The organism is Streptomyces sp. NPDC002809, from assembly GCF_040295435.1.
Taxonomy (GTDB): Bacteria; Actinomycetota; Actinomycetes; order Streptomycetales; family Streptomycetaceae; genus Streptomyces.
The window spans coordinates 1-48,865 of the sequence record NZ_JBEOVJ010000065.1; the positions used below are offsets into that span (position 1 = coordinate 1).

The 48,865-nt window shown below is 70.5% G+C and carries 38 protein-coding genes and 1 pseudogene; 20 read left to right on the forward strand and 19 right to left on the reverse strand.

The window, feature by feature from the left end:
- Positions 1-113 precede the first annotated feature (113 nt).
- The 7 genes and pseudogenes from ABT025_RS29175 to ABT025_RS29205 form a co-directional block, all read right to left on the reverse strand.
- The gene (locus ABT025_RS29175; protein ID WP_502972055.1) at positions 114-1,103 is read right to left on the reverse strand and encodes a S66 peptidase family protein; all 990 of its coding nucleotides are present in this window, start codon (positions 1,101-1,103) and stop codon (positions 114-116) included.
- A 26-nt stretch (positions 1,104-1,129) separates the two neighbouring features.
- Positions 1,130-3,115 carry a prolyl oligopeptidase family serine peptidase gene (locus tag ABT025_RS29180; protein ID WP_351000816.1) on the reverse strand — a complete coding sequence of 662 codons (1,986 nt, stop codon included), beginning with the start codon at positions 3,113-3,115 and terminating at the stop codon, positions 1,130-1,132.
- Positions 3,116-3,134: 19 nt separating this feature from the next.
- A complete protein-coding gene (locus ABT025_RS29185) occupies positions 3,135-4,478 on the reverse strand; it encodes a M20/M25/M40 family metallo-hydrolase (RefSeq protein ID WP_351000819.1) in 1,344 nt (447 codons plus the stop codon).
- A complete protein-coding gene (locus tag ABT025_RS29190) occupies positions 4,471-5,304 on the reverse strand; it encodes a M55 family metallopeptidase (RefSeq protein ID WP_351000822.1) in 834 nt (277 codons plus the stop codon). The genes ABT025_RS29185 and ABT025_RS29190 overlap by 8 nt, the downstream gene beginning before the upstream one ends.
- A 108-nt stretch (positions 5,305-5,412) precedes the next feature.
- A complete protein-coding gene (locus tag ABT025_RS29195) occupies positions 5,413-6,339 on the reverse strand; it encodes a ketopantoate reductase family protein (RefSeq protein WP_351000825.1) in 927 nt (308 codons plus the stop codon).
- A gap of 56 nt (positions 6,340-6,395) precedes the next feature.
- Positions 6,396-6,961: pseudogene (locus tag ABT025_RS29200) on the reverse strand (zinc-binding dehydrogenase); the annotation flags it as partial.
- A 123-nt stretch (positions 6,962-7,084) separates the two neighbouring features.
- Positions 7,085-8,086: an aldo/keto reductase gene (locus tag ABT025_RS29205; protein ID WP_351000828.1), complete on the reverse strand. Its 1,002-nt coding sequence runs from the start codon at positions 8,084-8,086 to the stop codon at positions 7,085-7,087.
- 150 nt (positions 8,087-8,236) lie between these two features.
- Here ABT025_RS29205 and ABT025_RS29210 point away from each other — a divergent pair, with 150 nt between their 5' ends.
- A complete protein-coding gene (locus ABT025_RS29210; protein ID WP_351000836.1) occupies positions 8,237-9,127 on the forward strand; it encodes a LysR family transcriptional regulator in 891 nt (296 codons plus the stop codon).
- 10 nt (positions 9,128-9,137) lie between these two features.
- On the opposite strand, the gene ABT025_RS29215 is transcribed toward ABT025_RS29210, so the two are convergent.
- Positions 9,138-10,154, reverse strand: a complete 1,017-nt coding sequence (locus tag ABT025_RS29215; protein WP_351000839.1) for a chitinase — start codon at positions 10,152-10,154, stop codon at positions 9,138-9,140.
- Positions 10,155-10,460: 306 nt separating this feature from the next.
- Here ABT025_RS29215 and ABT025_RS29220 point away from each other — a divergent pair, with 306 nt between their 5' ends.
- From ABT025_RS29220 to ABT025_RS29230, 3 genes are read left to right on the forward strand one after another with little or no spacing between them, the layout of a single operon-like run.
- Positions 10,461-10,799 carry a hypothetical protein gene (locus ABT025_RS29220; protein ID WP_351000842.1) on the forward strand — a complete coding sequence of 113 codons (339 nt, stop codon included), beginning with the start codon at positions 10,461-10,463 and terminating at the stop codon, positions 10,797-10,799.
- Positions 10,796-13,048, forward strand: coding sequence for a bifunctional polysaccharide deacetylase/glycosyltransferase family 2 protein (locus tag ABT025_RS29225; protein ID WP_351000844.1), 2,253 nt, complete (start codon positions 10,796-10,798; stop codon positions 13,046-13,048). Before ABT025_RS29220 ends, ABT025_RS29225 begins: the two co-directional genes overlap by 4 nt.
- Positions 13,048-14,136 (forward strand): acyltransferase family protein, encoded by a 1,089-nt coding sequence (locus tag ABT025_RS29230; protein ID WP_351000847.1) that lies wholly within the window; start codon positions 13,048-13,050, stop codon positions 14,134-14,136. Before ABT025_RS29225 ends, ABT025_RS29230 begins: the two co-directional genes overlap by 1 nt.
- An 85-nt stretch (positions 14,137-14,221) precedes the next feature.
- Here ABT025_RS29230 and ABT025_RS29235 read toward each other — a convergent pair whose 3' ends face one another.
- The 4 genes from ABT025_RS29235 to ABT025_RS29250 all read right to left on the reverse strand — a co-directional run bounded on the left by ABT025_RS29235 (position 14,222) and on the right by ABT025_RS29250 (position 20,801).
- Positions 14,222-14,941, reverse strand: a complete 720-nt coding sequence (locus tag ABT025_RS29235; RefSeq protein WP_351000849.1) for a class I SAM-dependent methyltransferase — start codon at positions 14,939-14,941, stop codon at positions 14,222-14,224.
- Positions 14,942-15,061: 120 nt separating this feature from the next.
- Positions 15,062-17,509: an ATP-binding SpoIIE family protein phosphatase gene (locus ABT025_RS29240; RefSeq protein WP_351000852.1), complete on the reverse strand. Its 2,448-nt coding sequence runs from the start codon at positions 17,507-17,509 to the stop codon at positions 15,062-15,064.
- Positions 17,510-17,724: 215 nt separating this feature from the next.
- Positions 17,725-20,169 (reverse strand): MFS transporter, encoded by a 2,445-nt coding sequence (locus tag ABT025_RS29245; protein WP_351000855.1) that lies wholly within the window; start codon positions 20,167-20,169, stop codon positions 17,725-17,727.
- Positions 20,170-20,357: 188 nt separating this feature from the next.
- Complete coding sequence (locus ABT025_RS29250) at positions 20,358-20,801, reverse strand: SRPBCC family protein (RefSeq protein ID WP_351000858.1); 444 nt, start codon at positions 20,799-20,801, stop codon at positions 20,358-20,360.
- 149 nt (positions 20,802-20,950) lie between these two features.
- On the opposite strand from ABT025_RS29250, the gene ABT025_RS29255 reads away from it, so the two are divergent.
- The 3 genes from ABT025_RS29255 (at position 20,951) to ABT025_RS29265 (ending at position 24,330) form a co-directional block, all read left to right on the forward strand.
- Positions 20,951-22,000, forward strand: coding sequence for an Rv2578c family radical SAM protein (locus ABT025_RS29255; protein WP_351000861.1), 1,050 nt, complete (start codon positions 20,951-20,953; stop codon positions 21,998-22,000).
- Between the two features lie 127 nt (positions 22,001-22,127).
- Positions 22,128-23,720 (forward strand): alpha/beta hydrolase, encoded by a 1,593-nt coding sequence (locus tag ABT025_RS29260; protein ID WP_351000864.1) that lies wholly within the window; start codon positions 22,128-22,130, stop codon positions 23,718-23,720.
- A 46-nt stretch (positions 23,721-23,766) separates the two neighbouring features.
- Positions 23,767-24,330 (forward strand): GNAT family N-acetyltransferase, encoded by a 564-nt coding sequence (locus ABT025_RS29265; RefSeq protein ID WP_351000866.1) that lies wholly within the window; start codon positions 23,767-23,769, stop codon positions 24,328-24,330.
- On the opposite strand, the gene ABT025_RS29270 is transcribed toward ABT025_RS29265, so the two are convergent.
- Positions 24,308-24,880 (reverse strand): adenylosuccinate lyase, encoded by a 573-nt coding sequence (locus ABT025_RS29270; protein ID WP_351000869.1) that lies wholly within the window; start codon positions 24,878-24,880, stop codon positions 24,308-24,310. The genes ABT025_RS29265 and ABT025_RS29270 overlap by 23 nt on opposite strands.
- 363 nt (positions 24,881-25,243) lie before the next feature.
- Here ABT025_RS29270 and ABT025_RS29275 point away from each other — a divergent pair, with 363 nt between their 5' ends.
- Positions 25,244-27,025, forward strand: a complete 1,782-nt coding sequence (locus ABT025_RS29275) for a 3-hydroxyacyl-CoA dehydrogenase family protein (protein ID WP_351000871.1) — start codon at positions 25,244-25,246, stop codon at positions 27,023-27,025.
- A gap of 130 nt (positions 27,026-27,155) precedes the next feature.
- Positions 27,156-27,971 (forward strand): TetR family transcriptional regulator, encoded by an 816-nt coding sequence (locus ABT025_RS29280; protein WP_351000874.1) that lies wholly within the window; start codon positions 27,156-27,158, stop codon positions 27,969-27,971.
- A gap of 40 nt (positions 27,972-28,011) precedes the next feature.
- Here ABT025_RS29280 and ABT025_RS29285 read toward each other — a convergent pair whose 3' ends face one another.
- Complete coding sequence (locus ABT025_RS29285; protein ID WP_351000877.1) at positions 28,012-28,746, reverse strand: restriction endonuclease; 735 nt, start codon at positions 28,744-28,746, stop codon at positions 28,012-28,014.
- A gap of 183 nt (positions 28,747-28,929) precedes the next feature.
- Between ABT025_RS29285 and ABT025_RS29290 the strand changes: the two genes are divergently transcribed.
- From ABT025_RS29290 to ABT025_RS29335, 10 genes are all read left to right on the forward strand, one after another.
- Positions 28,930-29,727, forward strand: coding sequence for a GNAT family N-acetyltransferase (locus tag ABT025_RS29290; protein WP_351000879.1), 798 nt, complete (start codon positions 28,930-28,932; stop codon positions 29,725-29,727).
- 368 nt (positions 29,728-30,095) lie between these two features.
- A complete protein-coding gene (ccrA, locus tag ABT025_RS29295; protein WP_351000882.1) occupies positions 30,096-31,433 on the forward strand; it encodes a crotonyl-CoA carboxylase/reductase in 1,338 nt (445 codons plus the stop codon).
- 1 nt (position 31,434) lies between these two features.
- On the forward strand, positions 31,435-33,447 hold the full coding sequence (locus ABT025_RS29300) for an ethylmalonyl-CoA mutase (protein WP_351000885.1): 2,013 nt from the start codon (positions 31,435-31,437) through the stop codon (positions 33,445-33,447).
- A complete protein-coding gene (locus ABT025_RS29305; RefSeq protein WP_502972056.1) occupies positions 33,444-34,469 on the forward strand; it encodes an HpcH/HpaI aldolase/citrate lyase family protein in 1,026 nt (341 codons plus the stop codon). The genes ABT025_RS29300 and ABT025_RS29305 overlap by 4 nt, the downstream gene beginning before the upstream one ends.
- 2 nt (positions 34,470-34,471) lie before the next feature.
- Complete coding sequence (locus ABT025_RS29310) at positions 34,472-34,999, forward strand: MaoC family dehydratase (RefSeq protein WP_351000887.1); 528 nt, start codon at positions 34,472-34,474, stop codon at positions 34,997-34,999.
- A gap of 2 nt (positions 35,000-35,001) precedes the next feature.
- On the forward strand, positions 35,002-36,207 hold the full coding sequence (locus ABT025_RS29315; protein ID WP_351000890.1) for an acyl-CoA dehydrogenase family protein: 1,206 nt from the start codon (positions 35,002-35,004) through the stop codon (positions 36,205-36,207).
- Positions 36,208-36,388: 181 nt separating this feature from the next.
- A complete protein-coding gene (locus tag ABT025_RS29320) occupies positions 36,389-37,036 on the forward strand; it encodes a phosphatidylserine decarboxylase (RefSeq protein ID WP_326656564.1) in 648 nt (215 codons plus the stop codon).
- A gap of 22 nt (positions 37,037-37,058) precedes the next feature.
- Complete coding sequence (gene pssA, locus ABT025_RS29325; protein ID WP_351000912.1) at positions 37,059-37,877, forward strand: CDP-diacylglycerol--serine O-phosphatidyltransferase; 819 nt, start codon at positions 37,059-37,061, stop codon at positions 37,875-37,877.
- A 647-nt stretch (positions 37,878-38,524) separates the two neighbouring features.
- On the forward strand, positions 38,525-39,889 hold the full coding sequence (locus ABT025_RS29330; RefSeq protein ID WP_351000894.1) for a DUF3500 domain-containing protein: 1,365 nt from the start codon (positions 38,525-38,527) through the stop codon (positions 39,887-39,889).
- A gap of 490 nt (positions 39,890-40,379) precedes the next feature.
- Positions 40,380-42,752 carry a galactose-binding domain-containing protein gene (locus tag ABT025_RS29335; RefSeq protein WP_351000896.1) on the forward strand — a complete coding sequence of 791 codons (2,373 nt, stop codon included), beginning with the start codon at positions 40,380-40,382 and terminating at the stop codon, positions 42,750-42,752.
- Positions 42,753-42,825: 73 nt separating this feature from the next.
- Here the strand turns inward: ABT025_RS29335 and ABT025_RS29340 are convergent, their stop codons facing one another.
- Genes ABT025_RS29340 through ABT025_RS29360 form a run of 5 tightly spaced genes read right to left on the reverse strand, consistent with a single transcriptional unit; the run spans position 42,826 to position 47,671 of the window.
- Complete coding sequence (locus ABT025_RS29340) at positions 42,826-44,076, reverse strand: ABC transporter substrate-binding protein (protein ID WP_351000899.1); 1,251 nt, start codon at positions 44,074-44,076, stop codon at positions 42,826-42,828.
- On the reverse strand, positions 44,073-45,194 hold the full coding sequence (locus ABT025_RS29345; RefSeq protein WP_502972057.1) for a branched-chain amino acid ABC transporter permease: 1,122 nt from the start codon (positions 45,192-45,194) through the stop codon (positions 44,073-44,075). The genes ABT025_RS29340 and ABT025_RS29345 overlap by 4 nt, the downstream gene beginning before the upstream one ends.
- Complete coding sequence (locus tag ABT025_RS29350; RefSeq protein ID WP_326739998.1) at positions 45,187-46,077, reverse strand: branched-chain amino acid ABC transporter permease; 891 nt, start codon at positions 46,075-46,077, stop codon at positions 45,187-45,189. The genes ABT025_RS29345 and ABT025_RS29350 overlap by 8 nt, the downstream gene beginning before the upstream one ends.
- The gene (locus ABT025_RS29355; RefSeq protein ID WP_351000902.1) at positions 46,074-46,877 is read right to left on the reverse strand and encodes an ABC transporter ATP-binding protein; all 804 of its coding nucleotides are present in this window, start codon (positions 46,875-46,877) and stop codon (positions 46,074-46,076) included. Before ABT025_RS29355 ends, ABT025_RS29350 begins: the two co-directional genes overlap by 4 nt.
- A complete protein-coding gene (locus tag ABT025_RS29360) occupies positions 46,874-47,671 on the reverse strand; it encodes an ABC transporter ATP-binding protein (RefSeq protein ID WP_351000905.1) in 798 nt (265 codons plus the stop codon). The genes ABT025_RS29355 and ABT025_RS29360 overlap by 4 nt, the downstream gene beginning before the upstream one ends.
- Before the next feature lie 342 nt (positions 47,672-48,013).
- Between ABT025_RS29360 and ABT025_RS29365 the strand changes: the two genes are divergently transcribed.
- Positions 48,014-48,754, forward strand: coding sequence for a PucR family transcriptional regulator (locus ABT025_RS29365; protein WP_351000907.1), 741 nt, complete (start codon positions 48,014-48,016; stop codon positions 48,752-48,754).
- Positions 48,755-48,865: the final 111 nt, after the last annotated feature.

The window sequence follows — 48,865 nt, forward strand, 5'->3', positions numbered from 1 at the left end:
CCCCAACGGCTAGCACTGGTGTGGTGCGTGTTTTTTTGTGTTTTGATCTTCCATCCCCGGCTGCCGCGGCGCCCCCCCCGGGGTGGCGGGGGCCTTCGCCGAGCTCCGTCCGTTCAGACCAGCGCCGGCACCTCGACCGTGAGCGTGGCCGGACTGCCGTCCGCCGGTGCGTCCAGAACGGCAGGCACCCCGAGCGGAATCGTCAGCCCCGTGGGGCCGTGCCCGAAGCCGAGCTCCTCGACGACGGGGACGCCCAGCGGGCCGAGCCGGTCGGCGAGCACCGCCCGTACCCGCTCGTACGGTCCGCATCCCGCCCAGGAACCACAGACCACTCCGGCTACGCCGTCGAACGCCCCGGCCCGCAGCAACTGGGTGAGGATCCGGTCGATGCCGTACGGGTCCTCCGTGGTGTCCTCGATGACGAGCAGACCGCCCCGGGCAGACCTGCGGGCCTGCGGGGTGGCGAGGTCGGCGGCGAGCAGGCTCACACAGCCGCCGTACGTGATGCCCCGGGCCCGCCCGGGCACCAGCGCCCTCGCGTCGTCGAGCCCCAGCGTCATCACCGTCTCGGGCTCGAACAGGGTGGCGCGCAGGGACTCCTGTGTCCGCCGGTCCTTCAGGAAGGTCTCCGTACCCACCATCGGACCGTGCAGCGTGGCGAGCCCCGTCCGCAGGGCGAACGCCTCGTGGAGCACGGTGATGTCGCTGTATCCGACGAACACCTTGGGCCCGGCGGCCCGCAAGGCCGTCCAGTCCACGAGATCGACCATGCGATGCACCCCGTAGCCGCCGCGGGCGCAGATCACCGCGTCGACCGACGGATCGCACCAGGCGTCCTGGAGGTCACGGGCCCGCGCCTCGTCCGCGCCGGCGAGGTAGTCCAACTCCGGGTGCACGTCCAGCACATGCGGCATCACGACCGGTTCGAGCCCCCAGCCGCGCAGGAGGTCGAGGCCGGCCTCCAGCCGCTCGGCGGGCACCGGTCCGCTCGGGGACACCACGGCGACCCTGGAGCCCGCGCGCAGCCGGGCCGGGCGGGTCAGCGGGGCGAGGTCCGCCCGTTCGTCCGTCACCGGTTCAGCCGTCGCCGGTTCATCCGTCACTGATGCAATCGTCAGATCCTCGGCCGTCACTTCTTCAGCTCCAGCCGCGGCACGTCGGTGCGGTCGATCCCGAAGGTCTGCACGTACAGGGAGAGTTCGGCCTCCAGCGCGCTGATCATGGTCTCGGCGCGCCGGAATCCGTGCCCCTCGCCCGGGTAGGTGAGATAGGCGTGCGGAATGCCGCGCCCCTCGACCGTGGCCAGGAAGCGCTCGCACTGCACGGGCGGGCAGATCGGGTCGTCCTCCCCCTGGAGGAGCAGGAAGGGGGTGGTGAGCCCGTCGGTGCGATTGATCGGCGACCTGTCGCGGTAGCGGTCGGGGACCTCGGCGATCGGGCCGACCAGCGACTCCAGGTACTGCGATTCGAAGTCGTGGGTCTCGCCGGTACCCCAGCCGGTCAGGTCCAGGATGGGGTAGATGATCGTGCCGCAGGCGTAGACGTCGGTCCCGGTCAGCGAAGCGGCGGTGGTCCATCCCCCGGCACTGCCGCCGCGGATGGCGAGCCGTCGAGGGTCGGCCGTGCCCTCGGCGGCGAGCGCCCCGGCGACGGCCGCGCAGTCCTCCACGTCGACGACGCCCCACTGCTCGCGCAGCCGGTTGCGGTAGGACCGGCCGTAGCCGGTGGAGCCGCCGTAGTTGACCTCGGCGACGCCGATGCCGCGCGAGGTGAAGTAGGCGATCTCCAGGTCCAGTACGAGTGGGGCGTGACCGGTCGGGCCGCCGTGGGCCCACATCACGTAGGGCGGCAGCTCGCCCTCCGGCCCGGTGCGGTCGGGGCTGTGCGGCGGGTAGACCTGGGCGTGGATCTCGCGGCCGCCGGGCCCGGTGAAGGTGCGGGCGACGGGCTCGGGGTAGTACGCCGGGTCGACCGCGTCCTCGTGCGGTGCACCGATGATCCGGGTGTGCCCGGTCGCCGTGTCCAGCTCCACGATCTCGTAGGCGCTGTGCGGACTCGCCGCGATACCGATGACCCGGCTGCCCTGGACGGCGAGGGTCTCGGCCCATTCGGTCCAGGGCCCGGCGATGTCGACGAGTTCGCCCGTCTCCGGGTCGAGGATGCCGAGCGTGGTGGACCCCTTGCCGTGGAGGGCGGCGATCAGCCCGTTGTCCAGCGGGCAGAACCAGTTGAGGCCGATCTTCCACAGCGGACCGGCGAACTCCTCCTCACGGGGGCAGAGTTCGACCGCGCCCCGGTGCGGATCGACGCGGTAGAGGTTCCACCAGCCACTGCGGTCGCCGGCGAACAGCAGCTGCCCGTCGGCGGTCCACCGGACCTGCGGTACGGATTCCTCCGGGCCGCCCACGACGCTCCGGGCGTCGTGGAACGTGCCGTCCTCACCGATGTCGGCGAGCATCACCTCGGTGCCGTCCCACGGCATCCGCGGATGGTCCCAGGCGATCCAGGCCGCGCTCCGCCCGTCGGGCGAGACCTCGGGGCCGGTGACGAACCGGTGCCGGTCGTCGGAGAGTTCGCGTACCGCGGACCGGTCGTCGGCCGCCGATCCGTCCAGCGGCACGGCGGCGATCACCCGGCGCAGTTCGGTGGGCGCCTCACCGGTGAACTCCTCCAGGACGCACCAGACCTCGCCCGCCGCACCCCGGTCCGGGTGCAGCCGCGGGTCGGCCCAGCGCAGTCCTTCGCCGACGGCGGAGACGGGGGTGAGCGGCCACGGCTCATGGGCTCCGTCGGGTGCGTAGGCGTACAGCCGCTGGTCGTCGAAGTGGACGAACACGACCAGCGGGCCGCCCTCGGCACGTTCGGTGCCGGCCCAGGGCCTTCCGCCGTACTCGATGACACGGCTGCGGGCGTTCCACGGCGCGGGCAGCTCCGACGTGATGCCGTCCGCCAGCCGGCGGACCAGCGCGCGCCGGCCGGCCTCGGCCGGCCGGGGCTCCGTCCACCACAGCTCGTCGCCGACCGCCCCGACGTACTCGGGGCGGCCGTCGTGGGACGCGGCCAGCGCGGCGTCGATCGGTGACGGCCAGCTTCCGTGGACCTCAGTGGATACCATGATCAATTCCCCCGAGGGTTCAGGCGGTGCGCAGATAGTGGTCCAGGACCCGGACGCCGAAGTGCAGCGCCTCCACGGGGACACGCTCGTCCACGCCGTGGAAGAGGGCCTGGTAGTCGAAGCCGACGGGCAGCTTCAGCGGTGAGAAGCCGTAGCCGGTGATACCGAGCCGGGAGAACTGCTTGGCGTCGGTTCCCCCGGACATGCTGTACGGAACGACATGGCCGTCCGGGTCGAACCGCTCCACCGCGGCGCGGAGCTTGGCGTAGGTGGGCGAGTCGACCGGCGCCTGCAGGGGCACCTCGCGGTGGTGGAACTCCCACTCGACGGAGGGGCCGGTCAGCCGGTCGAGGGTGGTACGGAACTCGTCCTCACCGCCGGGCACCATCCGGCCGTCGATGAAGGCGCTGGCGTGACCCGGGATCACGTTGACCTTGTAACCGGCTTCCAGCATCGTCGGGTTGGAACTGTTCCGGATGGTCGGCGCGACGAGGTCGGCGGCCGGTCCGATCTTGCCGAGGAGTTCGTCCACGTCGAAGCCGGGGGCGTCGAGGTCGGGGTGGATGCCGTGCAGTGCGGCGATCTCGGTGAGCGCGGCGCGGACCGTGGGGGTGAGGCGGACCGGCCACTCGTGCGCGCCGATCCGGGCGACGGCCGCTGCGAGCATGCTGACCGCGTTCGCGCGGTTGACCTTGGAGCCGTGCCCCGCCTTGCCGTGGGCGGTGAGCTTGAGCCAGCCGGTACCGCGCTCGCCCGCCGCGATGGGGTAGAGCGGCAGGTTCGGTCCGGCGTGGAAGGTGAAGGCGCCCGACTCGCTGATGCCCTCCGTACACCCCTCGAAGAGGGCGGCGTGCCGGTCGGCGAGGAAGCCGGAGCCGTCGTCGGCGCTGGCCTCCTCGTCGGCGGTGTACGCGATCACGATGTCGCGGCGGGGGCGGATGCCGGCCCTGGCCCAGAACCGGACGACGGCGAGGACCATCGCGTCCATGTTCTTCATGTCGATGGCGCCGCGTCCCCAGACGACCCCGTCGCGCACCTCGCCGGAGAAGGGGTGCACGGTCCAGTCGTCGGCTTCGGCGGGCACCACGTCCAGGTGGCCGTGGACCAGGAGCGCGTCCGCTGACGGGTCGGTGCCCGGGATCCGGGCGACCACGTTCGTACGGCCGGGGGTGCGCTCCAGGAGCGTCGGTTCGAGGCCGGCGGCGGCCAGCCGCTCGGCGACGTACTCGGCGGCGGGGCGTTCGCGGCAGTCGCCGCCGCCCCGGTTGGTGGTGTCGATGCGGATCAGTTCGGAGGTGAACGTCACCGCTTCGTCGAGCGCGAGGGCGTCGACGCTGTCCTTGGGGGTGCTCGCCTCAGCCATACTGTTCCTCCACGGCGGACGACACGATGGTCGTCACCGCCTTGAACGTGCGGATACCTTCGTACATCGTCGCGCTCGTGTAGGCGACACGCCTCTCACCGGAGGGCGCCACTCCGGGCACGACCGTGGCCGCTGCGGCCAGGTGCTCGGCGTCGAACTCCAGCTCCACGGTGAACGGGCCGCCCTCGACCGGTGTGTACCGCCCGGCGAGCCCGGCCGCTTCCTTGGCCGCCGCACGGATGTCGGCGGCGGTACGGGTGGGGGTGCGGCAGACCGCGGCGTACCGCGACACGTAGTCCTTGACGGCGACCGTCTGCGCGTCGGGGGCGTAGCCCTTGGCGTCCACGCAGGTCAGGTCGTCACCGGTGACGAGGACGACGGGGACGCCGTACTCCGCGGCCACATGGGCGTTGAGCAGCCCTTCGCTGGCCCTGACCCCGTTCACCCATACGCCGGTGATGGAGTTGGCCAGAAAGGTGTGGGCCAGGACGCCCTCCGTGCCGGCGCCCGTGTGGTAGCCGATGAAGGCGACGGCGTCGACGTCGCCGTGCTGGATGCCCTCCACCATGCTGAGCGACTTGTGCCTGCCGGTGATCATCTGGACCCGGTCGTCGAGCTGCTCCAGCAGTAGGTTGCGCATGGTCCAGTGGGCCTCGTTGACGAGCACCTCGTCGGCGCCCCCGTCATAGAAGCCGAGGGCGGCCGCGTTGACGTCGGAGGTGAACAGGGAGCGGCATCGCTCCCACTGGGGTGTGCCGGGCAGCACATCGGCCGGCCAGGTCACGCCGGTGGCGCCTTCCATGTCGGCGCTGACGAGGATCTTCATGCCGACACACGGTACGCGCCGATGAACGTGCAGGCCAGGGCGGCCCCGGCCTCCAGAGGTCCATTCCACTGAAGGGCCGCGGTCCCGGGCGCACCGGCCCCGGGATTCTCAGCCGGCCGTTGCGGTGCGGTGTTCGTGGACGCGCAGGTTCAGCGTGACGAGGTCGAGCAGCGGCGTGTCGACGGACAGGCCCCGGGCCCGGTCGGCCAGGTCACCGAAGACCTGCTCGGCCTCGGTCGGGGCGCCCTGGGTGACGTCGCGGTACAGCGAGGCGGTGAGGGGTGACCCCTCCGTGGTCAGCATCTCGGCCACCGCGTCGAGTTCCTTCGCCCGCACGGGGTGGCCCGCGGCGGCCGCCACGGCGGCGCACTCGGCCAGGAGCGCGGTCACGAATGCCCGTCCGCCGGGCACGGCACGGACGTCGCCGACGGTGCCGCGCATCAGGCAGGTCAGCCCTGCCAGGGTGCTGATGAACACCCACTTGCTCCACATCGCCGCAAGGATGTCCTGGGGCCGGTAGGTGTCGATGCCCGCGTCGGTGAGGACGGCGGCGATCGCCTCCACCCGCCGGGACGTGCCGCCCTGTTGCTCCCCGATCGTCAGACTGGCTACCGGGGCGAGGCGCACGATGTCCCCTTCGGCGTTCAGCGTGGTGATGATCCTGGCGACGCCGCCCAGCACCGCCTTCTCACCGAACCGGTCGTTGAGCCGCGACAGGTGCGCCATGCCGTTGAGCAGGGGAACGATCGCGGTCGTCGGCCCGACGGCCGGTGCGATGTCGTCGAGGGCCCCCTCCAGGGCAGTGGCCTTCACCGAGAGCAGCACCAGGTCATGGGGGCCGGAGAGCCGGTCGGCGGTGACGAGCCGGGGCGTGAGCACCTCCTCCTCCCCCAGGCCGGTGATGCGCAGGCCCCGGTCACGGAGGGCGGCGGCGCGGCGCGGGCGGACCAGGAAGGTGACGTCCTTGCCCGCCTGCGCGAGACGGGCGCCGAAGTAACCGCCGGTGGCTCCTGCTCCCACAACCAGAATCTTCATGTACGTGCACCTTCCGGGGGCCGTGAGCAGGGGGTCGAGGCGCAGGACGGCATCGTTCAGCCGTCGATGCGCAGGACCAGCTTGCCGGTCGACGTACGCCCCTCCATCAGCAGGTGCGCACCGGACTCGGCCGCCAGGGCGGACTCGGCCGTCACCGGAAGGTCAACGTGCCCGTCGGTCACGGTACGGAAGGCGCGCTCCGCGACGGTACGCAGGATCTCTGGGGCGTTTGCGGCCAGTTCCAGGATGGTGAATCCGGCCACCGATCTGCTCCCCGGGTACAGCTCGCCCTGCCCGACGCTCCAGGGCCGTGCGCCGCCCGCGTTGCCGAAGGAGACGAGCCGCCCGAAACGGCGAGCGCGTCGATGGCGCGCCGCAGGGTGTCCCCGCCGACCGGGTCGGGCACCAGGTCCACGCGCCGGCCGCCGGTGGCGCGGCGGGCCTCGTCCGGGAGGGTGTCGCCGACGAACACCTCGTCGTAACCGTGGGCGAGTGCGTATTCGGCCTTCGCGGCGGAGGACACCACCCCGTACACGGCCCCGGCACCCGCGATCCGGGCCAGTTGCCCGGCCACCGTGCCGACCCCGCCGGCCGCACCCTGCACCAGCACGCTCTCTCCCGCGCAGGCGACGTCGATGGTGACCTGACCGGGACCGGGCTCGGGTGCGACCGCCTCGACGGCGCGACTCCCCTACGCGCGAAGAGGCCGGCGCCCCGCGAACGGGGGCGCCGGCCTCTTCGTGGTTCAGCGGCGCTCGGCGCCCTTCAACAGCCCCTCGATCCTGGCGAGTTCCTCGTCACCGAACTCGAGGTTTCGGATCGCCTCGACGCTGTTCTCCAGCTGGGCGACACTGCTCGCCCCGACCACCGCGGAGGTGACCCGGCCGCCGCGCAGCACCCAGGCCAGCGCCATCTGGGCCAGCGACTGGCCGCGCTCGGAGGCCAGTCGGTCCAGTTCGCGGAGCCGGCCGACCAGCTCGGGGGTGACCGCCGCGGCCGACAGGAAGGGACTGCTGCCCGCGGCCCGCGAGCCCTCGGGAATGCCGCGGAGGTAGCGGTCGGAGAGGATGCCCTGCTGCAGCGGCGAATAGGCGATCGAGCCGACACCCAGCTCGTCCAGCGCCGTGAGCAGGCCGTCCTCGACCCAGCGGTCCAGCATCGAGTAGTGCGGCTGGTGGATGAGCAGCGGGGTGCCGAGGTCATTCAGGATCCGGGCGGCCTCCCTCGTCTGCTCGGCCGAGTAGTTGGAGATGCCCACATAGAGGGCCTTGCCCTGCTGGACCGCCGAGTGGAGGGCCCCCATCGTCTCTTCGAGCGGGGTCTCCGGGTCGGGCCGGTGGGAGTAGAAGATGTCGACGTAGTCGAGGCCGAGGCGGGTGAGGCTCCGGTCCAGCGAGGAGAGGAGGTTCTTGCGCGAGCCCCACTCCCCGTACGGACCGTCCCACATCAGATAGCCGGCCTTGGTGGACACGATGATCTCGTCGCGGTGCCGGGCGAAGTCCGTCCCGAGGGCGCGGCCCATCGCGGTCTCGGCGGAGCCCGGCGGGGGGCCGTAGTTGTTCGCCAGGTCGAAGTGGGTGATCCCGAGGTCGAACGCCCGGCGGAGGATCTGCCCCTGGGACTCCGGAGTCCGGTCACCACCGAAGTTGTGCCACAGACCGAGCGAGAGGGCGGGCAGCTTCAGACCGCTGCGCCCGGTGCGCCGGTACGGCATGTCCCGGTAGCGGCCGGCGGACGGGATGTACATGCGGGACTCCACAGGAGAGATCGTTCCGGTTCACCCGGGGGGGGCCGCGCGGCTCCGCCCCGGGAGAGGTGCGGGCTCCAGGCTCGCTCACAACGATCCAGCAGTCCAACAGGAGATTCCGCTGGGATTCAGCACCTATATTTCTCAATCATGGAGTTGCGCCAGCTGGAACATTTCGTCGCCGTCGCCCAGGAGCAGCATTTCACCCGGGCCGCCGAGCGCGTCGCCGTGTCGCAGTCCGGCCTCTCCGCGTCCGTCCGGGCTCTGGAGCAGGAGCTGCGGACCCCGCTGTTCAGCCGGACCACCCGCAGCGTGCGGCTGACCGAGGCCGGGCGCGCCCTGCTGGTGGAGGCCGAACGCACCCTGGCGGGCGCACGGGCGGCGAAGGACGCCGTCGACGCGGTACGGGGGCTGCTGCGCGGCACCCTGTCAGTGGGCGTGGAGCAGTGCGTGGCCGGGGTGAGCCTCCCGCGGCTGCTCGCCGCCTTCCACCGCGCCCACCCCCACATGGAGATCCGGCTCCGCCAGGAGGGGACGACGAACCTGGTGGACGGGGTGGCCGGCGGGCGGCTCGACATCGCCTTCGCCGCCACGGTCTCCCCCGTGGAGTGGCGCGGCGAGCTGGTCCCGCTGGCCCGTGAGCCCATGGTCCTGCTGTGCTCGCCCGGGCACCGGCTGGCCTCGGCGGACCGGGTCGGGTGGGACGAGCTTCCGGGCGAGGCGTTCATCGACTTCCATCCGGACTTCGGTCCGCGCCGGGCGGCCGACGAGGCGTTCGCGGCCGCGCGGGTTCGCCGCACGGTGGCGCTGGAGGTCAATGACGTGCACAGCCTGCTGGAGCTGGTTCACGAGGGGCTCGGGATCGCCGTGGTGCCGCACCACTTCTCCCGCAAGCCAGAGGCCCGGGGTCTGGTGGCGGTGCAGCTCGACGGGGCGGACCAGCCGTACTACGAGAGCGTCGTGGTGCTTCCGGCCGCGCAGGCGATGAGCCCGGGGGCGCGGGCCCTGATGGCGCTCGTACGGGAGGGGACCGGACACTGACCCGCGGCCGTCAGCCACTCAGCGCCTCGGCGAACGCCCCGTCCTCCTGCTCGACGCCGCTGCAGCTGTCGCTCGCCTTCGACGTGTCCTCGTCCGTGCACGGCCGGTCGCGGAAGGCCGACCACAGGGAGAGGGCGCCGACGCCCTCACTCCGGGCGAATGAGCGCAGGGACGCCGCGTCGGCGAGGGTGAAGGTCTCCCCCGCCACGTCGTTGACACCGATCATGACGGTGATGTGCAGGGCCTGCCAGGCCTTGTCGTCCGACAGCCCGAACGCGTCCGCGACCTGGTCGTGCGCCGCGGAGGCGGCCTGCTCCGCGTAGTCGCTCATGTCGCCGTCGTGGGACGGGCTGTAGTTCATCGCCATGATGTTCACCGCCGAGACCTCGACGCCCTGGGCCACCGCATCGTCCAGGACGGCCGTGCCGCTCGACTCCAGGCCGTCGGGCATGACCGGCAGGGTGTACGTGACGTCCAGATCGCGCTCCTGCTGGAGCAGCCGCAGGGCCTCGTTGCGGCGGGTGGCCGACGCGGTGTCGGTGAGCGCGTCGCCCTCGATGTCGAAGTCCGCCTTGGTCGCGCCGACCGCGTCGAGCACCTTCCCGTACGCGTCGGCGAGTTCCTGCGCGCTGTCGCAGGCGAGCGCCGCCTCGGTACCCGCCGCGCCGCCGAAGGAGACCCGGACGTCCGCGCCGGACGCGGTGAGCGCGGCCACGCGGGAGACCACGGCGGCGTCGGTGACCGCCGCGCTGCCGCCCCAGAGCGGGGTGCAGGCATCTCCGTCGGCGACCACGAAAGCGAGGTTGTACGTGTCGGGGGAACCCGCCGCGTCCGTGCCGGAGGAGGTCGTCGCACTCACGTACGGGGTGTACGCGGTGGCCGCCGGGGCTGACGCACTGGCGGCCGGGCGGGGGCCCGACACAGCCCCCTGGTCCGCCGCGGTGCCGGTCGCGCAGGCGGAGCAGGCGAGGAGAAGTGCGGCGAGGCCGGCGCCGGCCACGGCCGCCCGGGACGGTGACGTACGCATGCTGTTTGCACCTGCTTTCGGTAAAGGGTGTCCCGAAAACGCGACACAGAAGGACTGGAACACCCAGAACCTCTCACACCTGACCCGCTCCGCCCTCACAGCGAATTCATGGCAGGACAGCACCACGCCCCGCACCGTTGATGCCAACCTTGCTCTATCTAGCGACAGTTGGATGCTCGGCGACGGCACCAGGCGCCCGCTCGCAGCTCCCGTATTCTCAGCCCACCGACAGGTGAAGCACGGATCCACAGCGTCCGGCCAGCAAAGCCCCAGACTTCGCACATGGCCGTTGGTCAACATACGCAAATGCATTCCGATACCCCTGTCGAGACAGATCCGGCCGTGCGTGGCCGACGCCGCAAACACGCGCGCCCCTCCCTGCCCGCGGCGCAGGAGGGGCCCGTCTTCGTGGACAGCTCGGGCAGGCGCGCCCGGCTGCTGCGCCGGGCCGGTGCCGCGCTGGGTGTCGCCTGCGTCGGGTACACCGCCGTTCTGGCCCTTGCCTTCATGGGCGGGATCTCCCTGTCGCCCTCGACGCTGCTCCCCTTCGACGGAACGTCCGACGCCCAGGGCGGCCCCGGCGACGGCGGGCCCCCCGGCGGCGACAGCGCATACGCCCCGCCGAGCACCGGCACGGCCCGATGAGCCGGACCGGGCGCTCCCGCCCCCAGGCGATACCGGGGCCCCGGGTGGTGATCGCCCTTCTGCTGCTCCTGGGCCTCGTCTCCGTGATGCTGCTCGACGGGTATCTGCGGGCCGAGGTCGGCAACGACCAGCGGATCCGCTCCGACGCGAGTGCGAGCAAGGTCCCTGACAGCGTCCTGGACGGCGGCCCCCTGCTCAGCTTCCGGGGCGGCACGGCCCGCACACAGTCGGTGCCCGACAAGACGATCGTGCTGACCTTCGACGACGGGCCCGATCCCGAGTGGACCGGCAAGGTGCTCGACATCCTGGACGACAACGACGTCCCGGGCACGTTCTTCCTGGTGGGCTCCATGATCTCGCGCTATCCGGGCATCGTGCGCAAGGTGGTCGACAACGGCAACGAGGTGGGCGTCCACACCTTCACGCACGTCGACCTCTCCTATCAGAGCACCTCCCGCATCACGCGTGAGATCGCCCAGACGCAGCTTGCTCTGGCCGGGGCCGCCGGCATCACCACGACGCTGTTCCGCGCCCCGTACTCGTCGACGAACGACGCCATCGACAACTACAGCTGGCCCGTCTACAAGAAGCTCGGCGCGCTGGGCTACACCAGCGTGTTCATCGACACCGACAGCGAGGACTGGCAGCAGCCGGGCGTCGACAGGATCATCGACCTGGCCACCCCGAAGAGCGGCAAAGGTGCCTCCGTGCTCTTCCACGACTCGGGCGGCGACCGTGAGCAGACCCTTGAGGCGCTGCCCCGGTACATCAAGAAGATGAAGGCGAAGGGCTACACCTTCACCACGGTCAGCGGCGCCCAGCAGCAGGACGACCGGGCACAGGCGCAGTCCGGGCAGGAAGGCCAGGACGGGCAGGACGGGCAGGAACAGGCCGGGCGGGCCGCCGGTCCGCCGGCCGCCGCCTCGGCGGCCGGCTCCGATCCCGAGCAGGCCGCGCACCGCAAGGCCGACGCCACCACCCTCTGGGAGGGCCGGGCACTGCTCGCGGCCGTCGCGGTCGCCGAGTGGACCGTTCCCGTACTCGCCGCGGCACTCACCGTCGTCGGGGTCGCCGTGCTGGGACGGTTCGGGCTGATGCTCGTCCTCGCCCGCCGCCACTACCGGAAGCGCAACAGACGCCGGTTCGCATGGGGGCCCGCGGTCACCGACCCGGTGAGTGTGATCGTGCCCGCGTACAACGAGAAGGAGTGCATCGCCCACACGCTCAACTCGCTGGCGTCCAGCACCCATCCGATCGAGATCATCCTCGTCGACGACGGATCGACCGACGGGACCCCGGAGATCGCCGAGTCCCTGGGGCTCCCCAACCTCCGGGTCGTACGCCAGGAGAACGCCGGCAAGTCGGCCGCGCTCAACAACGGTGTGCGGCAGGCGCGTCACGACATCGTCGTGATGATGGACGGCGACACCGTCTTCGAACCCGACACCGTGCACCGGCTCGTGCAGCCCTTCGGTGACCCGGGGGTCGGAGCGGTCGCCGGCAACGCAAAGGTCGGCAACCGAAACACGATGATCGGTGCCTGGCAGCACATCGAGTACGTGATGGGATTCAACCTCGACCGCCGGATGTACGACCTGCTGGGGTGCATGCCCACCATCCCGGGTGCGATCGGCGGGTTCCGCCGTACGGCGGTGCTGGAAGTGGGCGGCATGAGCGAGGACACGCTCGCCGAGGACACCGACATCACGATCGCCCTGCACCGGGCCGGCTGGCGCGTCGTCTACGCAGAGCACGCCCGCGCGTGGACCGAGGCCCCCGCTTCCCTGGGACAGTTGTGGCGGCAGCGCTACCGCTGGAGCTACGGCACCATGCAGGCACTGTGGAAGCACCGGCGGTCCGTGACGGACCGCGGGCCGTCGGGCCGATTCGGCCGCGTCGGGATGCCCTTGGTGGTCCTCTTCCAGATCGTCACCCCCCTCTTCGCCCCGCTGATCGACGTGTTCACCCTCTACGCGATGCTCTTCGTGGACTTCAGTGCGTCGCTGCTGGCCTGGCTGGCAGTGCTGTTGGTGCAACTCGTCTGCGCGGCCTACGCGTTCCGCCTCGACCGGGAGAAGTACCGGTATCTGCTGATGCTGCCCTTCCAGCAGTTGGCGTACCGGCAGTTGATGTACCTGGTGCTCATCCACTCGTGTGTCACCGCGGCGACCGGTGGCCGGCTGCGCTGGCAGAAGCTGAAACGCACCGGCGTGGTCGGCGCCCCCACGTCCGGTGCGGAGAGCCGCTGATGGCAGGTGCGCACCGGCGGGGGGCGCCGCCGGCCGCCGCTCGTACGGATCCTGCCGCCGGGCCCGGTGACGTCGGACGTGACCGCTGGTTCGACGTGTTGCGGGCCTTCGCTCTGGTCCGTGTCGTCACCTACCACACCTTCGAATGGCAGTGGCTGGGGCTCGTGTTCCCGTCGATGGGGGTGATGTTCGCGCTCGCAGGTTCGCTCATGGCGCGTTCCCTGGAACGGCCGGCCCGGCAGGTGATCCGGGGACGGCTGCGCAGGCTGCTGATCCCGCTGTGGGTGTTCGGCCCGGTGATCGGCGTGGCGATGCTGCTGCACGGCTGGGTACCCGGAGCCGACGTCCTGTACTGGGTGCTGCCGGTCGGTGATCCACCGGGCAACGCGTGGGGCGAGCAGGCCTGGGCGGTGCTGTGGTACCTGCGGACGTACCTCTGGTTCGTGCTCCTGTCACCGGCGCTGCTCCGGGTCTTCCGGCTCGCTCCGGTTCCGGTGCTCGTCCTCTCCCTCGTCCCGGTCCTGGCGCTGACCGCACTGGGCGGGGGCCCGGACGGGCGGCTGGGGAGTGCGGTCAGCGACGTGTCGGTCTTCCTGTTCTGCTGGCTGCTCGGCTTCGCCCACCGCGACGGGGTGCTCGACCGGCTGCGTCCCGGCCAGGTCGTCGCCGTGGCACCGGTCCTGCTGGCGGCCGGAGGCTGGTGGGCGCTGCACCACCGCGTCGACGGGTCGTACGACCTCGACGACATCCCGCTCGCCCAGGCGCTGTGGTCCGCGGGCTTCGTCCTGCTGCTCCTTCGGTTCCGGCCCGCCTGCGCATGGCTGGGCCGCCACCCGTTGGCGGCGCGGGTGGTGAAGGTGTTCAACGCCCGTGCCGTGACGGTCTATCTGTGGCACGAGGTCGCACTGATGGCGAGCGTGCCGCTGATCGACCTCATGTGGAACGTGCCCGCGTTCGAACGGTATCTGCCGCTCGCCAGCACGTGGCTGCAGTTCGGCGTCGCCTGGGTCCTCGTCGCCGCGGCCGTCGTGCTCCTCGGCTGGGTCGAGGACGTCGCGGCGAAACGGAGACCGCGGCTGATGCCGTGAACGACGCGTCCGCCCGCGGACGGACTCCGGAGGGCTGCCCCGCGTTCCGGGCGGGGCAGCCCTCCGGGCCGGTGCGCGCCCCGGATCAGCGGGCGGCCAGGACGAACCACCGCGCCGGCAGGTCGATCCGGGTTCCGTCGGGCAGGTACTCGGTCTGCGGCAGCGCCGTGTCACCGCTGTCCAGCGTGGTCAGTCCGGCCGCCCGCAGCACCTCCGGCACCTCCTCCTCGGTGGCGCCCGCCGGTTTCAGCCCGTGCTCGAAGACCCGTCGCAGCTTCTCGGGCGGCCCGTCCGGCCCCTGCGCGGCGTGCTGCAGCACGCCCCTGGAAGCCGGGGTCAGCTCGGCGACGAACGCCCGGCCGCGCTTCCCCAGCAGGATCGCCACGGCCGCCGCGACCGCCGGCCTGGCCTCGGGTTCGCTCTGGTGGATGACCGCCCGCATGTAGACGTTCGCATCGCCGATCCGCTCGTGCAGGGCGCTCACGGCGTCACCGTCGACCATGTCCAGCTGAGCGAACTCGGCGACGCCTTCGGGGTCCGCCCGCCGGGCGTGGCCGATCGCCGCGTACGAGAGGTCCACGCCGATCGCACGGGCGAACCGGGTGGCGAGATAGCGGGTCTGGGTGCCGTTTCCGCAGCCGAGGTCGACGACGGGCAGTGAGACATCCGCGTACGGCAGGAGCAGTTCGCTGTGCGGTGCGGCGCTCAGCGAGGGGTCGGCGTCCCAGATCGCCTCGCCGGGTGTGTCCGAAGTGGCCGACCAGAAACCTTCCCACGCCTCGCGGTATCGCTGCGACACATCCATGCGCACTCCCGAGTCCGGCCGTCCCGCGGCATTTCGCTCAGCACCGGACTACCGTCTTCCGCTGTTCCGGGCAAGGGTGCGCACACGGCCCAAGGCCTCGGCCCGTTGGAGGCCCCCCTGTCACCGGGCGAACGGCCGGGGGCGCGGGACGCGGGAGAGTGCCAGCTCGAACCAGACTTTCTTGCCGCGGGCCGTGGTGCTGGTGCCCCATTCCCGGGCGAGGCTGCTCACCAGAACCAGTCCGCGGCCGGACTCGTCGTGCGCGGTGGTGCCCAGCAGCGTGGCGGGGGCGGGCTCGTCGTCGCTGACCTCGCAGAGCAGGGCTCCGGTTCGCACCAGCCGGAGGCCGATGTGATGGGTACGGCCGTGCTTCACGGCATTGGTGACGAGTTCACTGACCATCAGCTCGGCCGCCTCCACCGCGTCCGGCAGTTCCCAGTCGAGGAGTCTGCCGCGCACGAGACGGCGGGCCCGGGCCACCTCGCGCGGGTCCAGGGCCAGCTGCCACTCGGCGACGTCGCCGTCCGGGATGCCGTTGAGCCGGGCCATCAGCAGGGCCACGTCGTCCTTGCGGCCGCCGCTGGGGTTCAGTGCCCGGATGATCGTGTCGCAGGCATCGTCCATCGAGGCCGCCGGATGAGCGGCCGAGGCGCAGAGCGCGGCCAGACCGGCGCCGATGTCCTGGCCGCGCACCTCGACCAGACCGTCGGTGCACAGCACCAGCCGGTCGCCCGGGCGCACCCGCACGGTGGCGGTCTCGAAGGCGACCCCGCCGACGCCGACCGGGGCGCCGGTCGGCAGGTCGAGCAGCTCGGCCCGCCCGTCCTCGGCGCGCACCAGCACCGGCGGGATGTGCCCGGCGTTGGCGATCTGGAGCTCGGAGCGGATCGGGTCGTAGACCGCGTAGAGACAGGTCGCGAGGTACTGCTCACCGAGTCGCTGGGCCAGGTCGTCGAGGTTGCGCAGGAGTTGGGCGGGCGGCATCTCCATCGTGGCCATGGTCAGGACCGCGGTGCGCAACTGCCCCATCATCGCGGCCGAGTTGAGGCCGTGACCCATCACGTCACCGACGACGAGCGCGGTCCGGGACCCGGGGAGCTTCACCGAGTCGAACCAGTCGCCGCCGACCCTGCCGAGCCGGGCGCCGGGCAGGTAGCGGGTGGCGATGTCGCAGCCCGCCATGCGCGGTTCGATCTGCGGCAGCATGCTGTCCTGGAGCGTCTCGGCGACGTTCTCCTGGTACGTGTACATGCGGGCGTTGTCGAGTACGAGCCCGGCCCGGGCTGCGAGTTCGGCGCCGGTGGTGCGGTCCATGTCGTCGAAGGGTTCGCGGCCGGGGCGGCGCATCAGCACCATGAAGCCGAGCACCACGCCGCGGGCCTTGAGCGGGACGATGAGCAGGGAACGGTGTGTGATCAGGGGGCGCAGGTCACGCTTCTCGAACTCGCCCGAGATCCGGTTGCTCAACTCCTCGCCGACGTAAGGGATGATGACCGGTTCGCCGGTGACCATGCACTGGAAGAACGGGGTGTGCTCGGGGAAGGCGATGGACTCACCGACGGGCACGGTGTCGTCCCAGCGGCCCGGTTCGTCGTTGTGCTCGACCCAGACGCGGTGCCAGATGGTCGTGACGTCGGGCGGCCCGTCCGGGAAGTCCTCGCCGGCCAGGACCGCGGCGCGCAGATGCGTTCCGGCGAAGTCGGTGAAGCGGGGCACGGCGGCGCTGGTGACCTCGCGGATGGTCCGTTCCAGGTCGAGGGAGGTGCCGATGCGGCCGCTGACCTCGTTGAGGAACTCCAGCCGTTCGCGGACCGCCGCGTATTCGAGGTCCAGCTCGGGACGGGGTGCGGCGCGCGGGACGGACGAACCCCCGGCGGTACGCTGCGGGCCGCCGGCGGTGCGGTGTCCGGTACGCCGCGGCACGCCCCAGTCGGGAGTCACGGGGATCCGGTCACGGTGACTGAACTCCAGCACGGGATAACCGAGTTCAAGAACCTGGGAGACGATCCGGGTGGCTTCCCTCACACTCATGCTGGGCAGGATCTCGGGCAGTCGCGAGGACAGCTCCCGGTAGCCGGGGAAGTCGGTGTGCAGGGCGAATCCGGGGGCGATCGTCTCCTTGTCCCGGATATCGCCGTCACCGTCGGCCCGCAGCGGCCCGCAGTCGGCGGCCAGCACGAGCAGCCGTTCGGGGCCCGGGCCGACGAGCGGATAGGCCCACCAGAGCACGTCCATGCGGCCGCGGCCGGGCTCGTCGACGCGGGCCCGGCCCGCCGCCGGGTAGGCGACCGTCCCGTTGAGGGAGTTGTCGAGTTCCGGACCGAACTCGGTGTACGCCCTGTCCGGCAAAGGATCGCCGTGCTGTCTCAACGCACCGGTCACCGGCAGGAGTTCACCCGCGGGGCAGCCGACGGCGTCCTCCCGGGAGACCCCGAAGAGTCTCCTCGCGCCGGTCGACCAGTGCGAGACGAGTCCGTCCGCGTCGACGACGACCACGGCGAGCGGCACGCGGCCCGCCGCGGCGTCACGCGGCTGTGGTGTCCGCTGCGGTGGCACACCGAGGTCCATGGGCGGAAGGCTCCTTCCCTCACCGCAAGGTTCTACGGTGCGTGCGTCCACGGTACGGCCCCGCGTCCGGCGTCGCGGGCCATCGCACGGAATCACCCCCACGGGTGGCGCACCGCGCGCGGCCGGATGCGGGGGCCGGACCGCGCGGCCGCACGCGGGGACCGGACGCGGCGGCCTGACCGGAAGGGCGGGGGAGCCCGGCCCGCACCCGGCCCTCAGTCCTCGTGGCCCAGCTGGAGGTCCCGTTCGGTGCGACCGCCGCCCGCGACCTGGAGCACCGTGGCGACCGGCGGATACCCTGCCGCGATCACGGTGTACTCGCCCGTGGACAGATCGACGAACCGGAAGGATCCGTCGGCGCCGGTGGTCAGCGTGTCGACCACGTTGCCGGCCGCGTCCAGAAGCGTCACACGGGCGTCCTCGACGGGCCGGCCGCCACTGGCCCGGACGATCCCGCGCAGCACGGCTCCGCCGGCCAGTTCGATGTCCTGCCGGGTCTCCCTGGCCGCCTGCACGCTGACCGGCAGCGCGGCGGGCCGGAAGGCGGGAGCCGAGGCGGCGAGGGTGTACTCGCCCGCGACCAGCTCCGCGATCACGTACCCGCCCTCGCGCCCGCTGCGCGTGGAGGCGACGACCTCCCCGCGTACGTCGGTCAGGGTGACGGCCGCGTCCCGTACCGGGACACCGTCCGCGGTCACGACGGTCCCGGCCAGCCGTCCGGCGCCCCCGAGTACCACGTCCAGTTCCACCGGCCGTTCGCCCACGGTGACGCTGACCGCCTGCGGCTGGTGGCCCCCCGCGGCGGCGATGAGGACGTACGAACCGGCGCCGGGCACACTCAGCGCGTACCGCCCCTCGTCCCCGCTGGCGCCCCTGCCTACCTGTTGTCCCTGGACGTCGATGAGGGTGAGGGCGGCGCGAGGCACCTTCGTACCGTCGGAGTGCTGGACACTGCCGCAGACCGGCACCCCCGAGAGGTACCCGGTGGGCGGGGGGCCGGGGTCGGTACGGGCGGCGGGGATCGCTGCGGGATCGGCTGCGGTTTCGGGGCTGTGGTGGGACACCAGCGGTTTCTCCTTGAGGAAGAAGGCGATGAACAGGCCGAGCACGAGGACCGGCACCAGGTAGAGGAAGATCCGGGGCATCGCGTCGGCGTACGCCTGGATGTAGGCGTCCCGCAGCGCGGGCTCCATCGCATGGACCAGCTGCGGCGTGATCGACTCCGGGTCGGGCAGACCGGCGCCGGAGGGCAGGCGCACGGCGAGCGCGTCGGCCAGCCGTCCGGCGAAGAGGGTGCCGAACACGGCGGCGCCGACACTGCCGCCGATCTGCCGGAAGTAGTTGTTGGCACTGGTCGCGGTGCCGAGGTCCGCGGGGCGTACGGAGTTCTGCACGGCCAGGACGAGCACCGGCATGATCAGCCCGATCCCGAGGCCGAGGACCGCCTGCGCGATGCTGTATTCGAACCGCGGGGTGTCGGTCTCGAGCCGGGACAGCAGCCACATGCCCACCGCCGAGATCGCGCTGCCCGCGATCGGGTAGACGCGGTAGCGCCCGGTGCGGGAGATGAGCTGGCCCGAGACGACGGAGGCGCCCACGATGCCGCCCATCATCGGGAGCATCAGCAGTCCGGACTCCGTGGCGGTGGCCCCGTCGACCATCTGCAGGAAGGTCGGCAGGTAGCTGGCGGCGCCGAACAGCGCCACCCCGACGACCGCGCCGACCAGGGCGGTGACGTTGAAGATCGAGTCGCGGAACAGCCGCAGCGGAATGATCGGTTCGGGCGCGCGGTGCTCGACGGCGAGGAACAGCAGAGTCGTTCCGGCGGCTCCGGCGGCCAGCCCCAGAATGGTGCTCGACCCCCAGGCGTACTCCGTGCCGCCCCAACTGGTCAGCAGCACGAGGCAGGTGGAGGCGGCTGCCAGCAGAACGGCGCCGAGGATGTCGAGCCGGGGCCGGACCTTCGGCTTGGGCAGTTTCAGTACGACGGTGATGACGGCCAGCGTGACCAGGCCGAACGGCACATTGATGTAGAAGCACCAGCGCCACGAGGCATGGTCGGTGAAGAAGCCGCCGAGCAACGGGCCCGCCACGGACGCGAGTCCGAAGGCCGCACCGATGAGCCCCATGAACCGGCCGCGCTCCCGGGGCGGTACGACGTCCGCGATGATGGCCTGGACGCCGATCATCAGCCCGCCGCCCCCGACGCCCTGAAGGGCCCGGAAGGCGATCAGTTCGTCCATGGTCCGTGACCAGCCGGCCAGCGCGGAGCCGACGACGAAGACGACGATCGCGAACTGGAAGACGCTCTTGCGGCCGAAGAGGTCGCCGAGCTTGCCGTAGATCGGGAGACCGATGGTCGAGGCGAGCAGATAGGCGGTGACCGCCCAGGACATCTTCTCCAGGCCGTGCAGCTCACCGACGATCTTCGGGAGCGCGGTGGCGACGATCATCTGGTCGAGCGCCGCGAGCAGGAGCGTGAGCATCAGCCCGATGAAGACGAGCCTGATGCGGCGGGGGTCGGTCGCCCCGTCGCCGGGCAGGGCCGGGGCGACGGGTTCCGTCGCGGCGGGCGGCGAAGGCGGCGCGACCAAGGGCACCGTCTCGGCGCCGCCCGTACCGTCCGGCTCGTCCTTCACCAGAGTGATGCCACCCACCACGTGCCGCTCCCCTCGTCGCACTGCCGCCGCACATTTCTCGCATTGCGCGACAAGTGAGGGCAAACGCGGCGAGGGGGCGCTGACGGCGCACTCAGGGGGCGTATCCCCCGGTGGGAGCCACTACGGCGCACAGCCGACCGGCCGGAAAGACCACCCGAACCGGTGAGGCCGGACAGTTCGGCCGGAGGCTACTTCTCCACCTCGGCGGCGAGGTTCTGCAGAAGTTCGTCGTAGATGCGCCCAAGTCCCTTGGGCGCAAAGGTCTTCTCGAAGAATCCTCCGACGCCGCCCGCCCCGTTCCACACAGTGGAGACGACGACCCTGGACTTGCCCTCACCGGCCGGGGTGACGGTCCAGGTCGTGACCATCGAGGAGTTGCGGTCCTTCTCCACGAGCTGTCCGTCGGTGGGCTCGGTGACCTCCAGCAGGCAGTCGCGCACCCGCTTGCTGGTGGCCTGGAGCTTCCAGTGGACGAGGGTGCCCTCGCCGTCGCCGCCCTCCCGGATCTCGTACTCGCTGAAGTGGCCGGGCAGCACCTTGCCACGGACGTCCTTGTAGTCGGCCAGCGCGTCGAACACCGCCTCCGCGTCCGCCGCGATGATCCGCTCTGTCGTGGCCTCGACCTGCGCCATGGCTGTTCCTCCAGCACTCGGTTGTTCGGGGGTGTGCTGAGCCAACCACCTCGGCAGCCCGGCTCAAAATCCGGTCCGGGACGAAGGGGAGAAAACGATCAAGGGAACAAGTGTTCTATTCTCGGGTCAGTGCTACCGAGGAGGCGTCCATGCGCTGGGACAATCTGGCCGATAACCCCGCCACAACCACCAAAACGGGTACCGGCGCGCTCTTCGCCGCGGACGCGGTGACGACTCGCACCTTCGACACCCCGGAGTTCAGAGGCATCACCTTCCACGAAATACGGGCCCGCTCGATCGTGAACCGAGTGCCCGGCGCGTCCCGGATGCCGTTCGAGTGGACCGTCAATCCGTACCGCGGCTGTTCACATGCCTGCGTCTACTGCTTCGCGCGCAAGACCCACAGCTATCTGGACCTCGACACCGGGCTCGGCTTCGACTCGCAGATCGTGGTCAAGATCAACGCCCCGGAACTGGTGCGCCGCGAGCTCGCCTCGCGGCGCTGGCACGGCGCGCACATCGCGATGGGCACCAACGTCGACTGCTACCAGCGGGCGGAGGGCCGCTACCGGCTCATGCCCGGCATCCTCACGGCCCTGCGCGACCACGCGAACCCGTTCTCCATCCTCACCAAGGGCACGCTGATCCTGCGCGACCTGGAGCTGCTGCGGCAGGCCGCCGAGGTCACCGAGGTCGGTGTCTCGGTGTCCGTCGGATTCGTCGACCCCGAACTGTGGCGGACCGTGGAGCCCGGCACACCCTCCCCCGAGCGGCGCCTCGACGTCGTCCGCACCCTCAGCGAGCACGGCATCGGCTGCGGGGTGCTGATGGCGCCCGTCATCCCGTACCTCGGCGACCGGCCGGACCAGCTGCGGGCGACGGTCCGCGCCGTCGCAGCCGCCGGCGCGACCTCGGTGACCCCGCTCGTCCTCCATCTGCGCCCGGGCGCCCGGGAGTGGTTCATGGAGTGGCTCGGCCGCCACCATCCGCATCTGGTGCGGCGGTACGAGCGGCTGTACGCGGACGGCTCCTACGCGCCCACCTGGTACCAGCGCCGCATCACCCGGTACGTGCACGAGCTGGCGACCGAGTACGGCATCGGCCCCTCGCACCACGGAACACCCCGCGGCTTCCCCGAGCGCGCCGAGCCGCAGACCCCGCCGCCCGCCTCCGAGCCCACCCAGCTGACCCTGCTCTGACGCGCCGCGCCTGCGGGGGCAAACGGGTCATCTCTCACCGGAACAGGTCCTTCCGGCTCCGAATACGGGGAGCATGCGGCGGGGGCTGCGCCGCGCGCAGCCGTGTTCCCCCACCACGGGAGGCCATATGACGAACCGTTCAGGAATTCTGTTCGCCGTCGGGGCGACGGTCGCCGGTCTGGTGACCGCCGCGCCGGCCCCGGCGAGCGCCGACAGCGGCGCGCAGCGTGCCGCGTCGGTCAAATGGACCGGCTGCGGCACCCAGTCGTACCCGACGTTGCAGTGCGCCTCGGTGCACGCTCCGCTCGACCATGACGACCCGTCGGGCCGCAAGGTCACCCTCGCCCTGTCGCGGATCCCGCACACGGCGAAGACGTTCCAGGGTCCGCTGCTGGTCAATCCGGGCGGTCCCGGCGGCAGTGGTCTGTCGATGGCCGGTTTCGTCGCCGGCTCGCTGCCGAAGGCGGTGGCCGCCCAGTACGACGTGATCGGGTTCGACCCGCGTGGCGTCGGCAGGAGCAGGCCGGCTCTGGACTGCGTACCGAAGTACTTCGACCCGGTGCGTCCCGACCCGGTACCGGGCTCTGTCCAGGACGAGCGGACCAACCGCAACCGCGCCCGCGACTTCGCGGCCGCCTGCGGAGAGAAGTACCCGGACCTGCTTCCGTACATGGACACGGTGAGCGCGGCCAAGGACCTCGACGTGATCCGGGCCGCGACCGGCTCGCGACAGCTCAACTACCTCGGCTACTCCTACGGCACCTACCTGGGCGCGGTGTACGCGAAGCTGTTCCCGGACCGCGTCCGGCGCCTGGTCCTCGACTCGAACGTGGACCCGGACGGGGTCTGGTACGACGACAACCTCGCCCAGGACTACGCGTTCGACACCCGCCACAAGGCGTTCGCCGCCTGGGTCGCGAAGTACGACGGCACGTACGGGCTCGGCACCGACCCGGCGAAGGTCGAAGCGGCCTGGTACCGGATGCGGGACGCGGTCAAGAAGCATCCCGCGGGCAAGAAGGTCGGTGCGGGCGAGCTGGACGACACCTTCCTGCCGGGCGGTTACTACAACGGCTACTGGCCGACGCTGGCCGGCGCGTTCGCCGCCTATGTGAACGACAAGGACGAGAAGGCCCTGGTCAAGGCGTACGAGCGCTTCGGCGCGGTCGACGCGGAGGGCGACAACGGGTACTCGGTCTACTCGGCCGTGCAGTGCCGCGACGCGCAGTGGCCGGGCGACTGGAACGTCTGGCGCAGCGACAGCCAACGGATCCACGCCAAGGCGCCGTTCATGACCTGGGGCAACACCTGGTACAACGCCCCGTGCGCCGACTGGCCGGTGGAGCCGCTGAATCCGGTGCGGATCTCCAATCACCGGCTGCCGCCGGTGCTGCTCTTCCAGGCAACGGACGACGCGGCCACGCCGTACGAGGGCGGGGTCACCCTGCACCGCAAGCTCAAGGGTTCCAGCCTGGTCGTCGAGGAGGGCGGCGGCAACCACGGCGTCACACTGAGCGGCAACGACTGCCTGGACCGGTACCTGGCGGACTATCTGGCCAAGGGCACGGTGCCCCGCGGCAAGGGCGCAGACGCGGACGCGGTCTGCGCGAAGACGCCCGATCCGAAGCCGGCGACGGCCAAGTCCGCGCGGCCCGCGGCCCGTACGGAGGCGGACGGCCGGGGCAGCGCACTGCACGGGCTGCTCGGTTTCCGGGGCTGACGAAAGTACGTTGCCGCAGTTCGGGGGCGTGCGCGAGGATGACGGGATGACCGCGCGCCCCGCTCCGGCACACGCCCCCGACCCGCTGATCCGGGACATGACCGTCGACGACTGCGAAGCGGTCGCGACGGTCCGGGTCCGCGGCTGGCAGAGCGCGTACGCCGGCCTGATGCCGCAGGCGCACCTGGACGCGATGGACATCGCCGAGGACGCGGAGCGCCGTCGCGGCTTCTTCGCCGCGGACGACGCGGTCGTCAACCTGGTGGCCGAGCGGGCGGGCCTCGGTGTCGTCGGCTGGGCCGCGTACGGGCCGTACCGCGAGAACGGAAAGCGGCTCGCGCGCGGCGAGCTGTACGCGATCTACGTGGCTCCGGAGCAGACCGGGACGGGGGCCGGCCGGGCCCTCATGGCGGAGGTCCTCGCGCGCGCCGCCGCGGCCGGTCACCCCGACCTCGCGCTCTGGGTGCTGGCCGGGAACGCGCCCGCCCGTCGCTTCTACGAGCGTGCGGGCTTTCACGCCGACGGCGCCGAGGAACCCTTCGAAGTGGACGGTGTTCCGGTCCCCGAGGTGCGTTACGTGCGCCCGCTCAGCCCGCCGGGAGCCGGCTGAGAGCTTCCTCGGCCGCGTCACCGAGACGAGGGTGCGGCAGGGCGGCCTCCAGGACCGGGCGGGCCTGCGCGTCGCCCAGCCGCCCCAGGCCCTCCACGCAGGCCAGCGCCACCCGCCAGTGCGGCTCGTCCGGCCCCAGCAGCCGGGACAGGGTGCTCATCAGCGCGGGTACGGACTCGGGGGCCCGCAGTTCGGTGAGCAGGCGGACCGGGTGGAGGGCGTAGGCGGTGCGCAGGTCGTTGGTGGCGAGTGCCGCGGCGGCACGGGGTGTGCGGGGGTCGCCCAGGCGGGCCAGGGCGTGGGCGGCTGCGACGCAGCGCTCCGGGTCGCGGTGGTTGAGCAGCAGCACCAGGGGCTCGAAGGCGCGGCGGTCACCGCCGCAGCCGAGCCGGAACGCGGCGATCTCGCGTGCCCACAAAGGGCGTTCGTGCTCGATGAGCACCCGGGCCAGTTCCTCGTGGTCATCGGTGGCGATCAGTCTGCGGTAGGCCGCCGACTCTCCCGCCTCGTCCGCCAGCCGGTGCGTCAGTGACCGGAACTCCTCGTCCATGACCGTCAGCTTATCGGCGGCGACACAGCGTGCCGACGGGTGTGAGGGGGGCCACAACGATCGGGGGCTGGCGCGCTCATTACCCGTCGGTTAACCTCATGTGAGCGGGACACTCCCCCGCCGGCTCCGGTGGCCTGGTGACGCAGCCACCCGGAGTGATTGTCGGTTCGGCAGCTTTGCGAGACGTGACTCCGGGACAGAGTCCGTCGCCCCTTCCCGGTCCCGGCGGGCACTTCACGCCCGGGACCCGAGCACCACGACAGGCAGTTCCCGCACGCCATGCGCCGGTCGGGCCCTTCGCCCCTCTCATCGGCAGCGCGCTCCGTGCGTCCCCCAGTCGTCACTCATCCCTGGAGTCCCGTGATGGACACCCATCTCAGCACCATCGCCGTCGTCGGCCTCGGCACCATGGGCACCGGCATCGCCGAGGTCCTGGCCCGCGCCGGCCGCGAGGTCATCGGTATCGACATCAGTGACGCGGCCGCCCGCCAGGCCGTCGCCTCCCTCGAGGCCTCCACCGCCCGCGCCGTGCAGCGCGAACGGATCACCGAGGAGGAGCGGCGCAACATCCTCGCCCGGTTCCGCACCTTCTCCGATCTCCAGGCCGCGGCGGACGCCGAGCTGGTCATCGAGGTCGTGCCCGAGACGTACGAGATCAAGCAGCAGGTCTTCCGGGAGCTCGACGCGGTCGTCTCACCCACCGCGATCCTCGCCACCGGCACCAACGCCCTGTCGGTGACCCGGCTCGCCGCGGAGTCGCAGCGCCCCGAGCGCGTGCTCGGCCTGCACTTCTTCAACCCGGCACCGGCGATGAAGCTGGTCGAGGTGGTCTCCTCGGTGCTGACCGCGCCGCCGGCCGTCGAGGCCGTCACCGCGCTCGCCCGGGAGCTGGGCAAGGAGCCGGTCGCGGTCGGCGACCGGCCGGGCTTCGTCGCCGACGGCCTGCTGTTCGGCTATCTCAACCAGGCCGCCGCGATGTACGAGGCGAACTACGCCTCCCGCGAGGACATCGACGCGGCGATGAAGCTGGGCTGCGGTCTGCCGATGGGCCCGCTCGCCCTGCTGGACCTGATCGGCATCGACACCGCCCGTACCGTCCTCGAGGCGATGTACTCCGCCTCGCACGACCGGCTGCACGCCCCGGCGCCCGTCCTCGGCCAGCTCAGCGCGGCCGGGCTGACCGGCCGCAAGACGGGCCGCGGCTTCTACACGTATGCGGAGCCGGGCAGCCAGACGGTGGTCCCGGACGCACAGACCCCGGCACAGGACGGCGGGGCGGGTGCGGGCCGCACGGTGCGTTCCGTCGGTGTCGCGGGTTCCGGGACGATGGCTTCGGGGATCGCGGAGGTCTTCGCGAAGGCCGGTTACGACGTGGTGCTCGCCGCCCGCAGCCAGGAGAAGGCGGACACCGCCAAGGGCCGGATCGCCAAGTCGCTGGAGCGGTCGGTCACCAAGGGGCGGCTGACGGCCGGAGCCCGGGACGAGACCCTGGCCCGGATCACCGCGGCGGGCTCGCTGGACTCCTTCGACGGGGTGGACCTGGCCGTCGAGGCCGTCGCCGAGGACCTGGTGGTCAAGCAGCAGCTGTTCGCCACGCTGGACAAGGTGTGCAAGCCGGGCGCGGTGCTCGCCACCACCACCTCCTCGCTGCCCGTGGTGTCGATCGCCCGGGCCACCTCCCGGCCCGAGGACGTCATCGGAATGCACTTCTTCAACCCCGCCCCGGCGATGAAGCTGGTCGAGGTCGTCCGTACGGTGCTCACCGCCGACGATGTGCACGCCACGGTCCGCGAGGTCTGCGGAAAGGTGCGCAAGCACCCGGTGGACTGCGGGGACCGGGCCGGGTTCATCGTGAACGCGCTGCTGTTCCCTTACCTCAACAACGCGATCAAGATGGTCGAGGAGCACTACGCGACCCTCGACGACATCGACGCCGCGATGAAGCTGGGCGGCGGCTACCCGATGGGGCCCTTCGAGCTCCTGGACGTCGTCGGCCTCGACGTCTCGCTCGCCATCGAGAAGGTGCTGCACGGCGAGTTCCGCGACCCGGGCCTCGCGCCGGCGCCGCTCCTGGAGCATCTGGTGGCCGCGGGCTGCCTCGGCCGCAAGACGGGGCGCGGCTTCCGCGAATATGCCCGCCGCTGAGAGGTCCCGGCCCGGAAGGCCCGATACGGGGCCTTCCGGGCCGGGAGCCGGCTGGGGCGGGCTGCTCGGCCCTTCGGGCGGCCCGCCCCCACAGGCGCACCCTCCTGCACCGATGCAGTACGTTCACACCATGTCCCAGCCCGCCAGGTCCCCCCGTGTGTCCGCCACGCCCGACGTCCCGGAAAGTGCCGCAGGCACCCGCGCCGCCGCACAACGGCTCAAAATGCGCCGTGAACTGGCCGCCGCGGCGATGGAGCTCTTCGCCACGAAGGGATACGAGGCGACGACCGTCGACGAGATCGCGGGCGCCGCGGGCGTCGCCCGGCGGACCTTCTTCCGGCACTTCCGGTCCAAGGACGAGGCGATCTTCCCGGACCACGACGACACCCTCGTCCGGGCCGAGGCGGTCCTCAACGCCGCCCCCGCGCACGAGCACCCGCTCGACACCGTCTGCCGGGGCATCAAGGAAGTCATGCGGATGTACGCGGCGAAGCCCGCGGTCTCCGTGGCCCGGTACAAGCTGACCCGCGAGGTACCCACGCTGCGGCAGGCCGAGATCGCCTCGGTGGCCCGCTACGAGCGGCTGTTCACCCGCTATCTGCTGGGCCACTTCGACGAGCGCGACCACCTTGCGGGCAACGACGATCCGCTGCTGGCGGAGGTCGCGGCGTCGGCCGTCGTCACCGCGCACAACCACGTGCTGCGCCGCTGGCTGCGCGCGGACGGCCAGGGCGACGTGGAGGCGCAACTGGACCAGGCGTTCGCCATCGTCCGTGACACGTTCGGGACGGGGATCGGCGCGGGCCGGACCGCGGGCAGCGAGCCGGCGAAGCCGCCGTCCGCGTCGGTGAGCACGGAGGGCGAGGTCCTGGTGGCCGTGGCGCGGACGGACGCGCCGCTGGACGAAGTCATGCGCACGATCCAGCAGGCGCTCAAGGAGCGCTGAGCGGGACCGCCCGTTCTCGGCCGCCCGGCCCTGGAGGCCTTCAGAGCCCCTCGTCGGCCTGCCATGGCGGCGGCGCGGAGCCCTCGCTCCAGCCCGCGAGCGCCTCGCCGTCCAGGCACAGGATCCCGCATTGCTCCGCGTAGTCCAGGGCGGGACCTGTGTAAGCGCTGGTGGTGACGCAGACGGCGATCTCCGCCTCGTGCACGGCGTAGCAGGTTCCGCCGAATCGCTGGAGGTCCTGGGAACCGACTTTGGTGGCGGGGCCGTAGCACTTGCACTGGACGACCAGGCGCCGCCCGTCCGGGGCAGTCGCGATCACGTCCGCCCCCAGGTCACCCGCTCCGCCCACGACCTGCACGTCGGAGCAGCCGTCCCGCTCGCAGAGCGCGGCGATCGCGTCCTCGAAACCGTCGGCGTCCAGGGCGGCGTAGTCCGCGGCCTCACCCTCCGGCTCCACCGGCTCCGGTTCTGCCAGGACGACCGTGCGGGCGATGTCGCGGTGGGGGTGGCCCGACGGCTCGGGGGCCGGGCCACGGAGCTCCTGAGGCGGCTCGAAGAGCTCGCGCGCGGCCTCGGAGAGCGGGCCGGGCCCCCCGTGCGGGCGGCGGCGCGGCCCGCGAAGGTACAGGATCAGGACGCCCGCCGCGCAGAGCGCCGCGACCGGCACCCCGGCGGCCGGATGCCGGCACATGCCCTCCCACACGGTGCGCACCATCAGCCATCCACCGCAGATGAGCAGAGCAATGGCGCCGAACCCGAAAGCGGTCCTGCGCACACTGAAGACCTTCCGGCGCCCCTCGAAACCCCGTTCCCGCACCGGTGCCGTCATCCCCGCCGCCCCGCTCGTCCGGATATGAGTCTTCCAAGATCATTCATCTCTGCCGTCTGCCCGGGCCCGGCGGATTCAACGGCGCTAAATGCGGTTGCCGGCACCTCGGCCCGGTGCTGTGGTGTGCGGATGACCCGAAATCAGGACCACCACCCTCTGCTGGCCGCCTTCGACCGCGAGATGCGTGAACACGCCCGCCCCGGCGGCCCCGGCGTCCGCGTCGAGCGCACCGCCGACGTCGTACGGCAGGTGGGTGGGGAGGACGACTGGAACGGGGTCGTATGGTCGTCGCCCGATCTGGACGCGACCAGGGCCGACGCCGCGATCGCCGCGCAGGTGGCCCACTGGACCGAGCTCGGGTACGGGGAGTTCGAGTGGAAGCTGTACGCGCACGACCGGCCGGCCGACCTCGGGGCGCGGCTGCTGGCGGCCGGCTTCGAGCCGGAGGAGCCGGAGACCCTGCTCGTCGCACCTGTCGCGGACCAGCCCACGGCCGTCCGGCTCCCGGACGGCGTCCACCTGCGCACGGTGCGTGACGAGGCCGATGTCGATCTGATGGCGCGGGCCCATGAGCAGGCGTTCGGCTCGGACTCGTCCCGGCTGCGGCATCAGCTGCTGGCACAGCTGAAGGAGGACCACTTCGTCGGGGTGCTGGCCATGGCGGGCGACGAGCCGGTGAGCTCGGCGCGGATGGAGCTGTACGCGGGCACCGGCTTCGCCGGACTGTGGGGCGGCGGCACGGTCGAGGCGTGGCGCGGCAGGGGCGTCTACCGGGCGCTGATCGCCTTCCGGGCGGGCATCGCCGCCGAGCGCGGCTACCGGTACCTCCAGGTCGACGCCACGGAGGACAGCCGCCCGATCCTCCAGCGCCTCGGGTTCACGGCCCTGAGCACGACGACGCCTTACGTCTACCGTCCCGCCTCCTGACCCGACCGGTACCACCAGGACCGGGCGCAAGGCGGCAAAACGCCCCCCGTGTTGCTCATGCGTGGCACCCGGATGACAATTGAGGGAAATTACTGGCACCCAGTGCCTTGCCAGCTGTCACGGAGTGCCATACGTTGAAGTCGTCCGGGCGGCCGGCGTGCTGAGACCTCACGTACGCCGGCTGTCCCCGCAAGCCACGTGCCTGCGCGCCCGGACGCCTGCGTCACAGGCAAACCCTTCTGCTCCACAGAGCAAGCAGCCGAAGCACCATCCGCCGAACCGACGGCACACCTCCACGCAACACCGCTCCCCCTGCTTCGCAGGACCCTCAAGCGTTCCCTCAAACGCCGCACCGCCGGAGGCACACCGTGAAGGAAATCCTGGACGCGATCCAGTCCGAGGACAGCACCGCCGCAGACTTCGCGGCCCTGTCCATTCCCGAGTCGTACCGCGCGGTGACCGTGCACAAGGACGAGGCCGAGATGTTCGCCGGCGTCGCCAGCCGCGACAAGGACCCCCGCAAGTCCCTCCATGTCGAGGACGTTCCGGTGCCCGAGCTCGGTCCGGGCGAGGCACTGGTGGCGGTCATGGCCAGCTCGGTCAACTACAACTCCGTGTGGACGTCGATCTTCGAGCCGGTCTCGACCTTCGGCTTCCTGGAGCGCTACGGAAAGCTCAGCGACCTCAGCAAGCGCCACGACCTCCCGTACCACGTCATCGGCTCCGACCTGGCAGGCGTCGTCCTGCGCACCGGCCCGGGCGTCAACGCCTGGAAGCCCGGCGACGAGGTCGTCGCGCACTGCCTCTCGGTGGAACTGGAGTCCTCGGACGGCCACAACGACACGATGCTCGACCCCGAGCAGCGCATCTGGGGCTTCGAGACCAACTTCGGCGGGCTGGCAGAGATCGCACTCGTCAAGTCCAACCAGCTGATGCCGAAGCCGGACCACCTCAGCTGGGAGGAGGCGGCGGCTCCGGGGCTGGTCAACTCCACCGCGTACCGCCAGCTCGTCTCCCGCAACGGCGCCGGTATGAAGCAGGGCGACAACGTCCTCATCTGGGGCGCGAGCGGCGGACTCGGCTCCTACGCCACGCAGTTCGCCCTGGCGGGCGGCGCCAACCCGATCTGTGTCGTCTCCAGTGACCAGAAGGCGGAGATCTGCCGGAAGATGGGCGCCGATGCGATCATCGACCGCAACGCCGAGGGCTACAAGTTCTGGAAGGACGAGCACAACCAGGACCCGCGCGAGTGGAAGCGCTTCGGCAAGCGCATCCGCGAACTGACCGGCGGCGAGGACGTGGACATCGTCTTCGAGCACCCGGGCCGCGAGACCTTCGGAGCGAGTGTGTACGTGACCCGCAAGGGCGGCACGATCGTCACCTGCGCCTCGACCTCGGGCTACAACCACGAGTACGACAACCGCTACCTGTGGATGTCGCTCAAGAAGATCGTCGGCTCGCACTTCGCCAACTACCGCGAGGCCTGGGAGGCCAACCGGCTGGTCGCCAAGGGGAAGATCCACCCGACGCTGTCGAAGGTCTACTCCCTGGAGGACACCGGCCAGGCCGCGTACGACGTGCACCGCAACCTCCACCAGGGCAAGGTCGGCGTCCTGGCACTGGCACCCACCGAGGGCCTGGGCGTGCGCGACAAGGAGCTGCGCGAGCAGCACATCGACGCCATCAACCGATTCAGGAACATCTGACATGACCGGCCGTCAGAAGGACCGCCCGTGGCTCATGCGGACGTACGCCGGTCATTCGACCGCCGAGGCGTCCAACGAGCTCTACCGGCGCAACCTCGCCAAGGGCCAGACCGGTCTGTCGGTCGCCTTCGACCTTCCGACCCAGACCGGTTACGACCCCGACCACGTCCTCGCCCGCGGCGAGGTCGGCCGGGTCGGCGTGCCCGTCTCGCACCTCGGCGACATGCGCCGGCTGTTCCAGGACATCCCCCTGGAACAGATGAACACCTCGATGACGATCAACGCCACCGCCATGTGGCTGCTGGCGCTGTACCAGGTCGTCGCCGAGGAGCAGGGCGCCGACGCGGACAAGCTCCAGGGCACCACGCAGAACGACATCGTCAAGGAGTACCTCTCGCGCGGGACGCACGTCTTCCCGCCGGGACCCTCGCTGCGGCTGACCACCGACATGATCACGTACACGGTCAACCGCATCCCGAAGTGGAACCCGATCAACATCTGCAGCTACCACCTGCAGGAGGCGGGAGCCACCCCGGTCCAGGAGATCGCGTACGCCATGTCCACGGCCATCGCCGTGCTCGACGCGGTCCGCGACTCCGGGCAGGTGCCCGAGGAGAAGTTCGGCGACGTGGTCGCACGGATCTCCTTCTTCGTGAACGCGGGCGTCCGCTTCATCGAGGAGATGTGCAAGATGCGCGCCTTCGGCCGCATCTGGGACCGGGTCACCCGCGAGCGCTACGGCATCGAGGACGCCAAGCAGCGCCGTTTCCGCTACGGCGTACAGGTCAACTCGCTCGGTCTGACCGAGGCTCAGCCGGAGAACAACGTCCAGCGCATCGTGCTGGAGATGCTGGCCGTCACCCTCTCCAAGGACGCCCGCGCCCGCGCCGTGCAGCTGCCCGCCTGGAACGAGGCACTGGGGCTTCCCCGTCCCTGGGACCAGCAGTGGTCGCTGCGCATCCAGCAGGTCCTCGCCCATGAGAGCGATCTGCTGGAGTACGAGGACATCTTCGCCGGCTCGCACGTCATCGAGGCCAAGGTGGACGAGCTGGTCACCGACTCGCTGGCCGAGATGGACCGGATCGAGCAGATGGGCGGCGCCATGGCGGCCGTCGAGTCCGGCTATCTGAAGTCCGAACTGGTCTCCTCGCACGCCGCCCGGCGCGCCCGGATCGAGGGCGGCGAGGAGAAGATCGTCGGCGTCAACATCTACGGGACGACCGAACCCAACCCGCTCACCGCCGACCTCGACGGCGCGATCATGACGGTCGACCCGGCCAACGAGGCCAAGGTCGTCGCCGCGCTCCACGAGTGGCGCGACAACCGCGACGAGCCCCGTGCCACCGAGGCGCTCGCCGCCCTGAAGAAGGCCGCGGCGGGGACCGAGAACATGATGGAGGCGACCGTCGAGTGCGCCCGCGCGGGCGTGACCACCGGCGAGTGGTCCTGGGCCCTGCGCGACGTCTTCGGCGAGTTCCGCGCACCGACGGGTGTGTCGTCCGCCCCGGTCGCGGTGACCGCGGAGGCGGGCACCCCGCTCGCCCTCGTACGCGAGAAGGTCGCCCGGACCGCCGGGGACCTGGGCGCGGGCCGGCTGCGGCTGCTCGTCGGCAAGCCCGGTCTGGACGGGCACTCCAACGGCGCCGAGCAGATCGCCGTGCGCGCGCGTGACGCCGGTTTCGAGGTCGTCTACCAGGGCATCCGCCTCACGCCCGGACAGATCGTCTCGGCAGCCGTCGCCGAGGACGTGCACTGCGTCGGCCTGTCGATCCTGTCCGGCTCGCACGCCGAGCTGGTGCCGGACGTGCTGAACCGGCTGCGTCGCACCGGCGCCGGCGACATCCCGGTGATCGCCGGCGGGATCATTCCCCCCGCGGACGCCGAGGCCCTGATCAAGGCCGGTGTCGCCGCCGTATTCACCCCGAAGGACTTCGGCATCACGGAGATCATCGGCCGTATCGTCGACGAGATCCGGAAAGCGAACAAGCTCGACCCTCTGGAGGTCCCCGCATGACCACGCCCAGCCCGTCGCCCGCCACCACCCCGATTCCGGGCGGCTCCGCCGCGCACTCCTCGTCTGCCGTGAACCGGCTGCGTCCCCGTCGTTCGTGTCTGGCTGTGCCCGGCTCGAACCCGCGGTTCCTGGAGAAGGCCCAGGGCCTCCCGGCGGACCAGGTCTTCCTCGACCTGGAGGACGCCTGCGCGCCGCTCGCCAAGGAGGGCGCCCGTCATCACATCGTCGACGCGCTGAACAACGGCGACTGGACGGGCAAGACCCGGGTCGTGCGGGTCAACGACTGGACGACGCACTGGACGTACCGCGACGTCATCACGGTCGTCGAGGGCGCGGGCCCCAACCTCGACTGCATCATGCTGCCGAAGGTCCAGGACGCCCAGCAGGTCGTCGCGCTGGACCTGCTGCTCACCCAGATCGAGAAGACGATGGGCTTCGAGGTCGGGAAGATCGGCATCGAGGCGCAGATCGAGAACGCCAAGGGCCTCGTCAACATCGACGACATCGCCGCGGCCTCGCCCCGCCTGGAGACCCTGATCTTCGGCCCGGCCGACTTCATGGCGTCGATCAACATGAAGACCCTGGTCGTCGGCCAGCAGCCGCCCGGCTACGGCGCGGACGCCTACCACTACATCCTGATGCGCATCCTGATGGCGGCCCGTACGCACGATCTCCAGGCGATCGACGGCCCGTTCCTCCAGATCCGCGACGTGGACGCGTACCGCGAGGTCGCCGGCCGTGCCGCCGCACTCGGCTTCGACGGCAAGTGGGTGCTGCACCCCGGTCAGGTCGACGCGGCCAACGAGGTGTTCTCCCCCTCGCAGGAGGACTACGACCACGCCGAGCTCATCCTCGACGCCTACGACTGGTGCACCTCCGAGGAGGGCGGCAAGAAGGGCTCCGCGATGCTCGGCGACGAGATGATCGACGAGGCCAGCCGCAAGATGGCCCTGGTCATCGCGGGCAAGGGCCGCGCCGCCGGCATGCAGCGCACCTCCAAGTTCGAAGCTCCGGAGGCCTGATCATGCAGTTCGGACGCACGTACGAGGAATTCGAGGTCGGTGCGGTCTACAAGCACTGGCCCGGAAAGACCGTCACCGAATACGACGACCACCTCTTCTGCCTGCTGACCATGAATCACCATCCGCTGCACATGGACAGCAACTACGCCGAGAAGACGACCGACTTCGGCAAGAACGTCGTGGTCGGCAACTACATCTACTCGCTGCTGCTCGGCATGTCGGTCCCGGACGTCTCCGGAAAGGCCATCGCCAACCTGGAGGTCGAGTCGCTGAAGCACGTGGCGCCGACCTTCCACGGCGACACGATCTACGGCGAGACCACCGTCCTGGACAAGACGCCGTCGAAGTCCAAGAGCGACCGCGGCATCGTTTATGTGGAGACCAAGGGCTACAAGCAGGACGGCACGCTCGTCTGCGTGTTCCGCCGCAAGGTCATGGTCCCGACCGAGACGTACATCAAGGAGCGGGGCGGCGAGCAGCCCGGCCGCCCGGAGCCGAAGCAGCCTTCGCAGAAGAACGTGGAGAAGTAGCCATGACGCGACTCGCCCAGACGGCCGGACTCGACGACGTCCAGCAGGAAATCCTCTCCACGGTCCGGGATTTCGTCGACAAGGAGATCATTCCGGTCGCGACCCAGCTGGAGCACCGCGACGAGTACCCGACCGAGATCGTCGAGGGGCTCAAGGAGCTCGGCCTGTTCGGACTGATGATTCCCGAGGAGTACGGGGGTCTGGGTGAGTCGCTTCTCACATACGCGCTGTGCGTGGAGGAAATCGCCCGCGGCTGGATGAGCGTGTCGGGGATCATCAACACGCACTTCATCGTGGCGTACATGCTCAAGCAGCACGGCACGCAGGAGCAGAAGGACACCTTCCTGCCCCGGATGGCGCTGGGCGAGGTCCGTGGCGCGTTCTCGATGTCCGAGCCGGCGCTGGGCTCCGACGTCTCGGCGATCAGCTCCAAGGGTGTCAAGGACGGCGAGGAGTACGTCCTCAACGGCCAGAAGATGTGGCTGACGAACGGCGGCACGTCCTCGCTCGTCGCCGTCCTGTGCCGGAGTGACGAAGGCCACCCCGAGGGCACGCCGCCTCACAAGTCGATGACGACCTTCCTGGTGGAGAAGGAGCCCGGATTCGGCGAGGTCAGGCCCGGCCTCACCATCCCGGGAAAGATCGACAAGATGGGCTACAAGGGCGTCGACACCACCGAGCTCATCATGGACGGACTACGCATTCCGGCCAATCGTGTACTGGGCGGCACCACCGGCCGAGGGTTTTACCAAATGATGGACGGCGTGGAGGTCGGCCGCGTGAACGTGGCTGCGCGTGGCTGCGGCGTCGCACAGCGTGCATTCGAACTGGGCGTTTCCTACGCGCAGCAGCGCCACACCTTCGGAAAGCCGATCGCCCAGCACCAGGCGATCCAGTTCAAGCTGGCCGAAATGGCCACCAAGGTCGAGGCCGCGCATGCAATGATGGTAAACGCAGCGCGCAAAAAGGACTCCGGGGAGCGGAACGACCTGGAGGCAGGGATGGCGAAGTACCTCGCCTCCGAGTACTGCAAGGAAGTCGTCGAGGACGCCTTCCGTATCCACGGCGGCTACGGCTTCTCCAAGGAGTACGAGATCGAGCGCCTCTACCGTGAGGCTCCGATGCTGCTGATCGGTGAAGGTACCGCCGAGATCCAGAAAATGATCATCGGGCGCCGACTCCTCGAGGAGTACCGCATCCAGGGTTGATTGTCCCATTCGAGGCGATTTAGCCGCGAACAAGATCACACCCTGTCATCCTCATCCGGTGCCTTCCAGACGTCCGACTCGGCTGCTGGCTTGCCCAGTTGCGGTCCGCAACCGATAACATCGCCGGAAAAGCCGCCGTCCCCCGTTGCCAGCGCGGCATCATCCGCTACGAAGGTCATCCATGCCCGACAGCCATACCTCTGCACCACGCGGCGGGGTCCGCCTTGCACGCGGAGCTTCGCCGTGGCTCCTGCCGACCGTCGCCACCGCCGCACTCAGCCTGACCCGGGCCCGCAGGTCCGGGCGCTGGGCGGCCGTGGCCGTGCCCACCACCGCGCTCGCGGCGGGCATGCTGTGGTTCTTCCGCGACCCCGAGCGCGAGATCACCCAGGGGCGCGTCATCTCACCGGCCGACGGCGTGGTGCAGAGCATCATGCCGTGGAAGGACGGGCGTACCCGCGTCGCGATCTTCATGAGCCCGCTGAACGTCCACGTCAATCGCGCACCCCTGGCGGGCACGGTGACGTCGGTCGAGCACATCCCCGGTGGGTTCGTCCCTGCGTTCAACAAGGAGAGCGAGAACAACGAGCGCGTTGTCTGGCACTTCGACACCGAGCTCGGCGACATCGAGATGGTGCAGATCGCGGGCGCGGTCGCCCGTCGCATCGTCCCCTACATCCCGCAGGGCACGAAGGTGGAGCAGGGCGAGCGCATCGGCCTGATCCGGTTCGGGTCCCGGGTCGACATCTACCTTCCGGAAGGTATCGATGTCGCGGTCGAGGTCGGCCAGGCCACCACCGCGGGGGTGACTCGAATTGACCGTGATTGATCCTGATACACAGGCCGGCTGGGTGCCGGAGGCCGAGGTGGAGGACGACGCCGAGGACATGCCGCTCTCTATGCGGCTGTCGATAGCGGACACCCTCACTCTCGGTAACGCCACGTGCGGATTCATGGCGGTGTACTTCACCACCACGGGGATCCTCATCCCGCACCTCACGGGCAGCGACGAGAGCGGCATGGCGCGGCACTCCGCGGCCACCGCCGTGATCCTCATGCTCATGGCCGCCATCTTCGACCTCTTCGACGGCCTCGTGGCCCGCAAGCTGCGTTCCTCGCCGATGGGTGCCGAGCTGGACAACCTCTCGGACCTGGTCAGCTTCGGGCTCGCCCCGGCGTACTTCGTCCTGGTCTACGGCATGGTCGCGGACGACGCACACCAGCGGGTCTCGGCGCTCGCGGCGATCGTGGTGCTGTTGGCGGTGGTGCTCAGGCTTGCGAGATTCTCCTGTGTGACCCTGAAGGACGGCATGTTCCAGGGCATGCCGAGCCCCTTCGGAGCGCTCACGGTCATTTCGATCGTGCTCCTGGAGCTGCCCTTCGTGCCGACGCTGCTCGCGATCGTCGGAGTGGCGTGGCTCATGGTCAGCCGGGTCGAGTACCCGAAGCCGCGGGGTGTCCTCGCGGTGGCGATGCTCGGCTGGATCGTGGCCGCCATGGGGCTCCTGGCAGCCTGGGCGTTCGACGCCCCCGGTGGTCAGCTGCTGCTGCAGACCGGCTGCGCCCTCCAGGTGGTCCTGGGTGCGGTCATCCCGCTCTTCGCGACCGCCCGCCGGGTGAACACCTTCCGTGACAACCGGCGCGAGGCACGAGCGGCTCAGCTGCCGTAATCCGCACATCATGCAAAAGGGCCCGGATGCTCCCCAGCATCCGGGCCCTTTTGCATGCCCTGGCGGCGGGACCGGATGGCGGGCTTCCGGTCGCCCCGCACAGGGCATCCTCCGAGAACCGGTGTCGGGCCTCAACAGAAAAGGCGTAGGGAAATACGCTCTCACGCCGTGCACACGAATGGCACACGGCACATCATAAATGACACATGATAAATGACCGTCCACGGTCGGCGAGCTGTGACGCGTCTTCTTCGGGACTTCGGACACCGCAAACATCCACGCCTGAAATGCGCCCCCCTCGGAACTCAAGGAATGCATCGTTCCGCAAAGCCATGGCATTGGTTCCGGGGCAATGAAGGCGGGGTCGAGCCTCATCTCCGTACCCGCAGCACAGCGCATGCACGAGGGCTCGGATGCTCCCGGCCCCCGAGCCCTCGTGCGCCCCGGGTAACTCCTTTCTTTCGCGCCCCCGAAACCCCATTCCTGCTGCTGCCACCAACGGCCACCCAAACCGGACGCACAGGAAAACGACGGAGTTCACGGCTCTTTGCTAAGTGATCCACAGGTGCCGAAGGTAGCTTCGCGGACAAGATCACAGGGCCTCCTCCGGTCGTGCGGCCGGACGAGAGGAACAAAAGGAGTACCCCTTGACCGAAACACCCACCGCCCACGAGGACCAAGAAGGTCGGCATATCCACGGCCACCGTCACCACAAGCCGGGCTCACCTGCATTCATGTCGCGTCGCCGGCTCATGACGCAGGCGTTCGCGGCGGCGGGAGCCGCCGCGTTCTCCACGATGCTCGCCGCGGGCGGATCGGAGGCGTCGGCCGCTACGACGGACACACCGGCCGACACCCCCTCGGGACCGCCGAGCGGGGGCCCCGGGGGGCCGGGCGGCGGCGGTGGTCCGGGCGGCGGCCAGGGAGTCAAGGACGCATTCGTGGGAGTGACCACGGACGGCGCCGTTACCGAGGACCTTTTCAGCATCCACCGCACCGGCGTGCGTACGAGGGAGGTCGTGGCCGCGGCCAAGGGGTGGCTCGCCTCCCTCACGGCCGAGCAGCGCACGGCCGTGACTTTTCCCGTCCAGGCATCTGACTACACGCAGGACCAGTGGCGCCTGTGGACCAATGTGGACGGGGACCGCAGCGCAGGTATGAGCCTGCAGGACATGACGAAGGCGCAGCGCGCCAAGGCGCTGTCGGTCCTGAAGGCGGGCATGAGCGCCCGTGGGAACCGGAATGCCGACAAGGTGCGGCATCTCAACCTCTACGGTGGCGAGTTGGCCAATCTGACCGAGACGTTCAACGACGAGCTGTACTGGCTCGCCATCATGGGAACCCCGTCGGCCACGGAGCCGTGGGGCTGGCAGTTCGAGGGACACCACCTTGTGGTCAACTACTTCGTCCTCGGTGACCAGGTCGTCATGACGCCGACCTTCATGGGGTCCGAGCCCTCCGTCGCCGACTTCGGCATCGACAGCCGGTACGAAGGCACGGAGATGTTCCAGGACGAGCTCGCCGCCGGTTACGCCCTGGTGCACTCGCTGAGCGCGAAGCAGCAGTCGGTCGCGATCACCACGACCGCCACCAGCGACCGGGACCTGACGGCCGGTGCGTACTCGGACAACGCGGTCATGCCGTACGAGGGCATCAAGGCCACCGCCCTGAACCACTCACAGCTGGCGAAACTGTGGAAGATCGTCGAGCTGTTCGTCGGGAACATCGACGAGGGGCACGCCAGGGTCAAGATGGCCGAGGTCAAGCGGCACGTGGACGAGACCCACTTCTCATGGCACGGCGGCACCGCCGACGGCGTACCCATGTACTACCGCATCCACAGCCCCGTCCTTCTTGTCGAGCTCGACTCCCAGGACCTGGGGCCCATCGGGAAGGCGATGGGATGGGAAGCCGGGATGACTCAGCGTCATATCCACGCCGTCATCCGCACCCCCAACGGCAACGACTACGGCAAGGACCTTCTCGCCCTGCACCTGGCCCTCGACCACTGACGAGAACGACCGGATGGTCCGGCGGCCCCTTCCTACGGCCTTCACACGGACCGGTCTCCTTGAATCCGCGCGCCTGATCGCCGGCACCGCGGGCGGGGCGGTTCGCCGGGTCGGACGTCGGACGACGCCCGACCCGGCAGGTCGGGACGAGGTGACGGGCCCGCCTGCCCGCGCATACCAACCGGCCGAGCGCATTCGACTCCTTTTTGCGCACAAGAGCCAATTATTTGCGCAACTCTCCGGGCCCTCACGCCTCGGCACATCGGGCTCGGACTGCACAGAACCCGCCCGGCCACGACAGGTACCGCATACCCACCAGGCGCCACCGTCCGGCGGCCAGGCGCTCAGCTCCACCCCTCACCCTGCACGTAAGTCGCAAAATTGAGTGGCTAGAACAGAATATTGCGCAGCGGCATAGACTTCCTTGCGGTCCTGCTCCTAGCCTGTGGGCGTCCGAAGTGCCCCCACGAGCCGCAAGGACGACTGATACGTGACCCCACCACCGCGACGCCCGTTGATCAGACGATCGATATCCGCCTCTCTCTCGCTGGCACTCGCCGCGTTCGGCACCGCCGCCGCCGTGGTCCTGTCCGGCGCCCCGCCCGCCCAGGCCGCGGGGGTCCCCGCCCCCTCCCCCATGGCGGTCCCCGGTCGCGGCGCGACCGTTCCGTTCAAGGAGCAGGAAGCCGAGTACGCCGCCACCAACGGCACGCTGATCGGCCCGAACCGCCTGTACGGCACGCTGCCCTCCGAGGCCTCGGGCCGGCAGGCCGTGACCCTGGACGCGGTCGGTGAGTACGTCGAGTTCACCCTCACCGCCCCGGCCAACGCCATGTCCTTCCGGTACTCGCTGCCGGACAACGCCGCGGGATCGGGCCGGGACGCCTCGATCGACGTGACGGTGAACGGCGCCTCGCCCAAGGCGGTTCCGGTCACATCGAAGTACGGCTGGTACTACGGCGGCTACCCGTTCAACAACAACCCGGGCGACACCAACCCGCACCACTTCTACGACGAGGCCCGGACCATGTTCGGGTCCACCCTCGCGGCCGGCACGAAGGTCCGGCTCCAGGTCTCCTCCACCGCCGCCTCACCCTCGTTCACCATCGACCTGGCTGACTTCGAGCAGGTGGCCGCGCCCACCGCCAAGCCCTCGGGCGCCCTCGACGTCGTCGCCGAATTCGGTGCCGACCCGACCGGGGCCGCCGACTCGACCGCGAAGATCCAGGCGGCCGTCGACGCGGGCAGGGCGCAGGGAAGGGAGGTCTACCTCCCGCAGGGAACCTTCCAGGTCCGCGACCACATCGTCGTGGACAAGGTGACGCTGCGCGGCGCCGGCCCCTGGTACTCCGTCCTCACCGGACGTGACCCCTCGAACCGCAGCAAGGCCGTCGGTGTCTACGGCAAGTACGCCGGGGACGGGGGCAGCAGCAACGTCACCCTCAAGGACTTCGCCATCATCGGCAACATCCAGGAGCGGGAGGACAACGACCAGGTCAACGCCATCGGTGGCGCCCTGTCGAACTCGACCGTCGACAACGTCTGGATGCAGCACACCAAGTGCGGCGCCTGGATGGACGGCCCGATGGACAACTTCACCATCAAGAACAGCCGCATCCTGGACCAGACCGCGGACGGCGTGAACTTCCACTACGGCGTCACGAACTCCACGGTCACCAACACCTTCGTCCGCAACACCGGTGACGACGGTCTGGCGATGTGGGCGGAGAACGTTCCGAACGTGAAGAACAAGTTCACGTTCAACACCGTGATCCTGCCGATCCTGGCCAACAACATCGTCACGTACGGCGGCAAGGACATCACCATCTCCGACAACGTCATGTCGGACACCATCACCAACGGCGGCGGGCTGCACATCGCCAACCGCTATCCCGGTGTCAACTCCGGTCAGGGAACCGCCGTCTCGGGCACGACCACGGCAGCCCGCAACACCCTGATCCGTACCGGGAACAACGACTACAACTGGCGTTTCGGCGTCGGCGCGATCTGGTTCAGCGGGCTCAACGAACCGATCAACGCCACCGTCAACATCTCCGACACCGAGGTGCTGGACAGCTCCTACGCCGCGATCCACCTCATCGAGGGTGCGTCGAACGGGCTGCACTTCGACAACATCAAGATCGACGGTGCCGGCACCTACGCCCTCCAGATCCAGTCTCCGGGCACCGCGACGTTCACCAATGTCGTGGCCACGCACATCGCGCAGTCCAACCCGATCCACAACTGCGTGGGCAGCGGCTTCCAGATCACGCGGGGCAGCGGGAACTCCGGCTGGTACGCCGATCCGCCGGCCTGCACCGGCAACTGGCCGGACCCGGTGTGGACCAACGGCGGGGTGCCGGGCGGCGGCAGCGGTCCGACGGACCCGCCCACCGACCCGCCGACCGACCCGACCGACCCGCCCACGGATCCGCCCGCCGAGACGGGCAACCTCGCCAAGGGCCGTACGGTCACCGAATCCGGCCACGCGGACGTGTACAGCGCGTCCAGGGCCGTGGACGGGGACGCGAACAGCTACTGGGAGAGCACCAACCACGCCTTCCCCCAGACCATCACCGTGGACCTGGGTGCGGCGAAGGCGGTCAAGCGGCTGGTCCTGAAGCTGCCCCCGGCGGCTGCCTGGTCCACCCGTACGCAGACGCTGAGCGTCTCGGGCAGCACCGACAACGGCACCTTCAACTCACTGAAGAGCTCGGCGGGTTACACCTTCGATCCGTCGAGCGGGAATCAGGCGACGGTCACCCTGCCCGGCACACCGTCCCGCTATCTGCGGCTGACGTTCACCGCCAACACCGGGTGGCCGGCCGCGCAGCTCTCCGAACTGGAGGCCTACACCAGCTGACCCGGCTCGCGAAGGACCGCCGGACGGCACGCGTGATGCGTGCCGTCCGGCGGCCGTCGTCGCGGTACTCGGACTACTTCAGCGTGTAGGACTTCGCCGCCGCCGCTGCCTGCGCGGGCCTGACGGTCTTGAGACCGCCGGGGGTCTTCGCGTCCGGCTTCATGATCACGCTCTCCCGGCTGGAGGGCGCCGTCGGGTCGGAGAAGTCGTGCGCCATCCCGAAGTCGCTGCCGAAGTCCGTGATGGTCAGCAGGGCCTTGTCGATGCCCTCACGGGTGAGGTCCTTCGAGGCGCAGGCCTTCTCAAGGACCTCGCCGAACAGCCTCGCCGCGTTGTATCCCGCGATGACGCCGTTGTCGAGGCCGTCCTTCGGGTACTCGGCGCCGTACTCCTTGGCGAGCTTCGCCGGGCCGGCACCCGGGTCGCCGATCGGCAGGGTGGGCGCGGCGACGAAGTAGTTGCTCTCCAGGGCCGGGCCTGCCGGCGTCTTCAGCAACTGGGGTGCGAACGCCGAGTTGTTGCCGACGACCGGGACCTTGAGGCCGGTGGCTGCGGCGACACCCACCAGCGAGGCCGCCTGACGCGGTCCCGCGCTGACCACGACGGCCTTGACCCCGGCCTGCTTGAGCGCGGAGACCTGGGCGGTCATGTCGTTGTCGGTGGGCTTGATCTTCTGCTCGACAACGGTCAGGCCCGCCTCCTTGGCCGCGTACTTCGAGCCGGTCAGAGCGTTCTCGCCGTAGTCGCCCTCGAAGTAGACATGGCCGATCTTGTCGCCCTTGGCGATGCGCTTCTCGGCGAGCAGGTAGTCGATCGCGTTGATCGTCTCGACGTCGTACGTCGCGCCGATGACACGGACGTACTTGCTGCCGAGCAGACTCGCCGACCAGGCCTGCGGCAGGACGAGTCCCTTGTCCTGGCCGTCGATGCGGTCCTTGACCGCCGCCGCGAACGGCGAACCGATGAACTGGACGAAGCCGAGCACCTTCGGCTCCAGCTCGGTGTAGCCGGCGATGGCCTTCTGCGGGTCGTAGCCGTGGTCGCGCACGGTCAGTTCGACCTTGCGCTTGCAGATGCCGCCCGCGGCGTTGGTCTGCTTGACCCAGAGCTGCTGGGCCTGGGTGACACTCTTGCCGAGCGAGGCGTAGACCCCGGTCATGTCGGTGAGCGCACCCAGTGAGATCGTCGAGTCCGTGACGCCCTCGCCGGTCTTCACACCGCTCTTGTCCTGGGCTCCCTCGTCGGAGGACTTGGCCTTCTCGCTGCAGCCGACGAGGGTGAGGGTGAGGGCCGCGCACACGGCCCCGAGCACACGCAGTTTCATTTCTTCTCTCCTGAGTTCTTCATCAGACGTGTCAGGCCGCCGGGCAGGAACAGCACGGCCGCGACCACCGCGGCGCCGTACAGGTAGCGCGATGCCTCGCCCGGAGCCAGGCCGCCCGTACCGGGGGCTGAGACCAGGGGCAGGGAATCGCTGTAGTGGGTGAGCAGCTGCGGCAGCAGCGAGACGAACGCGGCCCCGACGACCGCTCCCGCCACGGTGCCGAGCCCGCCGATGACGATCATGGCGAGGTATTCGAGGGACAGGACCATGCCGAAGTACTCGGGCACGGTCCGCTGGAAGACCAGCGCGAGCAGGACGCCCGCCAGTCCGGCGTACATCGACGACAGGACGAAGACGCCCGCCCGGTAGCGGGCCACCGGGACGCCCATCACGCCGGCCGCGATGCGGTGGTCGCGGATGGCGTTGAGCGCCCTGCCCGGCCGGCCGCGCAGCACTCCCCGGGCGAACAGGCCGCTGAGGAGCAGAGCGATCAGGGCCGCGTACCAGAGCTTCTCGGAGGACTGGAACGGCACCGCGGCCACCATGACCTCGGTGTCGTCGAAGTCGAATCCGAAGAGCGAAAGGGGCGGTACCGAACGGCCGTTGAAGCCGCCGGTGAGCGAGCCCGCGTTGAACAGCACATGCTGGCCGATGAAGATCAGCGCCAGGGTCGCGATGCCGAGGTAGGCCCCGCGGAGCCGGCTCGCGATGGGGCTGAACAGTCCGCCGGCGGCTCCGGCGAGGAGTACGGCGAGCAGGGCGGCGAGCCAGCTGGGCAGGCCGAGTCCGGCGAGCTCGTGCCCGTTCTCCGTACCGCTCTCCCCCGCGAGCACGCAGTAGCCGTACGCGCCCACCGCGAGGAAGAAGGCGTGCCCCATGGAGAGCTGGCCGGTGGCGCCGGTGAGGAGGTTGAGCCCGATGGCGCCGATGGCGGCGGCCATCGCGAAGAGTCCGGCCTGGAGCCAGAAGCGGTCCAGATAGAACGGGAACGCGAGCAGCAGTACCGATCCGACGGCCCAGAGGTAGGTACGCGGGTGGCGCAGCCGGGCCGCGAGGGCGGTACCCGGGGTGGCGAGCCGGGTACCTGTGGCGGTCTCGGTGGTCGTGGTGTCAGACACGGGCGAGCTCCTTCGTACCGAAGAGTCCCGCGGGCCGCAGGAGCAGCACGAGCACCATTACCAGGTAGGGGGCGAGGTCGCCGATGCCGCGGCCCAGGAAGGAGAGGTCGCTCTGGTAGCCGGTGGCGAGCGATTCGGTGACGCCGACGATCAGTCCCCCGGCGAGGGCACCGGTCGTCGAGTCGAGTCCGCCGAGGATGGCGGCGGGGAAGGCCTTGAGGGCGGCCAGTGAAGTGGCCCGTTCCAGACCGGGTGTGGGGAAGACGGTAAGGAACAGTGCGGCCACCGCGGCAAGTGCTCCGGCCACCGCCCAGGCGGCGAGCGAGACCCGGCCGAGCTTGATCCCCATCAGGGCCGCGGTCTGCGGGTTCTCGGCGGCCGCCCGCATCGAGACTCCCCAGGAGGTGAAGCGGAAGGCGAGCAGGAACACCGTGATGAGCAGGCCGGCGGCGAGGAACGCGGCGATCCGGGTCTCGGCGAGGGTGACGCCGCCGATGGTGACGACGCCGTCGCCCCAGGGGTCGCCGAGGGCGAGCACATCCGTGCCCATGCGCCGGGTGAGTTCGGTGGTCAGGAGGATGTCGACGCCGATGGTGACGATCGCCAGGACGCTGTGATCGCTGCCCCGGTAGCGGCGCATCACCAGGAACTCGACGGCCGCGCCGACCACCGCCGCGCCGGCGATTCCGACGGCGAGCGCGGGCCAGAAGCCGATGTCGTCGTGGAGCACGGCGGTGACGTAGCCGCCCGCGAGGAGCAGGGAGGCGTGGGCGAAGTTGACGACCTCGGTGGCTTTGAAGATGACGACGAAGCCGAGCGCGATCAGGGCGTAGACCGAGCCGATGGAGAGGCCGCCGAGGAGGAGTTCGATGAAGGTGGTCATTCCTGTGCCCCCAAGTAGGCCTGGACGACGGCCGGATCGTTCTGGACCTCGGCGGGGGTGCCGTCCGCGATCCTGCGTCCGAAGTCGAGTACGGTCACGGCGTCCGCGAGCCGCATCACCACGCCCATGTCGTGTTCGACGAGCACGATCGAGATGCCGAGGCTGTCGCGTACCCCGGCCACGACCGCGGCGGTGCGCCGCCGTTCGTCGGCGGTCATCCCGGCGACGGGTTCGTCCAGAAGGAGGACCTGCGGCTCCATGCACAGCGCGCGGCCGAGCTCGACGAGCTTCTGCTGTCCGTACGGGAGCGCACCGGCAGGCCGGTCCAACTCCTTTTCCAGGCCGATGAATTCGGCTATCTCCCGGACCCGGTCAAGATGGCGGCGGGCCTCGCGGGCGGCGGACGGCAGGCGCAGTCCGGTGGCGAGGAACCCGGCGCGGGTGAGCCGGTGCCGGCCGAGCAGGAGGCTGTCGGCGACGGTGGCGTGCGGCGGGAGCGCGAGGTTCTGGAAGGTACGGGCGACGCCGAGTTGAGCGATCCTGTGCGGGGCGAGACCGGTGAGTTCCGTCGTACCGAGGTGGACGGTGCCGGATGCGGCCCGGTACACCCCGGACAGGACGTTGAAGCAGGTCGACTTCCCTGCCCCGTTGGGGCCGATGACGGCGTGCACGCTGCCCGGCTCCACGGTGAACGAGACGCCGTCCAGGGCGGTGAGCCCGGCGAAGCGGACGGTGACGTCACGGACGGCGAGCGCGGCCGGGGCGGTGGCGACCTGGGTCGCCTCCTGGGCGGTGGTCATGCCGGCCACCTGCTCAGAGTGCGTACGGCCCCGGAGGCCCGGTCCGCGTCCTCGGCGGCTGTCTCGTCGACGACGCCCAGGTAGCGGCGGCGCACCTCGTCGGAGGCGGCGAGTTCGTCGGCGGGTCCCTGAAGGGTGACCTCGCCGACCTCCAGGACGTATGCCGTGGAGGCGAGCCGCAGGGCGATCGCCGCGTTCTGCTCGACGAGCAGGACGGAGGTGCCCGACGCGTTGATCTCCTGCACCGTCTCGGCGATGCGCTGCGCCATCAACGGGGCGAGTCCGAGGGAGGGTTCGTCGAGCAGCAGCAGCCGGGGCCGGGCCATCAGCGCCCGGCCCATCGCCAGCATCTGCTGCTCACCCCCCGACAGCAGCCCCGCGCGCTGGTGGGCGCGCCGGCCCAGTACCGGGAACAGTTCGTGTACGCGGTTCAGCGCGCCCGCCGACGCCTTGCGGCCGCCGCGGGCCCCGAGGGCGCCCGCCCGCAGATTGTCGGCCACCGTCATCCGGGCGAAGACCTGTCGTCCCTCGGGCACCTGGACCACTCCGGCGGCCACCACCTGGGCGGGGCGCAGCCCCTCCAGGGGTCGTCCGTCGAAGTGGACGGTGCCTGTGCCCGTCCCGCGGTGGAAGCCGAGGGTCCGCGAGATGGCCCGCAACAGCGTGGTCTTCCCGGCCCCGTTGCCGCCGAGTACGGCGGTGATCGCGCCGGCCGGCACATCGAGGGAGACGTCGCGCAGGGACCGTACCGGGCCGTAGCCCACGGACAGTGCGCGGATCTCGAGCGTTGCCATGCGTCCTCCTCCTTCCGCCTTGTCTTGGAATCGACGCGTCGATTCGTGGTGCGCAGGGCCCCGGTCGCGAGGCGTGGCCGGCGGTGTCCGCCTGTACCTGCCTGTGCCTGCCCTGTGCCTCTCTGGGGCCACAGACCAGCAGCGGTCGAGCCGTGCGTCCACGGTCACTGGCCGAAACGCTGCGGGTGACCAGTGCGGGAGACCGCCGGTTGTGCACACGCACAGAGGCGCGGTGTGCGCTGTCGCTCCCGGCCCGGACCGGTGCCATCCTCACGACTGCGGTCCGGTGAGGACCGAGGCGTGGAAGCGGCCCCCGGGGGGCGTGCGGAGGACGGAGCGGGCATGCGGCAGCGCGGGGACGAGCGGGGGTGGGCGCTGCTCGACGCGCTGTTGGAGGACGAGACCGCGCCGGGCCTGGCGGAGCTCGCCGGTGCGGTGCTGGGGCTCCCGGAGCGTGGCCGGTACGCGGTGGCGGTGGTCCCGGCGCCCGTCCGCACGGTCGGGAACCGTCCCTGCGACGCGCACGGGATGCGGTTCCTCTGGCGTTCGCGGCCGGACCGGGAGATCGCGGTGGTGGCGCTGGGCGATGCGGATCCGGCGGCCGTCGCCGCACTGCTGTCGGACGGGGGGCCGGGACCCGGAGGGGTCAGCCCCGTGGTGGACGGCCTGTCCGCCCTGGGGACGGCGCGCAGGCTGGCCGATGCGGCGTTGCTGGCATGCGGCCCGGCCGGGGAGGCGGTCGTCTGTCTGGACGGCCGGGTCCCCGCGGCCCTGGTGGCCGGACAGCCCGCCCTCGCGGCCTACCTGGCCACGGACGTGTTCGGCCCGCTCCTGGCCCGCGACCCGGCCGACCGGGCCCTGCTGGTGTCGACGCTGGACGCGTGGCTGGAGTGCGGAGGGTCGGCGGGGCGGACGGCCGTACGGCTGTGCTGCCACCGGAACACGGTGCTGAACCGCTTGCGGCGGCTGGAGGTGCTGACGTCACGCTCGCTCTCGCGGCCGCGCGAGCTGGTGGAACTGATGCTGGCGCTGGATGCGGTGCGGCTGGTGCCGGGGGCTGATCCGAGCCCCTCCGGCGGCTGAGGAGCAGGCGCGGCTGAGGAGCAGGCGCGGCCAATCCCTGGCAGGCGCACGAGGACGGCCTCGCCGCGTTGTCTGCCGGAACGCCCGAATGCATCCGGTACGCGGACGGCC

Bases quoted from the DNA above. Each gene is read 5' to 3' on its own strand.
- ABT025_RS29180 (WP_351000816.1), bottom strand. From the start codon at position 3,115: ATGGTATCCACTGAGGTCCACGGAAGCTGGCCGTCACCGATCGACGCC.
- ABT025_RS29185 (WP_351000819.1), bottom strand. From the start codon at position 4,478: ATGGCTGAGGCGAGCACCCCCAAGGACAGCGTCGACGCCCTCGCGCTC.
- ABT025_RS29190 (WP_351000822.1), bottom strand. From the start codon at position 5,304: ATGAAGATCCTCGTCAGCGCCGACATGGAAGGCGCCACCGGCGTGACC.
- ABT025_RS29195 (WP_351000825.1), bottom strand. From the start codon at position 6,339: ATGAAGATTCTGGTTGTGGGAGCAGGAGCCACCGGCGGTTACTTCGGC.
- ABT025_RS29205 (WP_351000828.1), bottom strand. From the start codon at position 8,086: ATGTACATCCCGTCCGCCGGCCGCTACCGGGACATGCCGTACCGGCGC.
- ABT025_RS29210 (WP_351000836.1), top strand. From the start codon at position 8,237: ATGGAGTTGCGCCAGCTGGAACATTTCGTCGCCGTCGCCCAGGAGCAG.
- ABT025_RS29215 (WP_351000839.1), bottom strand. From the start codon at position 10,154: ATGCGTACGTCACCGTCCCGGGCGGCCGTGGCCGGCGCCGGCCTCGCC.
- ABT025_RS29220 (WP_351000842.1), top strand. From the start codon at position 10,461: ATGCATTCCGATACCCCTGTCGAGACAGATCCGGCCGTGCGTGGCCGA.
- ABT025_RS29225 (WP_351000844.1), top strand. From the start codon at position 10,796: ATGAGCCGGACCGGGCGCTCCCGCCCCCAGGCGATACCGGGGCCCCGG.
- ABT025_RS29230 (WP_351000847.1), top strand. From the start codon at position 13,048: ATGGCAGGTGCGCACCGGCGGGGGGCGCCGCCGGCCGCCGCTCGTACG.
- ABT025_RS29235 (WP_351000849.1), bottom strand. From the start codon at position 14,941: ATGGATGTGTCGCAGCGATACCGCGAGGCGTGGGAAGGTTTCTGGTCG.
- ABT025_RS29240 (WP_351000852.1), bottom strand. From the start codon at position 17,509: ATGGACCTCGGTGTGCCACCGCAGCGGACACCACAGCCGCGTGACGCC.
- ABT025_RS29250 (WP_351000858.1), bottom strand. From the start codon at position 20,801: ATGGCGCAGGTCGAGGCCACGACAGAGCGGATCATCGCGGCGGACGCG.
- ABT025_RS29255 (WP_351000861.1), top strand. From the start codon at position 20,951: ATGCGCTGGGACAATCTGGCCGATAACCCCGCCACAACCACCAAAACG.
- ABT025_RS29260 (WP_351000864.1), top strand. From the start codon at position 22,128: ATGACGAACCGTTCAGGAATTCTGTTCGCCGTCGGGGCGACGGTCGCC.
- ABT025_RS29265 (WP_351000866.1), top strand. From the start codon at position 23,767: ATGACCGCGCGCCCCGCTCCGGCACACGCCCCCGACCCGCTGATCCGG.
- ABT025_RS29270 (WP_351000869.1), bottom strand. From the start codon at position 24,880: ATGGACGAGGAGTTCCGGTCACTGACGCACCGGCTGGCGGACGAGGCG.
- ABT025_RS29275 (WP_351000871.1), top strand. From the start codon at position 25,244: ATGGACACCCATCTCAGCACCATCGCCGTCGTCGGCCTCGGCACCATG.
- ABT025_RS29280 (WP_351000874.1), top strand. From the start codon at position 27,156: ATGTCCCAGCCCGCCAGGTCCCCCCGTGTGTCCGCCACGCCCGACGTC.
- ABT025_RS29290 (WP_351000879.1), top strand. From the start codon at position 28,930: ATGACCCGAAATCAGGACCACCACCCTCTGCTGGCCGCCTTCGACCGC.
- ABT025_RS29300 (WP_351000885.1), top strand. From the start codon at position 31,435: ATGACCGGCCGTCAGAAGGACCGCCCGTGGCTCATGCGGACGTACGCC.
- ABT025_RS29305 (WP_502972056.1), top strand. From the start codon at position 33,444: ATGACCACGCCCAGCCCGTCGCCCGCCACCACCCCGATTCCGGGCGGC.
- ABT025_RS29310 (WP_351000887.1), top strand. From the start codon at position 34,472: ATGCAGTTCGGACGCACGTACGAGGAATTCGAGGTCGGTGCGGTCTAC.
- ABT025_RS29315 (WP_351000890.1), top strand. From the start codon at position 35,002: ATGACGCGACTCGCCCAGACGGCCGGACTCGACGACGTCCAGCAGGAA.
- ABT025_RS29320 (WP_326656564.1), top strand. From the start codon at position 36,389: ATGCCCGACAGCCATACCTCTGCACCACGCGGCGGGGTCCGCCTTGCA.
- ABT025_RS29340 (WP_351000899.1), bottom strand. From the start codon at position 44,076: ATGAAACTGCGTGTGCTCGGGGCCGTGTGCGCGGCCCTCACCCTCACC.
- ABT025_RS29350 (WP_326739998.1), bottom strand. From the start codon at position 46,077: ATGACCACCTTCATCGAACTCCTCCTCGGCGGCCTCTCCATCGGCTCG.
- ABT025_RS29355 (WP_351000902.1), bottom strand. From the start codon at position 46,877: ATGACCACCGCCCAGGAGGCGACCCAGGTCGCCACCGCCCCGGCCGCG.
- ABT025_RS29360 (WP_351000905.1), bottom strand. From the start codon at position 47,671: ATGGCAACGCTCGAGATCCGCGCACTGTCCGTGGGCTACGGCCCGGTA.
- ABT025_RS29365 (WP_351000907.1), top strand. From the start codon at position 48,014: ATGCGGCAGCGCGGGGACGAGCGGGGGTGGGCGCTGCTCGACGCGCTG.